The organism is Pseudomonas sp. P108 (genome assembly GCF_032613195.1).
Lineage (GTDB): Bacteria > Pseudomonadota > Gammaproteobacteria > Pseudomonadales > Pseudomonadaceae > Aquipseudomonas.
On sequence record NZ_CP126691.1, the window covers coordinates 6205687 to 6259961 of the forward strand.

Consider the following 54275-nt stretch of genomic DNA (forward strand, 5'->3'; position numbering starts at 1 on the left):
GCTGACGATGTCGCCGATTTCCTGCGACGACTCGCCCAGACGCTTGATGCGTTTGGCGGTGTCCTGGATCTGTTCGCGAATGTTGTCCATGCCGTGGATGGTGTTGTGCACCACCTCGTTGCCCTTGTTGGCGATTTCCACGGAACGCTCGGCTACCGCTGAAGACTCGGCGGCGTTGGCCGAGACCTGATCGATGGATTCGGCCATGTCGCTGATCGCCGTCGACGCTTCGGAAATCTGTTGGGCCTGATGCTCCGAGGCCTGGGCCAGATGCATGGCGGTGGCCTGGGTTTCCTGCACCGCTGCGGCGACCTGGCCGGCGGTGAGGTTGATGGTCGCAACCAGATCGCGCAATTGGTCGACGGAATAGTTGATCGAGTCGGCGATGGTGCCGGTGAAGTCTTCGGTCACCGAGGCGGTCACGGTAAGGTCACCATCGGCGAGGTCTTCGATTTCATCGAGCAGGCGCATGATCGCGTTCTGATTGCGCTCGTTCTTCTCGGCGGTTTCGCGCAGTTGCCGGTTGGTTTCACGGACCATCACCAGACCGATAAGGATGATCGAGGCCAGCGCCAGCAAACCGAGGACGTAACCGCCGATGGTGTCGGTGTTGCGCCCGCCGGCAAGGTTCTCGAAGCGAGTGGCCAGGTGCGAGGCTTCGTCGAGCAGGGTTTGCGAGAGGCTGAAGATGTTGCTCGCCGATTCACGAACCTTGAACAGCTCCGGCGAGGTTTCGAGGATTTCATCGACGGAGCCGGAGACAAACTGGAACAGCTCGGAGATTTCGCTCAAACGCGCACGAGCGTCGCGGTCTTCGACCTGGCTGATTTTCAGCGCCGGGTTACCTTGCAGCATGCCGTTGAGCACTTGGCCGAAACGGGTGGCGTCGCGGCCGAAGGCATCGGCGGCTTGCTGCGAGTTTTCGTCGCCGGCGAGCACGGTGTTGACCGCGCCGAGAATGCGTTCGGCCAGCAGCGACTGACGCTGGGCCATCGCCACCTGCGCGGCGGGGGCACCACGCTGCAGGAGGATTTCGACGACTTTTTCGTATTCGATCTGCAACTGCGGCACGGTTTCGGCCAGGGTCGCGGCGACCTGATGCAACGACAGCACGGTCTGTTCGCTGGAGAGGATGGCGTCGGTGTTTTTCAGCAGGCGCTCCCAATCCAGCTGCACGGCACGCATTTCCGGGCGCACGGTGGCGGGTGCCGGCGGCAGGCCGGTGGCCGGGTCGCCTTTTTTCAGGTAACCCCAGCGCTGGGCGAAATCGTTGCGCGCATCGCTGAGCAACTTGAACGCGGCCGCCTTGCCGGCGGCGGCTTCGGTAGCGTTTTTGGCAATGCGTTGCGAGAGCACACGCAGCTCACCGGCGTGGCCGATGTACTGTTTGTCGTAGTTCGCCTGGGTGTTGAGGTAAGCGAAGTTGGCGAACAGCAGCATGATGAACACGATCAGTGCGATGAACAGCACGATGATCTGCGAGCGACTGCGCGATCCTTCCGCTGGCTTGCCTGTTTTTGCTTTTGTCATCGGTCCTCGCCCTTAACCCACACCTTTGAGGCCTGCTGCAATCCCTGTGGGAGCGAGCCTGCTCGCGAAAGCGCTGGGTCAGCCAATATTTATCTTGCCTGACACGCCCTCTTCGCGAGCAGGCTCGCTCCCACAGGGGACGGTGTTGAATCTGTTATATCGCGACGCTCATGAACACCGGGGATTTGGCCAGGGCAAACAGGCTGAACACCCGCCAGTTCTGCTCGCGCCGAAAATAGCCTTTGACGAACTCGGCCTTGGAGCCCTGGCGCTTGCTGATCGAGATCGGTTCGAAGCTGTCCTGTTCAAAGTGCTGCAAGCCAATGACCTCATCGACCATCAACCCGGCAAACACATCGCCATGCTCGACCACCAACACCCGCCGCTGTTTACGCAACGGCGACAGCTCATGGCCGAAGAAACCGCACAGATCCATGATCGGCAACAGCCGCCCGCGCAGGTTAGCCACGCCTTTGACCCACGGCTTGACCCCGGGCAACTGGGTGAAGCGCGGTTCGTGCAGCACTTCGCTGACTTCGCCCATCGGCGCCACATACCAATGCTCGCCGAGGCGAAAGCCGATGCCGCTCCAGCGATCCTGGCGCGCCGCTTGCGACGGCAGGTCCGCCGCCAGCAAGCGGCAGCGCTGGTCGATTTGCCAGAGCAGCTCGAACGCGGTCAGCGACTCGCTCATGGTCGCGCGATCAACCGTTCAGCACGTTGTTCAGGGTCTTGATCAGGGTGTCTTCGTCGACCGGTTTGGTCAGGTAATCCTTGGCGCCCTGGCGGGTGCCCCAGACCTTGTCGGTTTCCTGATCCTTGGTGGTGATGATGATCACCGGGATGTGTCCGGTTTCCGGGTCTTTGGTCAGTTGACGAGTCGCCTGAAAACCATTGAGGCCGGGCATGACGATGTCCATCAATACCGCGTCGGGTTTTTCCTGACGGGCCAGGGCCACGCCGTCGGCGCCGTTTTCGGCCTTCAGCACTTCATGGCCGTGCTTTTCGAGCATGCCGGTGAGTTTGTACATTTCAGTCGGCGAATCATCGACGATCAGGATACGTGCCATGGTTTTCCCCATTTTTCTTGTCGACGCGCGGCCCGCTGGCCGAGCGTCACTGTACGTGTCTTACTGCGGCAAAACGGCGGCGAAGCCCGGTACGTGGGCCTGGATCGCGTTGAGCAGTTCTTCCTTGCTGAAAGGCTTGGTCAAAAATTGATCAGAACCGACAATCCGCCCCTTGGCCTTGTCGAACAGCCCGTCACGCGATGACAGCATGATCACCGGCGTGGCCTTGAACGCACTGTTGTTCTTGATTAAAGCGCAGGTCTGATAACCATCCAGACGCGGCATCATGATGTCGACAAAAATGATCCCGGGATGGTTGTCGGCGATCTTCGCCAAAGCGTCGAAACCGTCGATCGCCGTGATTACTTCGCACCCGACATTCTTCAACAAGGTTTCGGCGGTGCGACGAATCGTTTTCGAGTCGTCGATCACCATGACCTTCAAGGCGCTGGACTGCTGTTCCATAAGAGGGCTCTACCGTCGCCTTTGCGAATCAAATTGTCCGTTTTGCGATGACTGATGGCTGGAAACCCTTGATGCTCAAGGGCCAGCACGGCATGGCAGCCTTTTTAGCACAGTCTCCAGATGCAATCTATCGACGGGTTTTTCCTTGACCGAAAACCCGCCCGGCGCCACTCTGGCGGCACTTTTTCAATACCGATCCGGTAGCCAATTTTCGAGGAAAACCCAATGAGCGTTCGCGTCGGGATTGTCATGGACCCTATCGCCAGCATCTCCTATAAAAAGGATAGCTCGCTGGCCATGCTGCTGGCCGCGCAGAAGCGCGGCTGGGAACTGTTCTATATGGAACAACGCGACCTGTATCAGGGTGAAGGTCAGGCACGGGCGCGGATGAAGCCGCTGAAAGTCTTCGCCAACCCGGAAAAATGGTTCGAACTGGACGCCGAGCAGGACAACCTGCTGAGCGATCTGGACGTGATCCTGATGCGCAAGGATCCGCCGTTCGACATGGAGTTCGTCTACTCCACCTACCTGCTCGAACAGGCCGAAACCGCTGGCGTGCTGGTGGTGAACAAGCCGCAGAGCCTGCGCGACTGCAATGAAAAGCTGTTCGCCACGCTGTTCCCGCAGTGCACCCCGCCCACCATCGTCAGCCGCCGCGCCGACGTGCTGCGCGAATTCGCCGCCAAGCACGGTGACGTGATCCTCAAGCCACTGGACGGCATGGGCGGCACGTCGATCTTCCGCCACCGCGCAGGCGATCCGAACTTGTCGGTGATCCTGGAAACCCTGACCGCCCTCGGTGGCCAGCAGATCATGGGCCAGGCTTACCTGCCAGCGATCAAGGACGGCGACAAACGCATCCTGATGATCGACGGCGAGCCGGTGGATTACTGCCTGGCGCGGATTCCGGCGCAGGGCGAAACCCGTGGCAACCTCGCTGCCGGTGGACGTGGCGAAGCGCGCCCGCTGACTGACAAGGATCGCTGGATTGCTGCACAGGTCGGCCCGACCTTGCGTGAGAAAGGCCTGCTGTTCGTCGGTCTCGACGTGATCGGTGAAAGCCTCACCGAAATCAACGTCACCAGCCCGACCTGCATCCGTGAAATCGACAACGCCTTCGGCACCGACATCGGCGGCATGTTGATGGATGCAATCGCCAAGAAGCTGCAGGCCGCCGGCAAAATGCCACAAGCTTGATGCACGTCACATGCAGTCTGTCGCTTGAAGCGTGAAGCCCAAGGCGTGAAACCAACATTGCGTTATCATGCGCAGCCTCTGAAAAACGCGATGTTGGTTTTCTTGTCATGACCCTCCCGTCCGATCTGCCCGCAGAACTCGCCCACCGTGGCGTGCGCCCGGCCGATCGCCTCGGTTTTACCCTGTTTCTCGCAGCGCTGATCCACTTGGCGCTGCTGCTCGGCGTCGGCTTCACGATGGTCGAGCCCAAGCAAATCAGCAAAACCCTGGAAATCACCCTCGCCACCTTCAAAAGCGAAAAGAAGCCAGAGAAGGCTGACTTTCTCGCCCAAGAGCATCAGGAAGGCAGCGGCACGCTGGACAAGAAGGCGATCCCCAAGACCACTGAAGTGGCGCCGTTCCAGGACAATCAGGTCAAGAAAGTCACGCCGCCACCGGCCGCCAAACCGGAAGTGCAGGAAGCTGCGCCGAAGGCTGCGGTGACCACGGTTGCGCCGAAACCGAAAAAAGCGCCGACCAAGAAAGAAGAAAGCAAGACCGAGGTCAAACCGACGGTTGATGCGCCGGAATTCGACAGCTCGCAGCTGTCCAGTGACATCGCCAGCCTTGAAGCCGAACTGGCCAAGGAACAACAGCTGTACGCCAAGCGTCCGCGTATTCACCGCTTGAGCGCGGCATCGACCATGCGCGACAAGGGTGCCTGGTACAAGGACGACTGGCGCAAGAAGGTCGAGCGGATCGGCAACCTCAATTACCCCGAGGAAGCACGGCGCAAGCAGATCTACGGCAATTTGCGCCTGATGGTTTCGATCAATCGCGACGGTTCGCTGTATGAAGTGCTGGTGCTGGAATCGTCCGGGCAGCCGCTGCTGGATCAGGCGGCGCAGCGTATCGTCCGACTGGCGGCACCGTTTGCCCCGTTTACCGGGGACTTGTCGGATATCGACCGTCTGGAAATCATTCGTACCTGGAAATTCGCCCGGGGCGACAAGCTCTCGAGCAATTGAATACACCGCAAATCCCCTGTGGGAGCGAGCCTGCTCGCGAAAGCGGTGTGTCATTCAACATTGATGTGACTGATCCACCGCTTTCGCGAGCAGGCTCGCTCCCACATTGGATCGGTGTGTCACCTGCATCTCCAGCTTGTCAGTTTGCCCCCCGAACGCCACACTAGCGCACATGAAAAACGTCAGCCCCAGCTACCTCAAGCATCAATTCCTGATCGCCATGCCACACATGGCCGACCCGAACTTTGCCCACACCTTGACCTACATCGTCGAGCACACGGCCAATGGCGCTATGGGGATTGTGGTCAACAGGCCGCAAGAGCTGAATCTGGCCGACATCCTTGAGCAGCTGCGCCCGGACATCGACCCGCCAGCACTCTGCCAGCACGTACCGATTTTCATCGGCGGGCCGGTGCAGACCGATCGCGGTTTTGTCCTGCACCCGGCGGGCAAGACCTTCCAGGCCACCGCGCAACTCGACGGCGACCTGGCCCTGTCAACTTCGCAGGATGTGCTGTTCGCCATCGCGGACGGCGTCGGCCCGGCGAAAAGCCTGATTGCCCTCGGTTACGCCGGATGGGAAGCCGGGCAGCTGGAAGCGGAACTCGCCGACAACGCCTGGCTGAACTGCCCGTACGACGCCGATATCCTGTTCAACACCAGCAGCGAACTGCGCCTTGAAGCGGCGGCCAGGCATTTGGGGATCAACCTCAGCCTGCTGACCAGCCAGGCAGGTCACGCCTGATGGCCCTGCGCCTGATTCTCGGCTTCGACTACGGCACCAAACAGATCGGCGTCGCGGTCGGCCAGGTGATTACTGGCCAGGCCCGTGAGCTGTGCACCTTGAAGGCACAAAACGGTGTGCCGGACTGGAACCAGGTCGAAGCCCTTATAAAAGAATGGAAGCCCGACGCCGTGGTGGTCGGCCTGCCGCTGAACATGGACGGCACGCCGAGCGAAATGTGCCTGCGCGCGGAAAAATTCGCCCGCCGCCTCAATGGCCGCTTCAACGTGCCCTTCTATACCCACGACGAACGCCTGACCACCTTCGAGGCCAAGGGCGAGCGTCTGGTCCGTGGCGGCCAAAAGGGCAGTTACCGCGACAACCCGGTGGACGCCATCGCCGCCGCTCTGCTGTTGCAGGGCTGGCTCGATGAAAACACTGCATTGTTTGAATCCTGACAAGCGCTTCGGCGCTTTTCTTTTGAGTGAAAAACCGAGTCGTGTCCAAGGACCCGACTCGCCCCCAACAAGGAGCAACCATGAGCCTGCCAAATCCCGCCGATCTGATCAGCCAGATGGCGACCCGCCTCAAGGCGCACCTTGCCCAGCGTGACATCACTGAACCGCGTTACATCGGCATTCGCACCGGCGGCATCTGGGTCGCGCAGGCCTTGCTCAAGGAACTGGGCAGCGACGCGCCACTGGGCACGCTGGATGTTTCTTTCTACCGCGACGACTTCAGCCAGAACGGCCTGCACCCGCAAGTGCGCCCGTCCGCCCTGCCCTTCGAGATCGAAGGCCAGCATCTGGTGCTGATCGACGACGTATTGATGAGCGGCCGTACCATCCGCGCCGCCATGAACGAATTGTTCGACTACGGCCGCCCGGCCAGCGTGACCCTGGTCTGCCTGCTCGACCTCGACGCCGGCGAGCTGCCGATCCGCCCGAACGTGGTCGGCGCGACGCTGTCGCTGGCCGCACATGAACGGGTGAAGCTGTCGGGCCCCGAGCCGCTGACGCTCGAACTGCAAGACTTCAACCTTTAATCCGCCCTATTGAGAGTCCCCTTCGCGATGACGCCTCTAGATACCAAGCGCCCGCTGCAGCTCAATGATCAGGGCCAGCTGCGCCACTTCCTCTCGCTCGACGGCCTGCGCCGCGAGTTGCTGACGGAAATTCTCGACACTGCCGACTCGTTTCTAGAAGTCGGTGCCCGGGCGGTGAAGAAAGTCCCGTTGCTGCGCGGCAAGACCGTGTGCAACGTGTTCTTCGAAAACTCCACGCGCACCCGCACCACCTTCGAACTGGCGGCCCAGCGGCTGTCGGCGGACGTGATCACCCTGAACGTGTCGACCTCGTCGGCAAGCAAGGGCGAAACCCTGCTCGACACCTTGCGCAACCTTGAAGCCATGGCCGCCGACATGTTCGTCGTGCGCCACGGTGATTCCGGTGCCGCGCACTTCATCGCCGAGCATGTTTGCCCGCAAGTGGCGATCATCAACGGCGGCGACGGCCGTCACGCCCACCCGACGCAGGGCATGCTCGACATGCTCACCATCCGTCGGCACAAGGGTGGTTTCGAAAACCTCTCGGTGGCCATCGTTGGCGACATCCTGCACTCGCGGGTTGCGCGCTCGAACATGCTCGCGCTGAAGACCCTCGGTTGCCCGGACATCCGCGTAATCGCGCCGAAAACCCTGCTGCCGATCGGCATCGAGCAATACGGCGTGAAGGTCTACACCGACATGACCGAAGGCCTGAAAGATGTCGACGTGGTGATCATGCTGCGCTTGCAGCGTGAACGCATGACCGGCGGCCTGCTGCCGAGCGAGGGCGAGTTCTACCGCCTGTTCGGCCTGACCACCGCGCGCCTGGCCGGGGCCAAACCGGATTGCATCGTCATGCACCCGGGGCCGATCAACCGAGGGGTGGAGATCGAGTCCGCAGTGGCCGATGGCCCGCACTCGGTGATCCTCAATCAGGTCACCTACGGCATCGCAATTCGTATGGCCGTGCTGTCCATGGCCATGAGCGGGCAAACCGCCCAGCGCCAATTCGAGCAGGAGAACGCCCAGTGAAGCTCAGCATTCTCGGCGCACGCGTCATAGATCCAAGCAGCGGCCTGGATCAAGTTACCGACATTCACGTTGAAGCCTGCAAGATCGTCGCCCTCGGCGCGGCCCCGGCGGGTTTCACGGCAGTAGAAACCATTGATGCCCAAGGCCTTGTCGCCGCTCCGGGGCTCGTTGATCTGAACGTAGCCCTGCGCGAGCCGGGCTATAGCCGCAAAGGCTCGATCATCAGCGAAACCCGCGCCGCCGCTGCTGGCGGTGTGACCAGCCTGTGCTGCCCACCGAAGACCAAACCGGTGCTCGACACCTCCGCCGTGGCCGAACTGATCCTCGACCGCGCCCGCGAAGCCGGCAACACCAAGGTGTTCCCGATTGGCGCGCTGAGCAAAGGTCTGGACGGCGAGCAACTGGCTGAGCTGGTTGCGTTGCGCGATGCCGGTTGCGTGGCCTTCGGCAACGGTCTGGAGAGTTTCCGCAACACCCGCACCCTGTGCCGGGCGCTGGAATACGCAGCGACTTTCGACCTGACGGTAATTTTCAACTCGCAGGATCATGATCTGGCTGAAGGTGGCTTGGCCCACGAAGGCGCCGTCGCCAGTTTCCTCGGCCTGCCGGGGATCCCGGAAACCGCTGAAACCGTGGCCTTGGCCCGGGATCTGTTGCTGGTCGAGCAGACTGGCGTGAGCGCGCACTTCAGCCAGTTGACCAGCGCTCGCGGCGTGGCCCTGATCGCACAGGCTCAGGCCCGTGGCCTAAAGGTGACGGCGGACGTGGCGCTGTATCAGCTGATTCTGACCGACGAAGCGCTGATCGACTTCAGCAGCCTGTATCACGTGCAACCGCCGCTGCGCACTCGCGCGGATCGCGACGGTTTGCGTGAAGCAGTGAAGTCCGGCGTGGTTTCGGCGATTTCCAGCCATCACCAACCGCACGAACGCGATGCCAAACTGGCGCCGTTCGGCGCGACAGAGCCGGGCATCAGCAGTGTTGAACTGTTGCTGCCGCTGGCGATGACGCTGGTTGAGGATGGCTTGCTCGATCTACCGACCTTGCTGGCGCGCCTGAGCGCTGGCCCGGCTGAAGCGCTGCGTCTGCCGGCTGGCAAACTGGTGGTGGGTGGGGCGGCGGATATCGTGCTGTTCGATCCGCAGGCTTCGACGGTGGCCGGTGAAAACTGGTTGTCGAAGGGTGAGAACTGCCCGTTCATTGGGCACACTTTGCCGGGTGTGGTTCGCTACACGCTGGTGGACGGGCGGATCAGTCACCAGGCTTGATACCGCGTCGCCCCTTTCGCGAGCAGGCTCGCTCCCACACTGGATCTGTGAACGACACAAATCCCCTGTGGGAGCGAGCTTGCTCGCGAAGCTTTACTGGAAGGCGCCTCTGCCTTCGGCGTTACGCACCGAGACCTGATCATTCAGCGTCCAGAAGTCATACAGCACACCCAGAAAGAACAACCCGCCCGTCAGCAGATAGATCAGGCCACTGATCCATTTCCCCTGATACATCCGGTGCACACCCAATGCTCCGAGAAACGTCAGCAGAATCCACGCCACGTTGTACTCGATCGGCCCGGCGGTAAAACGCAGATCCGCCTCGCGATCCATTGCCGGGATCAAGAACAGGTCGATCAGCCAGCCAATGCCCAGTAAACCGAAGGTGAAGAACCAGATCGTCCCGGTCACCGGCTTGCCGTAATAGAAGCGGTGAGCGCCGGTAAAACCGAAAATCCACAGCAGATAACCGATGATTTTGCTGTGCGTATCTTGCTGCTGAACAAATTGTTGATAGGGGTTCATGAAGACCTCGATTCACACGATAGATAAATATTCTTGAATTCTTTGTGACTTTTTTACAGGTAGCCGACGTACGGCAAATGTTACCGTTGCTACCGTCAAAGCCTTATAGCACCTGACTTCTGTCCGACAATTGCGTCCATTTGCCGCTTATTTGGTTCCGTTGGCTGCCAACTGAATCGACCAACGGACTCGGAATGAAAAAAAACTCTGTTATAAAGTTGCGCGCTATCACTGAAGAGCCACGCCTAATGCGACCATTTTTCAAGACATGGCTAACCATCTGCCTATTAATGCCACTGGCCGCCCACGCCACCAATCGTGAGCAACGTCTTCCTAACGTTAACGGCTTTACCCCTAAATCCCATGCTTCGGCTCCTTCGAGCAAAAGCAGCAAAAGCAAAACCACCACGCTGAGCAGCAAGAGCCACAGCAAGCTGGTGCCACCGATGGCGAGCAAGGAAAGCAGCAATGTGCTGAGCCGTGCTGTGAACGTCCTCGGTACACCTTATCGTTGGGGCGGCAGCAGCCCAAGTAAAGGTTTCGATTGCAGCGGTCTGGTGAAATACGCGTTCAACGACGCTACGTTCGACCTGCCACGCACCTCGAATGCCATGGCCAGCGGTCACGGCGAGAAAGTCGAGCGCAAGGATCTGAAGCCGGGCGACCTGATTTTCTTCAACATCAAGAGCCGTCGGGTCAACCACGTTGCCATCTACCTGGGCAACGACCGCTTCATCCACGCGCCTCGTCGCGGCAAAGCGGTGAGCATCGATACGTTGAACAAGCCGTACTGGCAGCAGCACTACGTGGTGGCCAAGCGTGTGTTGCCGAAAGAACAAAGCCAGATGCGCGTGGTTCAGCGCTAACACCAACCGATCGTTCCCACGCTCCGCGTGGGAATGCCTCAATGGACGCTCCGCGTCCGCTTCGGCAGGGACGCAGAGCGTCCCGGGCTGCATTCCCACGCAGAGCGTGGGAACGATCACTCCCTCAAAAGTTATCCGGCGTACGCGCCTTCTCCCGCGCATGTTCGCGACTGATCAAGCCCTTGGTCAGCAGATCCTTCAGGCACATGTCCAGTGTCTGCATCCCCAACGACCCACCCGTCTGAATCGCCGAGTACATCTGCGCGACCTTGTCCTCGCGGATCAGGTTACGGATCGCCGACGTGCCCAGCATGATCTCGTGCGCCGCGACCCGCCCGCCGCCGATCTTCTTGATCAGCGTCTGCGAGACCACCGCCAGCAACGACTCCGACAGCATCGAACGCACCATCGACTTCTCGTCGCCGGGGAACACGTCAACCACGCGGTCGATGGTTTTCGCCGCTGAGGTGGTGTGCAGCGTGCCGAACACCAGATGCCCGGTTTCGGCTGCGGTCAGTGCCAGGCGAATGGTTTCCAGGTCACGCATCTCGCCGACGAGAATCACGTCCGGGTCTTCGCGCAACGCCGAGCGCAGAGCGGTGGCGAAACTGCGGGTATCACGATGGACTTCGCGCTGATTGATCAGGCATTTGCGCGATTCGTGAACAAACTCGATCGGGTCTTCAATAGTCAGGATATGGTGATGACGGTGGGTGTTGAGGTAATCGATCATCGCCGCCAGCGTGGTCGACTTGCCCGAACCGGTCGGCCCGGTGACCAGTACCAGCCCCCGCGGGGCGTCGGTGATCTTACGGAAGACGTCGCCCATGGCGAGGTCTTCCATGCTCAGCACTTTCGACGGAATGGTACGGAATACGGCGCCAGCGCCACGGTTCTGGTTGAAGGCGTTAACCCGGAACCGCGCGACACCCGGCACTTCAAAGGAAAAGTCGGTTTCCAGATGTTTCTCGAAGTCGACCCGCTGGGTGTCGTTCATGATGTCGTAGATCAGTTCATGCACTTGCTTGTGATCCAGCGCCGGCAGATTGATCCGCCGCACATCGCCATCGACGCGGATCATCGGCGGCAGACCGGCCGACAGGTGCAGGTCGGAAGCTCCCTGTTTGGCGCTGAAGGCCAGCAGTTCAGTGATATCCATAGCGCTCCTCAATTCCAGTAGAATGCCGCGAACCTTCAGACCGCCGGCGCCTCTTGATGTCCACGATAGCAGACAACATTCTTCAGGTTGGTTCGCGCATCCAGACCGCGATCCAAGCCGCACACCGTCCTGAAAACAGCGTCCAGTTGCTCGCCGTGAGCAAGACCAAGCCCGCCGCAGCCCTGCGCGAGGCGTATGCCGCCGGCCTGCGTGACTTTGGCGAGAACTACCTGCAGGAAGCCTTGGGCAAACAGCTCGAACTGGCCGACCTGCCCTTGATCTGGCACTTCATCGGCCCCATTCAATCGAACAAGACTCGTGCGATTGCCGAGCATTTCGACTGGGTGCATTCCGTGGATCGCCTGAAAATCGCTCAACGCTTGTCCGAACAGCGCCCGGGTGAACTGCCGCCGCTGAACATCTGCATTCAGGTCAATGTCAGCGGCGAAGCCAGTAAATCCGGGTGCACTCCGGCTGATCTGCCGGCGCTGGCCGAAGCCATCAGCGCCCTGCCCCGGCTGAAGCTGCGCGGGCTGATGGCGATTCCCGAGCCGACCGACGACCGCGCCGAGCAAGACGCGGCCTTCGCCGCTGTGCAGAAATTGCAGGCCAGCCTCGAACTACCGCTCGACACGCTTTCCATGGGCATGAGCCACGACCTAGAGTCGGCCATCGCCCAAGGCGCCACCTGGGTTCGTATCGGTACGGCCCTGTTTGGCGCCCGTGACTATTCCCAATCTTGAACGTTTCCAGATAAGGACCACACATGAGCAACACACGTATTGCGTTTATCGGTGCGGGCAACATGGCGGCCAGTTTGATCGGTGGCCTGCGCGCCAAGGGCTTGGAAGCCGCACAGATCCGTGCCAGCGACCCGGGTGAGGAAACCCGCGCCAAAGTCAGTGCCGAACACGGCATCGAAACCTTCGCTGACAACGCCCAGGCCATCGACGGCGTCGATGTCATCGTGCTGGCGGTCAAGCCGCAGGCCATGAAAACCGTGTGCGAGGCGATTCGCCCGAGCCTGAAACCGAATCAACTGGTGGTGTCGATTGCTGCCGGCATCACCTGCGCGAGCATGACCGCATGGCTCGGCGAGCAGCCGATCGTGCGCTGCATGCCGAATACCCCGGCGCTGCTGCGCCAGGGTGTCAGCGGTTTGTACGCAACCAGCGAAGTCACTGCTGAGCAACGTCAGCAAGCCGAAGAACTGCTGTCCGCTGTCGGCATCGCCCTGTGGCTGAAAGAAGAACAACAACTGGATGCCGTGACCGCTGTGTCCGGCTCCGGCCCGGCGTACTTCTTCCTGCTGATCGAAGCCATGACCGCAGCCGGCGTCAAACTCGGCCTGCCGAAAGACATCGCCGAACAATTGACCCTGCAGACCGCACTGGGCGCCGCACACATGGCTGTTTCCAGCGACGTTGACGCCGCCGAACTGCGTCGTCGCGTGACTTCGCCAAACGGCACAACCGAAGCCGCGATCAAATCATTCCAGGCCAATGGCTTTGAAGCCCTGGTCGAAACCGCACTCGGCGCCGCCGCGCACCGCTCGGCCGAAATGGCCGAACAACTGGGCAAATAAGGAGCCTTACATGATTGGATTGAACACTGCAGCGGTTTACGTGCTGCAAACCCTCGGCAGCCTGTACCTGCTGATCGTGCTGCTGCGCTTCGTGCTGCAACTGGTACGGGCGAACTTCTACAACCCGCTGTGCCAGTTCATCGTCAAAGCGACCCAGCCACTGCTCAAACCACTGCGGCGGATCATTCCGAGCATGTTCGGTCTGGACATGTCGTCACTGGTGCTGGCGATTCTGGTGCAACTGGCGCTGATGGCGCTGACCCTGCTGCTGACTTACGGCACCACCGGCAATCCGCTGCAACTGTTTATCTGGTCGCTGATCGGCGTGACCGCGCTGTTCCTGAAGATCTTCTTCTTCGCCCTGATCATCAGCGTGATTCTGTCGTGGGTCGCGCCGGGCAGCCACAATCCGGGGGCTGAACTGGTCAACCAGATCTGCGAGCCGGCGCTGGCGCCGTTCCGCCGCTTTCTGCCGAATCTCGGTGGTCTGGACCTGTCGCCGATCTTCGCCTTCCTCGCGTTGAAGCTGATCGACATGCTGGTGATCAACAATCTGGCGGCGATGACGATGATGCCGGAAATCCTCCGTCTGCTGATGTGAGCTGGTTTCGATGGGACGGTGACGACTTGATCCTCGAGTGTCACCTGCAACCGGCAGCCCGCAGCGATGACTTCGCCGGGCTGCACGGTGATCGTTTGAAGATCCGCCTGACCGCGCCGCCGGTCGAGGGCAAGGCCAATGCTTATCTGATGGGCTTTCTGGCCAAGGCGTTTGGGGTTTCCAAGAGCCAGGTCAGTTTGCTCAGTGGTGAGTTGAATCGGCAGAAGCGAGTGAAGATTTGTTCGCCGAAGAAGTTGCCGGACTTGCCCGGACTAGTGCGCTGATCGTTCCCACGCTCCGCGTGGGAATGCATCCCGGGACGCTCCGCGTCCCCCGCCGAAGCGGACGCGGAGCGTCCAATGAGGCGTTCCCACGCAGAGCGTGGGAACGAGCGCAGGTAGTTGCTTGCCGCTAACCCCCCCGGTCTTTAGACTTACGCCTCATTTCAACGAGAGCAGGGTCGATGCCAACTGCCTTTCCCCCCGATTCTGTTGGTCTGGTGACGCCGCAAACCGCGCACTTCAGCGAACCGCTGGCGCTGGCCTGTGGCCGTTCGCTGACCGCCTATGACCTGATCTACGAAACCTACGGCACGCTGAACGCGCAGGCGAGCAACGCCGTGCTGATTTGCCACGCCTTGTCCGGCCACCATCATGCTGCTGGCTATCACAGCGTCGACGACCGCAAACCCGGTTGGTGGGACAGCTGCATCGGCCCCGGCAAACCGATCGACACCCATAAATTCTTCGTGGTCAGCCTGAACAACCTCGGCGGATGCAACGGTTCCACCGGCCCGAGCAGCGTCAACCCGGAGACCGGCAAACCGTTCGGCGCCGACTTCCCGGTGCTCACCGTGGAAGACTGGGTGCACAGCCAGGCGCGTCTCGCTGACCTGCTCGGCATCGGCCAGTGGGCGGCGGTGATCGGCGGCAGCCTCGGCGGCATGCAAGCGCTGCAATGGACCATCACCTATCCGGATCGCGTGCGTCACTGCCTGGCTATCGCCTCGGCACCGAAGCTGTCGGCGCAGAACATCGCCTTCAACGAAGTCGCGCGCCAGGCGATCCTCACGGACCCGGAATTCCACGGTGGTTCGTTCCAGGAAGCGGGCGTGATCCCCAAGCGCGGGCTGATGCTGGCGCGGATGGTCGGGCACATCACCTACCTGTCCGACGATTCCATGGGCGAGAAATTCGGCCGTGGGTTGAAGAGCGAGAAGCTCAACTACGACTTCCACAGTGTCGAGTTCCAGGTCGAAAGCTACCTGCGTTATCAGGGCGAAGAGTTCTCCGGGCGCTTCGACGCCAACACCTATCTGTTGATGACCAAGGCGCTGGACTACTTCGATCCGGCGGCGAACTTCGACGATAACCTGGCGAAAACCTTCGAGAACGCCACGGCCAGGTTCTGCGTGATGTCGTTCACCACTGACTGGCGCTTCTCCCCGGCCCGTTCGCGCGAACTGGTGGATGCGTTGATGGCGGCGCGCAAAGACGTCAGCTATCTGGAAATCGACGCACCGCAGGGCCACGACGCCTTCCTGATTCCGATCCCTCGCTACCTGCAGGCGTTCGGCAATTACATGAACCGCATCACGCTGTGAGAAAGCCATGAGAGCTGATCTGGAAATCATCCAGGAATGGATCCCCGCCGGCAGCCGCGTCCTCGACCTTGGTTGCGGTGACGGCGAACTGCTGACCTGGCTGCGCGACAACAAGAATGTCACCGGTTATGGCCTGGAAAACGACGCCGACAACATCGCCGAATGCGTAGCCAAGGGCATCAACGTCATCGAGCAGGATCTGGACAAGGGGCTGGGCAACTTCGCCAGCAACAGTTTCGACGTCGTCGTCATGACCCAGGCCCTGCAAGCCGTGCACTACCCGGACAAGATCCTCGACGAAATGCTCCGGGTCGGCCGTCAGTGCATCATCACCTTCCCGAACTTCGGTCACTGGCGCTGCCGCTGGTATCTGGCGAGCAAGGGCCGCATGCCGGTGTCCGAGTTTCTGCCGTACACCTGGTACAACACGCCGAACATCCACTTCTGCACCTTCGAAGATTTTGAAGAACTCTGCCGCGAACGTGATGCGAAGGTCATTGATCGGCTTGCCGTGGATCAACAGCACCGTCACGGGTGGGCCAGTAAGCTATGGCCTAATCTGTTAGGTGAGATCGGTATCTACCGCGTCAGCAGCCCGCAGCTTGCAGACCACAAAGTCGCGGTCTGAATCCCGTCATTTCGAGGAGCACGATCATGGGTCGTTTAGCGTTGTTGTTATTGACTGCCTGCCTGAGCGCCAGCGCTCTGGCGGCCGACGTCATCAAGGGTGAGCGCAAGGAAACCTTTGGCGACGTCACGGTGCACTACAACACCTTCAACTCGACGTTCCTGCAACCGGACATCGCCAAGGCCGCGGAGCTGATCCGCAGCAAGAATCAGGGCGTGATCAATGTCTCGGTGATCAAGGACGGCAAACCGCTGGTCGCCAATGTCACCGGCACGGTCAAAGACCTGACCAGCCAGAGCGTGCCGCTGAATTTCAAGCAAGTCACCGAGCAGGGTGCGATCTACTACATCGCCCAATACCCGGTGCCTCAGCAGGAAACCCGCACCTTTGAAATCAAGGTGCAGAACGGCGACAAGATCAACACCATCAATTTCAACCAAGAACTCTTTCCCGGCGAATGATGAACATCAAGCAGCTCGTACTGGCCAGCCATAACGCCGGCAAACTCAAAGAACTCCAGGCCATGCTCGGCGAATCGGTACAACTGCGCTCGATTGGCGAGTGGAGCAAGGTCGAGCCGGAAGAAACCGGTCTGTCGTTCGTCGAGAACGCCATTCTCAAGGCGCGCAACGCCGCACGGATTTCCGGGTTGCCGGCGCTGGCCGACGACTCCGGTCTGGCAGTGGATTTCCTCGGCGGCGCGCCAGGCATCTATTCGGCGCGCTATGCCGACGGCAAGGGCGATGCAGCGAACAACGCCAAACTGCTCGACGCGCTGAAAGATGTGCCGCAAGCCGAGCGCGGTGCGCAGTTCGTTTGCGTATTGGCGCTGGTGCGTCATGCCGATGATCCATTGCCGATCCTCTGTGAAGGCTTGTGGCACGGGCGCATTCTGACCGCTGCCAGTGGCGAACACGGTTTCGGTTATGACCCGCTGTTCTGGGTGCCGGAGCGTGATGTGTCCAGCGCCGAACTGAGCCCGGCCGACAAGAACCAGATCAGCCACCGCGCCCGTGCAATGGATCTGCTGCGCCAGCGTCTGGGCGTGAAATGACCGTTGATTCTTCTGCGTCGTCGCTGATCGTCGGCGGCTCCGCCTCTTCGCCTCGGGCGCCGCTGCCAACGCTGCCGCCCTTGGCGCTGTACATCCACATCCCGTGGTGTGTGCGCAAATGCCCGTATTGCGATTTCAACTCGCACACCGCCAGCCCGGTGTTGCCGGAGCAGGAATACGTCGACGCGCTGCTGGCCGATCTCGATCAGGACCTGCACGCAGTTTACGGCCGCGAAATCAGCTCGATCTTTTTTGGTGGCGGCACACCGAGCCTGTTCAGTGCCGAAGCGCTTGGGCGTTTGCTGGAAGGCGTCGAACAACGCATTCCGTTTGCTGAAGACATTGAAATCACTCTGGAAGCCAACCCCGGTACGTTCGAACAAGAGAAGTTCGTCGCCTACCGCAAGCTGGGGATCAATCGCCTGTCGATCGGGATCCAGAGCTTTCAGCAGGAAAAACTCAAGGCGCTGGGGCGGATTCACAATGGCGACGAAGCGGTGCGTGCGGCCGGGATGGCGCGTCAGGCCGGGTTCGATAACTTCAACCTCGACTTGATGCACGGCTTGCCCGATCAGTCGCTGGACGATGCCTTGAGCGATCTGCGCCAGGCCATCGAATTGAATCCGACGCACATTTCCTGGTATCAGCTGACACTGGAACCGAACACGGTGTTCTGGAACCAGCCGCCGGTGCTGCCGGAAGACGACACGCTGTGGGACATTCAAGAGGCCGGGCAGGCACTGCTGGCCGAGCACGGTTACGCGCAATATGAAGTGTCGGCCTATGCCCAGGCTGGACGCCCGGCGCGGCATAACCTCAATTACTGGAGTTTCGGCGACTTCATCGGCATCGGCGCGGGCGCGCACGGCAAGCTCAGCCATCCGGACGGGCGTATTGTGCGTACGTGGAAGACGCGGCTGCCGAAGGACTATCTCAACCCGGCAAAAAGCTTTCAGGCCGGTGAAAAAGCCCTGACAAATGACGAGATGCCGTTCGAGTTTCTGATGAACGCTTTGCGCCTGACTGCCGGCGTCGAATCGCGCCTGTATCCGGAGCGCACTGGCCTGTCGCTGGAAAGCCTCGCCGAAGGCCGGGCCGCGGCAGAACAAAGCGGTCTGTTGCAGGTCGAACCGTCACGTCTGGCGGCCACCGAGCGCGGACAGTTGTTCCTCAACGACTTGCTGCAACAATTTCTGAACTGAGCCCAACCCTCAACTTCAGCCCCAAGGAAAAACGCATGGATTTGATACTCGACCTGCTCGCCACCGTCTCCCGCTGGAGCCGCAGCAACCTCTCGGAAATCGCTCTGGCCTTGGTCGGCTGCCTGCTGGTGCTGTTCGGCGCCGACTTCAAAGGCTGGGTCGAGCAACGCCTGGGCAGCATCGCCGGCGCCCTGCGCGTGCCGCTGATGTCGCTGCTGTGCGTGATCGGCAGTGGCGCCGCACTGATCTACGCCACGCCATGGGTGATCAAGGGTTTGAGCCAGTTCAACAACTACAGCCTGGCGCCGGTGTTGTTGGTGGTTCTGGTGCTGATCGGCGTCGTCGCCGACCGTCGCTGACTCCGCAAACGCCCCAAAGCAACTGTGGGAGCCAGCCTGCTCGCGAAGGCGTCATGTCAGCCGACATCACTGCTGAATGACCGATCGCTTTCGCGAGCAGGCTCGCTCCCACAGTTGATCGCAATGACAGGGAAGCTCATGAGTAAAAAACTGCTGGATGAGACGAGCAAATTTCTTAGCTACGTACTGCGCCACGAGCCTCAGGCGATTGGGCTGACGCTGGATTCGGAGGGTTGGGCAGATATCGAAGCACTGATCAGCGGCGCTGCGCGTGATGGTCGAAGCCTGGATCGCTCACTGATTGAAAACGTCGTAGCGAGCAGCGACAAAAAACGCTTTTCGATCTCGGAAGACGGCCAGTCCATTCGCGCCGTTCAGGGCCATTCGACGAAAAGCGTAGCGCTTCAACTGGAGGAAAAGCAGCCACCGCAAACGCTGTATCACGGTACGGCGACGCGCTTCATGGACTCTATCAGCCAGCAAGGCTTGATCCCGGGATCGCGTCACCACGTGCATCTATCGGAAGAATCCGCCACCGCCTCAGCCGTCGGGCAACGCTACGGAACCGTGGCAATCCTGAAAGTCGCCGCACAGCAAATGCAGGAGCAAGGCTTCAAGTTTTATCAGGCTGAAAATGGCGTCTGGCTGACAGAACAAGTGCCAGTGCGCTTCATTTCCACCCTGTAGCTTCTGACGAAACCGAAAACAACTGTAGGAGTGAGCCTGCTCGCGATGGCGGCCTGACATTCAACCTCTTCGGTGACTGTCAGTCCGCCATCGCGAGCAGGCTCACTCCTACATTGGGTATTGCGTGATGCTTAAGCGAGTTTTTCGAACTTCAGGTCCCACACGCCATGGCCAAGACGTTCGCCGCGGCGTTCGAACTTGGTGATCGGGCGTTCGGTGGGGCGTGGCACGCACTTGCCGTCTTCGGCGAGGTTGCGGTAGCCCGGGGCGACGTTCATCACTTCCAGCATGTATTCGGCGTACGGTTCCCAGTCGGTGGCCATGTGCAGAATCCCGCCAACCTTCAACTTGCTGCGCACCAGTTCAGCGAACGACGCCTGAACGATGCGACGCTTGTGGTGACGACTCTTGTGCCACGGATCCGGGAAAAACAGCATCAGGCGATCAAGGCTGTTGTCGGCGATGCAGCGGTTGAGCACTTCGATCGCGTCGCAATCGTAGACCCGCAGGTTGGTCAGGCCCTGAGTCAGCACGCCATTGAGCAGCGCGCCAACCCCCGGACGGTGAACCTCAACGCCGATGAAGTCCTGATCCGGTGCCGCCGCGGCCATTTCCAGCAGCGAGTGGCCCATGCCGAAACCGATCTCCAGCGAGCGCGGTGCCGAACGGCCGAACACTTGATCGTAATCCACCGGCGCATCGGCCAGCGGCAGCACGTACAGCGGCGCGCCCTGATCCAGACCGCGTTGCTGGCCTTCGGTCATGCGCCCGGCGCGCATCACGAAACTCTTGATGCGGCGGTGTTGGCGCTCGTCGCCTTCTTCCGTCTGGATAGGCGTGTCGTTCGATTCAGTCATCAATGGCTCTTACTTGATCAGACCATCCAGCGGCGAAGAGGCGCTGGCATAGAGTTTTTTCGGCATACGGCCAGCGAGGTAGGCCAGACGGCCTGCAACGATGGCGTGTTTCATGGCTTCAGCCATCATCACCGGTTGCTGGGCGTGGGCGATGGCCGAGTTCATCAGCACCGCATCGCAACCCAGTTCCATGGCGATGGTCGCGTCGGAGGCAGTACCGACACCGGCATCGACCAACACCGGAATTTTCGCTTCTTCGAGGATGATCTGCAGGTTGTACGGGTTGCAGATCCCCAGACCGGAGCCGATCAGACCGGCCAGCGGCATCACTGCGATGCAGCCGATTTCTGCCAGTTGACGGGCGATGATCGGGTCATCGCTGGTGTAGACCATCACGTCGAAACCTTCCTTGACCAGCGTTTCTGCGGCCTTGAGGGTTTCGATGACGTTAGGGAACAGGGTTTTCTGGTCGGCCAGTACTTCCAGTTTCACCAGGTTGTGGCCATCGAGCAGCTCACGGGCCAGGCGGCAGGTGCGCACAGCTTCGATAGCGTCGTAGCAACCGGCGGTGTTCGGCAGAAAGGTGTAGCGCTCCGGCGACAGCACGTCGAGCAGGTTCGGCTCGCCTTCGATCTGGCCCAGGTTGGTGCGGCGCACGGCGAAGGTGACGATCTCGGCACCCGAGGCTTCGATGGCCTGACGGGTTTCTTCCATGTCACGGTACTTGCCGGTACCAACCAGCAAACGCGACTGGTAAGTACGACCGGCCAGAACAAAAGGCTTGTCGCTACGAACGATGCTCATGGGGAATCCTCTTTAAGGGTGAGGGTCTTGCAGAATTCTGTGCCCTCGCGGGGCGGGCGATCAGCCGCCGCCGATGGCGTGCACCACTTCGACGCTGTCACCGTCATTGAGCGTGGTGTCGGCATGCTGGCTGCGCGGGACGATATCCAGATTGAGTTCGACTGCCACCCGGCGTCCGGTCAGTTCCAGACGGGTGATCAGGGCCGCAACGGTCTCGCCGTCGGGCAGTTCAAGGGATTCGCCGTTCAACTGAATGCGCATGCGCAACGCCGCCATCATTTTTAGGGGCTGGCATTCTAGCCCGATCATGACCTAAAGGTCAGCACCAAGCGTCAAGCGGTTGGTTGCAAGCGCCAGGCGGCGAGCCCAAGGCAAACCCAACCGACCAGAAATGCCAGGCCACCGAACGGGGTGATGATGCCGAGCTTGCTGATGCCGGTGGTGGTCAACACATACAGGCTGCCGGAGAACAACAGAATGCCCGCTGCGAAGGAAAAGCCGGCCCAGGCAACCAGTCGACCCTGAATCTGCGTGGCCAACAGCGCCACACCGAACAGCGCCAAGGTGTGCACCAGTTGATAGGTCACGCCGGTGTGGAAAATCGCCAGATACTCGGGCGTCAGGCGGTTTTTCAGGCCATGGGCGGCGAAGGCACCCAAGGCGACCCCGGTGAAACCGAAAAAAGCAGCCAGCATCAAAAAGCCACGCAGCATTGGGAACTCCAGTCAGACGCGATCGGCAGGGTCTGTATAATGGCCCGCTCCACCGGTTCGGCCAAGCCATCTCTATGCTGCGTACTATTTTCCGTCGTCTCACGAAGGCCCTGCTCTGGTTCGCCGGTGGCAGCGTCTTGCTGGTGCTGGTGTTTCGCGTCGTGCCGCCGCCGGGCACGGCGCTGATGGTCGAGCGCAAGGTCGAATCCTGGGTCGACGGTGAGCCGATTGACCTGCAACGTACCTGGAAGCCGTGGGACGAAATCTCGGACGATCTCAAAGTCGCGGTCATGGCCGGCGAGGATCAGAAATTCCCGGAGCACTGGGGTTTTGATTTCAGCGCGATCCAGGCCGCACTGGCGCACAACGAGCTCGGCGGCTCGATTCGCGGGGCCAGTACCTTGAGCCAGCAAGTGTCGAAAAACCTGTTTCTGTGGGCGGGTCGCAGCTATCTGCGTAAAGGCCTGGAGGCGTGGTTTACCGCGCTGATCGAAGTGTTCTGGCCCAAGCAGCGGATTCTTGAGGTGTACCTGAACAGCGTCGAGTGGGATGACGGCGTGTTTGGCGCGGAAGCTGCGGCCCGCCATCACTTTGGCGTGAGCGCGAAGTCGTTGTCACGTCAGCAGGCGAGTTATCTGGCGGCTGTGTTGCCCAATCCGCGGGTATGGAGTGCGAGCCATCCGACCGCTTATGTGTCGCGCCGGGCCGGGTGGATTCGGCAGCAGATGAGTCAGTTGGGTGGGGATAGTTATCTGTTGGGGCTGAATGATTCGCGTCGGGCACCGTGGTCTCGATAACCAGTCACGAATCTTCCAAACCCTGAAGACCCCCTGTGGGAGCGAGCCTGCTCGCGAAAGCGGTGTACCAGAAACATCAATGCAAACTGACACACCGCTTTCGCGAGCAGGCTCGCTCCCACAGGGGCCAGTATGTCCGCACAAATGAAAACGCCCCGATCATCGCTGATCGGGGCGTTTTTTTATTGCCTGCTCGCCGGTTATGCGGCAATCGACAACTTGAGCTTGTTCATCGCGCTCTTCTCGAGCTGACGGATCCGCTCGGCCGACACGTTGTACTTCTGCGCCAGGTCGTGCAGCGTGGCTTTCTCTTCTGCCAGCCAGCGCTGGTAGAGGATGTCACGGCTGCGCTCGTCCAGCACTTCCAGGGCTTCGTGCAGGTTGCTGTTGGAGTTGTCGCTCCAGTCGGCATCTTCCAGTTGACGCGCCGGGTCGTACCGGTGGTCTTCCAGATAGTTGGCCGGCGACTGGAAAGCGCTGTCGTCGTCGGCTTCAGCAGCCGGGTCGAAGGCCATGTCATGGCCGGTCAGGCGACTTTCCATCTCGCGCACTTCCCGCGGTTCAACGCCGAGGCTTTCCGCCACACGGTGGACTTCCTCGTTGTTCAGCCACGCCAGACGTTTCTTCTGGCTGCGCAGGTTGAAGAACAGCTTGCGCTGGGCCTTGGTGGTCGCGACTTTCACAATGCGCCAGTTGCGCAGAATGAACTCGTGAATTTCCGCCTTGATCCAGTGCACGGCGAACGACACCAGACGCACACCCATTTCCGGGTTGAAGCGCTTTACGGCCTTCATCAGGCCGACGTTACCTTCCTGGATCAGGTCAGCCTGAGCCAGACCGTAGCCGGAATAGCTACGGGCGATATGTACGACAAAACGCAGGTGGGCGAGCACCATCTGCCGAGCCGCCCCCAAATCCTGCTCATAGTAGAGACTCTCGGCCAGTTCACGCTCCTGCTCCGGCGTCAGCAATGGAATGCTGTTGACGGTGTGCACGTAAGCTTCCAGGTTCGCACCCGGAACCAACGCATACGCAGGCTGCAAAGAATTGGTCATACGAAAAAACCTCCCACTTACATACTCGTGCCTCTCGGCACTGCGAAAAATTGACCGGGAATTCAAGTGCAAGTTCCCAAAAAAACCGCGAGGTCAATCACGCGCAAAAAAGATTCTACTTCGGCGCCAGCTCCCTGAGATGGCGTGCGACTGCAATCCATGCACCGATATAACCCAACAGCACCGCGCCAAGCAAGAGCGACAGACCGTCGGCAACTGGCACTCCGGCCAGCGCGAAATCACTGCCGTACAAGCCGGCCAGTCCAACCACCGCATCGTTCAGCCAGTTCAAGCCGAACGCCAATACACCCCAGGACAACAGTCCCGCACCGAAGCCATACAACGCGCCCATATAAAGGAAGGGACGACGCACATAGCTGTCAGTGCCGCCGACGAGTTTAATCACTTCTATCTCGGTGCGGCGGTTTTCAATATGAAGACGAATGGTATTGCCTATCACCAAAAGTAATGCAGAAACCAAAAGCACCGTCAGACCGAAGACAAAACGATCGCCAAGCTTGAGGATGGCGGCCAGACGCTCGACCCAGACTAGATCAAGTTGCGCCTGTTGTACCTTGGGCAGCTCGGAAAGTTTTTGTCTTAATGCTTCCAGCGTCGGCTTGTCGACTTCGTTTGGCGTCACCAGCACGACGCCCGGCAACGGGTTCTCCGGCAGCTCGCGCAGGGCTTCGCCCAGTCCGGACTGTTGCTGGAACTCTTCCAGCGCCTGATCGCGGCCGACATATTCAGCATCAGCTACGCCGGGCATGCCTTTGATCTGTTCGCGCAGCGACTCGCCCTGTTCCGGGCTGGCGTCGAGTTGCAGATACAGCGAAATCTGCGCCGCTCGCTGCCACGAACCGCCAAGACGCTCGACGTTGTTAAGCAACAGCGAAAGCCCCATCGGCAAACTCAGCGCCACCGCCATCACCATGCAGGTGAAGAAGCTGCCGATCGGCTGTTTGCCGAGGCGACGCAGGCTGTCGAGCAGGCTGGCGCGATGGCTTTCGGTCCACGCACGGAACAGCGTGGCGAAGTCCGGACCATCGTCTTCGTCGTGTTTTTTCTTCTTCGGCGGCTGCGGATCGGCGGCTTTCGGGGCCACGCGTTCGGAAACCTTCGGACTGCGTGTCGCACTCATTCTCCGGCCTCCCCGTCGCCAATCAATCGGCCGCGTTGCAGGGTCAGCATGCGGTGACGCATACGCGCGATCAGTGCCAGGTCGTGACTGGCAATCAGCACGCTGGTGCCCAGACGGTTGATGTCTTCGAAGACGCCCATGATCTCGGCCGCCAGACGCGGGTCGAGGTTACCGGTCGGTTCGTCCGCCAGCAGCAGGGCCGGGCGGTGAACGATGGCGCGAGCAATGCCGACGCGCTGTTGCTGACCGGTGGACAGGTCGCCCGGGTACAGATCGGTTTTATCCGACAGCGCCACGCGCTCCAGTGCCGAATCGACACGCTTGGCGATTTCGGCCTTGGACAGCCCGAGAATCTGCAGCGGCAAGGCGACGTTGTTGAACACCGTACGATCGAACAGCAACTGGTGGTTCTGGAACACCACGCCGATCTGCCGGCGCAGGAACGGAATCTGCGCGTTGCTGATGGTGCTCAGGTCTTGCCCGGCCAGCAGCAGTTTGCCGCTGGTTGGACGTTCCATCGCCAGCAACAGGCGCAACAACGTGGATTTACCGGCACCGGAGTGGCCGGTGACAAACAAGAACTCGCCACGACGGACTCGAAAGCTCAGCTCATGCAAGCCGACGTGACCGTTCGGGTAGCGTTTACCGACCTGTTCGAAACGAATCATGAACGCTCCCGCTCGGCAAACAGTGCCTGGACAAAGGGTTCGGCTTCAAAGGTACGCAAATCGTCGATGCCTTCACCGACGCCGATGTAGCGAATCGGCAGGCCGAACTGCTTGGCCAGGGCGAAAATCACCCCGCCCTTGGCGGTACCGTCAAGCTTGGTCAGCGCCAGACCGGTCAGTTCGACGGTCTGGTTGAATTGCTTGGCCTGGTTGATGGCGTTCTGGCCAGTACCGGCGTCGAGCACCAGCAACACTTCGTGCGGCGCGTCGGCGTCGAGCTTGCCGATTACGCGGCGAACCTTTTTCAGTTCTTCCATCAGGTTGTCTTTGGTGTGCAGACGACCGGCGGTGTCGGCGATCAGCACGTCGATGCCACGCGCCTTGGCGGCCTGCACGGCGTCGAAGATCACCGAAGCCGAGTCGGCGCCGGTGTGCTGGGCGATGACCGGAATCTTGTTGCGCTCGCCCCAGACTTGAAGTTGCTCCACGGCAGCGGCGCGGAAGGTGTCACCAGCGGCAAGCATGACTTTCTTGCCTTCCAGCTGCAGCTTCTTCGCCAGTTTGCCGATGGTGGTGGTCTTGCCGGCGCCGTTGACGCCAACCACCAGAATCACGAACGGCTTGTTCTGCGAGACGATCTTCAGCGGTTGTTCGACCGGTTTGAGCATCGCGGCCAGTTCGGCCTGCAGGGATTTGTACAGCGCGTCGGCGTCGGCCAGCTCTTTGCGGGCGACCTTCTGGGTCAGGCGCTGGATAATCTGCGTGGTGGCTTCGACGCCGACGTCGGCGGTCAGCAGACGGGTTTCGAGGTCATCGAGCAGGTCGTCATCGATGGTTTTGCGGCCGAGGAACAGACTGGCCATGCCCTCGCCGATGCTGGCGCTGGTTTTCGACAGGCCTTGCTTGAGGCGGGCGAAGAAGCCGGCCTTGGTTTCTTCGGTGCGCGGGGCTTCGACCGGGACCTCGGCAATCACTTCAACTGGAGTAACAGGAGCAGCGACAACCGGTGCAGGTGCAGGTGCAGGTGCAGGTGCAGGCTCGGGCTGTTGAACAACTGGCGCAACAAACACGGGCGCAACAGGCTCAACAACAACCGGCGCAGGCTCGACAACCGGCTCAACCACCGGTGCCGGAGCAACCTCTGGAACGAATGCAGCAGGCGCAGGAATCTCTGGGGTGACGTGCGGCGCAGCCTCTTCAACCAATGCCACTGGCTCTTCCGCCACAGGCAAAGTCAGCCATGGCTCAGCCGCCGGGGTCAGCGGCAATTCCGCCGCCACAGGCGCTTCTGGCTCAGACTCTGGCTCAACCGGTTGCAACACCGGTTCGGCAATCGGCAGAACGATCGGTGCCGGCTCTTCTTCTATTACCGGTGCAGGCGCCGGTGCAGGCTCAGGAATCGCGGGCGGCTGTTCGACGACGGGTTCCTGCGGTTTCTTACGCAGCCATCCGAACAGGCTTTTCTTCTCGCCAGCCGCAGCTGGGGTCTTCTTGTCGTCGTTGGAACCAAACATGGAGGACGGCTATCTCACGGTAGCGACGCGCCATAAGGGCGCCCCGGCAAATAAATATTCGATGCAGAACAGACTGTGTTTCATCCAGCTTGTTCACGCGCAACATTTTGTCGAGGCGCCACAGGCACCTCAAAGGTCGATTAATACGAAGGACTGGAACGGCATCTTCGGCGAAAACGCAGAGTTTAGCTGACAAACTCAAAGCTTCTGCCGGGAACCCATACAACCTATCGACCGATCAGTGGCTTGATAGGCGTGGCCGCCAGTAAAACGGATCAGTATCCTAGCACCCTCTCGCCCGCCGACGCTAAGACCAAGCGGGCAGCCCAACAGGTTAAAAAACGAATGAATGCTCTAGCCCGCCGCGCTGCAGGCCTGCTGCTCAGCACAGTCTGCCTGCCCCTTTCGGCCCTGGCGGCCGACCCGCAACCGACCCACGAATTCACCCTCGACAACGGCCTCAAGGTCGTGGTGCGCGAAGACCATCGCGCGCCCGTGGTGGTCTCGCAGGTCTGGTACAAGGTCGGCTCCAGCTACGAAACCCCGGGCCAGACCGGTCTGTCCCACGCGCTTGAGCACATGATGTTCAAGGGCAGCGAGAAAGTCGGTCCCGGCGAAGCCTCTTTAATCCTGCGCGACCTGGGCGCCGAAGAGAACGCATTCACCAGCGACGACTTCACCGCTTATTACCAGGTGCTGGCTCGCGACCGTCTGGGCGTAGCCTTCGAACTGGAAGCCGACCGCATGGCCAATCTGCGCCTGCCGGCCGACGAGTTCGCCAAGGAAATCGAAGTCATCAAGGAAGAGCGCCGCTTGCGCACCGATGACAAGCCGATGTCCAAGGCTTACGAGCGTTACAAAGCCATGGCCTACCCGGCCAGCGGTTACCACACGCCCACCATTGGCTGGATGGCTGACCTCGACCGCATGACGGTCGAAGAGCTGCGCCACTGGTACCAATCCTGGTACGTGCCGAACAACGCCACGCTGGTGGTGGTCGGCGACGTGACCCCGGACGAGGTAAAAACCCTCGCCCAACGCTATTTCGGCCCGATCGCCAAGCGCGAGGTACCACCGGCGAAAAAACCGCTGGAACTGGCCGAACCCGGCGAACGCCAGATCACCCTGCACGTGCAGACGCAATTGCCGAGCTTGATGCTTGGTTTCAACGTGCCGAGCATCGCCACGGCTGAAGACAAGCGCTCGGTCAACGCTCTGCGTCTGATCTCGGCGCTGCTCGACGGCGGCTACAGCGGTCGCATCCCGACGCAACTGGAGCGCGGTGAAGAGCTGGTTTCCGGCGGTTCGTCGAGCTACGACGCCTACACCCGTGGCGACAGCCTGTTCACCCTGTCGGCAACCCCGAACACGCAGAAGAAAAAGACCATGGCGCAAGCCGAAGCCGGCCTGTGGAAACTGCTGGAGCAGTTGAAAACCACCGCGCCATCTGCCGAAGAACTGGAACGCGTGCGTGCACAAGTGATCGCCGGTCTGGTCTTCGAGCGTGATTCGATCACCAGCCAGGCCACGGCCATCGGGCAGCTGGAAACCGTCGGCCTGTCGTGGAAACTGATGGACACCGAACTCGCCGATCTGGAAAGCGTCACCCCGCAAGACATCCAGAACGCCGCCAAGCTGTATTTCACCCGCGAACGTCTCAGCGTCGCCCACGTCCTGCCACTGGAGACGACTCATGAGTGAGCGCAAAACCCCACGCCTGCTGCTCGGCCTGATCGCCGTTGCAGTGATCGGCTCTGCCGCGTTGTACCTGTCGCCAGGCGCTGACAGCAATGCCAGCGAAGCCTTGGACAACGCCAAGACCAGCCAAAAGCTGCAATCACTGGCCGAGCTCGACGGCAAGGCCCCGGCCAGCCGCAAGCTCGACGTGCAAACCTGGAACACCGCCGAAGGCGCCAAAGTGCTGTTCGTCGAAGCCCATGAGCTGCCAATGTTCGACATGCGCCTGATCTTCGCCGCCGGCAGCAGCCAGGACGGCAGCGCATCGGGTCTGGCGGTGCTGACCAACGCCATGCTCAACGAAGGTGTCGCTGGCAAAGACGTCGGCGCCATCGCTCAGGGCTTTGAAGGTCTGGGTGCGGATTTCGGCAACGGTGCTTTCAAGGACATGGCGCTGGCTTCGCTGCGCAGCCTGAGTGCTGCCGACAAGCGTGAGCCTGCTTTGAAGCTGTTCTCGGAAGTCATCGGCAAACCGACCTTCCCGGCCGACTCGTTCGCGCGCATCAAGAACCAGATGCTCGCCGGATTCGAATATCAGAAACAGAACCCCGGCAAACTCGCCAGCCTTGAGCTGATGAAGCGTCTGTATGGCGATCACCCGTACGCGCATTCGAGCGACGGCAATCCACAGAGCGTGCCGAAGATCACTCTCGCGCAATTGCGTGAGTTCCACGCCAAGGCTTACGCCGCTGGCAATGTGGTGATTGCGCTGGTCGGTGACTTGTCTCGCACGGAAGCCGAGACGATTGCCAATCAGGTCTCCTCGGCCCTGCCGAAAGGCCCGGCGCTGGCGAAGATCGCTCAGCCGCAGGAACCGAAAGCCAGCACTGGCCATATCGAATTCCCGTCGAAGCAGACCAACCTGATGCTCGCGCAACTGGGCATCGACCGTGATGACCCGGATTACGCGGCGCTGTCGATGGGCAACCAGATCCTCGGTGGCGGCGGTTTCGGCACACGCCTGATGAGCGAAGTGCGTGAAAAACGTGGCCTGACTTACGGCGTATATTCGGGTTTCAGCCCGATGCAGGCTCGTGGCCCGTTCATGATCAATCTGCAGACTCGTGCGGAAATGAGCGAAGGCACCCTGAAACTGGTGCAAGACGTGCTCGCCGACTACCTGAAAACCGGGCCGACGCAGAAAGAACTCGATGACGCCAAACGCGAGCTGGCTGGCAGCTTCCCGCTATCGACCGCGAGCAATGCCGATATCGTTGGCCAACTCGGCGCCATGGGCTTCTATAATCTGCCGTTGAGCTATCTGGACGACTTCATGCGTCAGTCGCAGAGCCTGACCGTGGAACAAGTCCGCGACGCCCTGAACAAACACCTGAGCACGGACAAAATGGTCATCGTCACCGCTGGCCCGACCGTGCCGCAAAAGCCGTTACCGGCCCCATCTGATAAACCTGCCGAGCAACCGCTCGGGGTTCCGGAGCACTAATGGCTACCCGATCGCCTAAAAAACCTGCGCAAAACGTCCACAACGGTGTGAACCAGTTGCGCATCATTGGCGGCCAATGGCGCAGCCGCAAGCTGAGCTTCCCTGACGCGCCGGGCCTGCGCCCGACGCCGGATCGCGTGCGTGAAACCCTGTTCAACTGGCTCGCGCCGTACGTTGAAGGGGCCAAGGTACTCGACCCGTTCGCCGGCAGCGGCGCGCTGTTTCTCGAAGCACTGTCCCGCGGCGCCGCCATGGGCCAGGCGCTGGATGCCAGCAACATTGCCGTCTCCAGCCTGAAGGAACACCTCGGCACCCTGCGCTGCACCAACGGCCAGGTGCAGACCGCCGACGCCCTGCGTTATCTGGAAACCCAGACCGCCAGTGCGTTCGACCTGGTGTTCCTCGACCCGCCGTTCAATCAGAACCTGCTGCCGACCGTTTGCGCCTTGCTCGAAGAACGTCAGTGGCTGGCGCCCGACTCGTGGATCTACACTGAAAGCGAAACAGCGCCATCGACGCTGGGTCTGCCGGGCAACTGGCGCCTGCACCGCGAGCAGAAATCCGGCCGGGTTTACTACGCGCTGTGGCAACGTACGGCAGAGATCGCCGGTTAACCGACCGGCCTGAACAAGCGGCGCGCCTCGAACAAGGCCGCCGCGCTGCATCGAGAACCATCGTGCCCCCTTCGTCAGAACGCTTCACCCCCGCCTTCGGCCTCGGCAATCCGCACCTGCAAACCTTGTGGGGACCGCTGTGGCGCAAAACCGTACATATCGAGCGTGAACGCGAACGCCTGTGGCTTGAGGACGGCGACTTCCTCGATCTCGACTGGCACGGTCCGCACACCGCCGATGCGCCCCTGGTGTTGGTACTGCACGGCCTGACCGGTTCCTCCAATTCGCCTTACGTCGCCGGCATCCAGAAGGCGCTGGCCGATCAAGGCTGGGCCAGTGTTGCGCTGAACTGGCGCGGTTGTTCGGGCGAGCCGAATCTGCTGCCGCGCAGTTATCATTCCGGCGCCAGCGAAGACCTCGCCGAAACCATCAGACACCTGCGCGCCAAGCGACCGTTGGCACCGCTGTATGCCGTTGGCTATTCGTTGGGCGGCAATGTGTTGCTCAAACATCTTGGGGAAACCGGCAGCGCCAGCGGTGTGCTAGGTGCCGTGGCGGTGTCAGTGCCGTTTCGCCTCGATCAATGCGCCGACCGCATCGGCCAGGGATTTTCCAAGGTCTATCAAGCGCACTTCATGCGCGAGATGGTCGCCTACATCAAGAACAAGCAGCGACAGTTTCAGCATGACGGCCGCGAAGACGGACTCGCCGCACTGGCGGCTCTCGGTTCGCTGGAGAACATGCGCACCTTCTGGGATTTCGATGGCCGGGTGACCGCGCCGTTGCACGGTTTCAATGATGCCGAGGATTACTATCGTCGCGCCTCAAGCCGCTATTTCCTCGGTGAGATCCGCACGCCGACGCTGATCATTCAGGCGGCGGACGATCCGTTCGTGTTCCCGCACAGCTTGCCGCAGGCCAGTGAGCTGTCGCCGTCGACCGCCTTCGAATTGCAGGCACGCGGCGGGCACGTCGGCTTCGTCGATGGCTCGCTGCGCCAGCCCGGTTATTACCTGGAACGACGTATACCGCAGTGGCTGGCTCGCGTGCCCGCATGAGCGATCAGGGCGAGTCGATCCATTTCTGGCAAACCGCGCCACTGGCCGGGGTCGAGTTGTTGTCGGCGCGCTACATCGAGCATCGTTTCGCCCCGCATGTGCACGACGGATTCGTGATCGGCATGATCATGGCCGGCGCCCAGCGTTATCGCTATCGCGGCGCCGAACATTTGGCCGGCAGCGGCACGCTGGTGTTGATCAATCCGGACGAATTGCACACCGGGCACAAAGGCACCGAGGACGGCTGGCTGTATCGGGCGTTTTATCCCGATACGGCGCAAATCGTTTCGCTGCTGGATGAGCTGGAACTGTCCACCACGAGTCTGCCGGCGTTTGGCGCCACGCTGTATCGCGATGCGGATCTGGTCAACGGCTTTGCGCAATTGCATCGTTTGCTCGAAAGCCCGGCCACCGCGCTGCAACAGCAGACGGTGTGGCGCGAGATGATGTTGCTGCTGTTGCAGCGCCATGCGGCAGTGCCGGTGCCGGGTCGAGCCGGCAAGGAACACCGCGCGGTGCTGCTGGGCAAGGAATTGTTGCACGCGCAATTGGCGGCGCCACCGTCACTGGAAGAGCTGGCGGCGGCGGTCAATCTGTCGCCCTTCCATTTCGCCCGGGTGTTCCGCCGCGCCACCGGCATGCCGCCGCACACCTGGCTGATGCAGCAACGCATCGCCCAGGCTCGCGCACTTCTGCAACACGGCTGCCTGCCGGTGGAGGTTGCCACGCAATTGGGGTTTGCCGACCAGAGCCATTTGAGCCGGCAGTTCAAGCAGGCTTATGGCGTCGGCCCCGCCGCGTACCGCAGCGCCCGACAATTTCCTTCAGAAAACGAATAACCAATGTGGGAGCGAGCCTGCTCGCGAAAGCGGTTGTTCATTCAACATTAATGTCGACTGATCCGACGCCTTCGCGAGCAGGCTCGCTCCCACGGGTATTGATTATTCGCCGGTGGCGATACCGCGCGAAGGCTCGTTGATCCACTCGCTCCACGATCCGGCATACAACGACGCCAACGGATAACCCGCCAGGCACAACGCAAACAGGTTGTGACACGCCGTCACGCCGGAACCGCAATAGGCAACCAGATCCGCTGGCGAACGCTCACCGATCTTGGCGGCAAAACGCTGTTTGAGCTGATCCGCCGGCAGGAATCGCCCATCGCTGCCGAGGTTGTCGGTGAACGCCGCGCATTGCGCGCCGGGAATGTGCCCGGCAATCGGATCAATCGGCTCAACTTCACCCTTGAACCGCGGCAAAGCCCGAGCATCAATCAAGGTCAACGCAGGTTGGCCAAGACGCTTTTGCAATTTTTCGGCGCTTAGCAGCAGGCTCATATCCGGCTGACCACTGAAAGTGCCGCGACTGACCGTCGGCGCATCCAGGCTCAGCGGCAACCCCGCCGCATGCCACGCCTTGAGCCCGCCATCGAGAATGAACACGCCATCGCGCTTGCCCAGCCACGCCAGCAACCACCACGCCCGCGCCGCGTAGGCACCGGGACCGTCGTCGTACAAAACCACGTCGCTGTCATTGTTGATGCCCCACGCCTGTAGCCGCTCGATCAGCTCTGCCGGCTCGGGCAACGGATGACGGCCAGTCACGCCTTTGACCACTGTGCCGCTGAGGTCACGCTCAAGATCGGCGAAGCTCGCCCCGGCTATGTGCCCTTCGGCATAGCTGCGTTGCCCGTAGTCCGGGTCTTCGAGAGCAAAACGACAATCGAGAATCACCAGCCCCGGCTGCGCCTTGCGGGCATCCAGTGCTTCGGGGCTGATCAGTTGCGCAATCGGCATAACGGGCTCCTGGGGGATTTCAACAGAACGGTTTATTTCACGTCTTCGAGGGCCTGGGCCAGCGGCACGTAGAACTCCTCGAACAACGCATTGACCTCGTCACGCGCCTGCTCGGTGACAAACCCGGCCTCCAGCACCAGCACCTGATACACGCCACGTTTAATGGCCTGCTCACTGAGGTGGTTGGAGTTTTCGCGGGTGGTGCACAGGAAGCGCACCCAGGACGTCAGGATGATCCAGGCATTGAGGGTCAGGGATTCGATCTGCACGCGATCCATGTCGAGAATCCCGGCGGCGACAAAACCTTCGTAGATCGCCGCGCCCTGGATCACGCAGCGCTGGGAAAAGCGCCGATAGCGCGCGGCCAGTTCCGGATCGCTGTCGAGCAGATGCTCCAGATCGCGGTGCAGAAAACGGTAGCGCCACATCGCCGAAAGCAATTCCTTGAGATAGAAACGCTTGTCCTCGACGGTCGCCGCACGCCCCTGCGGCGGGCGCAGAAAACTGTCGACGAGGCTTTCGTACTCACTGAACAACACGGCGATGATCGCCTGCTTGTTGGGGAAGTGGTAGTACAGGTTGCCCGGAGAAATCTCCATGTGGGCAGCGATGTGATTGGTGCTGATGCTGCGCTCGCCCTGCTGATTGAACAGCTCAAGGCTGTTCAGCACGATACGCTCGCTGGTTTTTATTCGTGGGGCCATGGCTTGAGCTTTAATTCAGAGTGCGTTGGGGGGCATCTTACGACCTAACCGGAAATGGATAAAACACTGCTGTGCAAGGAAGTCATTTGACTTTCTAGAGCATAGACTCTAAAAAGTTCATCACTACAATAAATCCGGAGCAGGCCATGACTGCCGACATTGCCTACCTGCAAACGCTGCAACAACCTCTGGCCGAGCTGGAGCGGTTGTTCAAGGCGCAGCGGGCTGCGTATGCCGCCAATCCGATGCCGCCCGCCGCCCAGCGCCAGCAATGGCTCAAGGCACTGAGTGATTTGCTCAGCAACGAGCGTCAGGCATTGATCAAGGCGATCAGCTCCGATTTCAGCCATCGCAGCGCCGATGAAACCCTGCTCGCCGAGCTGATGCCAAGCCTGCACGGCATTCATTACGCCAGCCGGCATCTCAAAGGCTGGATGAAAGCCTCGCGACGCAAGGTTGGCATGGCGTTCCAGCCGGCCTCGGCGAAAGTGGTGTATCAGCCATTGGGCGTGGTTGGCGTCATCGTGCCGTGGAATTACCCGTTGTATCTGGCGGTTGGCCCGCTGGTCGGCGCCTTGGCGGCGGGCAACCGGGTGATGCTCAAACTCAGCGAATCGACCCCGGCCACCGGCTTGTTGCTCAAAGAATTGCTGGCGCGAATCTTCCCCGAAGACCTGGTCTGCGTGGTGCTCGGTGAGGCCGACATCGGCGTGGCGTTCTCCCGTTTGCGCTTCGATCACTTGCTGTTCACCGGCGCCACCAGCATCGGCAAACACGTGATGCGCGCCGCCGCCGAAAACCTCACCCCGGTGACGCTGGAGCTGGGCGGCAAGTCGCCGGCCATCGTCTCCCGCGATGTGCCGCTCAAGGATGCTGCCGAGCGCATCGCCTTCGGTAAAACCCTCAACGCCGGCCAGACCTGCGTTGCCCCGGATTACGTGCTGGTGCCGGAAGATCGGGTCGGCGCTTTCGTCGAAGCCTATCGCCAGGCTGTGCAGGGTTTTTATCCGACACTCATCGACAATCCGGACTACACGGCGATCATCAACGAACGCCAATTGGCGCGACTCAACGGCTACGTCAGCGACGCGACCAGCAAGGGTGCGCTGTTGATTCCGTTGTTCGAACAGGCTCAGGGCCGGCGCATGCCGCACAGCGTGCTGCTGAATGTCAGCGACGAGATGACCGTGATGCAGGACGAAATCTTCGGCCCGTTGCTGCCGATCGTGCCGTATCAGGATCTGGAGCAGGCATTTGCTTACATCAATCAGCGGCCACGTCCTCTGGCTCTTTACTACTTTGGCTACGACAAACGCGAACAGAACCGGGTGCTACACGAAACTCATTCCGGCGGTGTGTGCCTGAACGACACCTTGCTGCATGTGGCTCAGGACGATATGCCGTTCGGTGGCATCGGCGCTTCGGGCATGGGCCACTACCACGGTCAAGAAGGCTTTCTGACCTTCAGCAAAGCCAAGGGCGTGTTGATCAAACAACGCTTCAACGCGGCCAGACTGATTTACCCGCCCTACGGCACATCGATTCAGAAACTGATCCAGAAGCTGTTCATTCGCTAAACCTTTGTCATCGCCGGGTAATAAAAACAATGCACCCAAGCCTGACCGAAACACCTGCACTGTCGCGCCGTAGCCTGCTGAAATTCAGCCTCGGCGCCACGGCGTTTCTCGCCACCGCCGGACTCGGCGCCAGCCTCAGCGGCTGTTCGTCGAGCGTCGCGGCCAACGGTTTTGTCTCGTTGCGCGACGCCGATCTGCTGTTTCTGCGCGCACTGATTCCGGTGATGCTCCATGGCGCTGTGGCGGCCGAGAAGATGCCAGGCGCTGTGGAAGGCACGCTCAAGTCGCTGGACGACAGCCTCGATCACCTGTCGCCGGAAATGCTCAAACTCACCCGGCAACTGTTCGACGTCCTCGGCATGGCGGTGACACGCGGGCCACTCACGGGAATCTGGGGCAGTTGGGAAAATGCCAGCCCCGAGGCGATGCGGCATTTTCTTGATCGCTGGGAGAACAGCTCGTTGAGCCTGCTGCGCATGGGGCATAGCTCGTTGCAGCAGATGGTGATGATGGCCTGGTATACCCGCGCAGAATCGTGGGCGCATTGCGGTTATCCCGGCCCGCCTACTGTTTGAGATTAGCGGCGCGGCCTTCGCGAGCAGGCTCGCTCCCACAGGGGAATGCATTTCAAATGTGGGAGCGAGCCTGCTCGCGAAGAGGTCGGCCGCCACACCGCCGCATCCAAAAATAATAAAGAGAACCTGATCGATGCCCGTACCCGACCCGTTCCGCGAAGGCCTCGCCCGAGGCTGGAAAACCTACAACGGCGCACAGCTGAGCGACGACCTGACCCTGGAGGCCGACGTGGCCATCATTGGCAGCGGCGCCGGTGGCGGCACCACCGCGGAAATCCTCAGCGCCGCCGGCTACAAAGTCCTGCTGATCGAAGAAGGCCCACTGAAAACCAGCTCCGATTTCAAAATGCTTGAAGACCAGGCCTACAGCAGCCTCTATCAGGAAGGCATCGGCCGCATGAGCAAGGACGGCGCAATCACCATCCTGCAAGGACGCGCGGTCGGCGGCACCACGCTGATCAACTGGACATCGAGCTTTCGCACCCCGGAGCCGACACTCGAACACTGGGCCAAGGAACACAACGTCAAAGGTCACAGCCCCGCCGAGATGGCGCCGTGGTTCGAGAAAATGGAACAACGCCTCGGCGTCGCCCCGTGGATGGTCCCGCCCAACGCCAACAACGATGTGATCCGCAAAGGCTGCGAGCACCTCGGTTACAGCTGGCACGTGATCCCGCGCAATGTGCGCGGCTGCTGGAATCTCGGTTACTGCGGCATGGGCTGCCCGACCAACGCCAAGCAATCGATGATGGTCACCACCATACCGGCGACGCTGGAAAAGGGCGGCGAACTGCTTTATCTGGCCCGCGCGGAGAAACTGCTGATCAGCGGCGACAAGGTCACCGGCCTGCAATGCGTGGCGATGGATGAGCGCTGTGTTGAACCGACAGGGCGCAAGATCAGTGTCAAGGCGCGGCATTACGTATTGGCCGGCGGTGGTATCAACAGCCCGGCGCTGTTGCTGCGCTCGGACGCGCCGGATCCGCACGAAAACCTGGGAAAACGCACCTTCCTGCACCCGGTGAACATGTCCGCCGCGCGCTTCGATGAAGTCATCAACCCTTTCTACGGGGCGCCGCAGTCGATCTATTCCGACCATTTCCAATGGAAGGACGGCACCACCGGGCCGATGGCCTTCAAACTTGAAGTACCGCCGCTGCACCCGGCACTGGCGGCCACCCTGCTCGGCGGCTTTGGCGAGGAAAGCGCGCAACACATGGCGGACCTGCCGCACACCCACGCCATGTTGGCCCTGCTGCGTGATGGCTTTCACCCGGACAGCACCGGTGGCGCAGTCGAATTACGTGGCGATGGTTCGCCGGTGCTCGACTATCAGGTTTCGCCCTACGCCTGGGAAGGCCTGCGCCGGGCCTTTCAAATCATGGCCGAAATCCAGTTCGCCGGCGGCGCAAAATCGGTGATGCCGATGCACGCCGACGCCCGTTACGTGAAAACCCTGGCCGAGGCACGCACGCTTATCGATGGTTTGAGCCTGGAGTTGTATCGCACACGACTTGGCAGCGCTCACGTCATGGGCGGTTGCGCGATGGGCGAAGACCCGAAAAGCGCGGTCACCGACAGTCTCGGCCGGCATCATCAACTGACTAATCTGTCGATTCACGACGGCTCACTGTTCCCCACCAGCATCGGCGCCAACCCGCAGCTGTCGGTGTATGGCCTGACCGCACAACTGGCGACGTCCCTCGCCGATCGGCTGAGAAACCCGTGAAAAAACCGATTATTCGCATCGTCTATAGTGCTTTCTTACCCAACAGGCGACTTGGCCGACCGGGACGGCTGCGATACCATCCGACTCCCCAACGGACTCCCGCCAGGACGACGCGATGAACCGAGTGTTGTACCCAGGTACCTTCGACCCTATTACCAAGGGCCATGGCGATCTGGTCGAACGCGCCTCGCGCCTGTTCGATCACGTGATTATCGCGGTCGCTGCCAGCCCGAAGAAAAACCCGCTGTTCCCGCTGGAACAACGGGTCGAACTGGCTCGCGAGGTCACCAAACACCTGCCTAACGTGGAAGTGGTCGGTTTCTCGACGCTGCTCGCGCATTTCGCCAAAGAGCAGAACGCCAATGTGTTCCTGCGTGGTCTGCGCGCGGTGTCGGACTTCGAATACGAATTCCAGCTGGCCAACATGAACCGCCAGTTGGCCCCGGATGTGGAGAGCCTGTTTCTCACACCGTCCGAGCGTTATTCGTTCATTTCCTCGACGCTGGTGCGGGAAATTGCCGCGCTGGGCGGCGATATCAGCAAGTTCGTCCACCCGGCCGTGGCTGACGCGCTGACCCTGCGCTTTAAAAAGTAGGAGCTGCCGCAGGCTCGGGCTGCGATCAGACGATCTTTGTTTTTTGATCGCAGCTATCAGTGCCCTTGATCGCAGCCGCGTGCACTGCGCTCGCCAATGCGGCACAATTGCGCGCATTGGTTTATAGCGCCCGGGCCTGCCGCCCCGGCTGGAGTTAGCATGTCCCTGATCATCACCGACGATTGCATCAACTGCGACGTCTGCGAACCCGAGTGCCCGAACGCCGCCATTTCCCAAGGCGAAGAGATCTATGTGATCGACCCGAACCTGTGCACCCAGTGCGTCGGCCACTACGACGAACCGCAATGCCAGCAGGTTTGCCCGGTGGATTGCATTCCGCTGGACGAGGCGCATCCGGAGACTGAAGAACAGTTGATGGACAAGTACCGCCTGATCACTGGCAAGGCCTGATTTTTCAGCGCCTGTACCGACGCCATCGCGAGCAGGCTCACTCCTACATTGGAACGCATTTCAATTGTAGGAGTGAGCCTGCTCGCGATGAGGCCGCCAGCCTCACAGTTAAACCCTGATCAGCTTACTCACGCTGCTCAAACCCCTCCCCGATACACCCCAGACACCGCACAAACGCCGCTTTCGCCGGATCCACCACCAACGCCTGCCCCGCATCGCCAATCCCGCCGCCCAGCGCGGTAAACGGCAACGACACGACAAACGCCCCCGCACCGATCACCGTCGCCACCACCAATAAAGGTCGGGCAATCAGCAAATCGCCAAGCATGGCGTAGGCCGGGGGATTCTGGATGGTGTAACGCGGGTCACCGCTGCCATTTTCCGCGGCCTGAACAGCCAGACTGGAACACAGCAGCAGCGCAACAAAGAGGACTTGCAAGGACTTCATGGCACGATCCTTCGGGCTTAACAGTGAGACAACTCACTATAGACCGTAGGACCTTTTCAGCTTTTTGCCTCAGCTCTGGCAGCGCGGGCAGAACACACTGGCACGCTGGCCCAGCTTCACTTCACGCAGCCCGGTGCCACAGACCTTGCAGTGTTCTCCACCGCGGCCATAGACAAACAGCTCCTGCTGGAAATACCCCGGCTGCCCGTCACCACCAATAAAATCACGCAACGTTGTACCGCCACGCTCGATGGCGGCGGCAAGAATGCGTTTGATCTCGATCGCCAGCTTCAGGTATCGCCCCCGGGAAATCCCCCCCGCCTCGCGGCGCGGATCAATCCCGGCAGCAAACAGCGCTTCGGTCGCATAGATATTGCCGACCCCGACCACCACCGCGTTGTCCATGATGAACGGTTTGACCGCCATGGATCGCCCGCGCGACAGCTGAAACAAGCGCTCGCCATCGAACAGATCAGTCAGCGGCTCCGGGCCGAGGCGAATCAGCAGCTCATGATTGAGTGGATCATTGCTCCACAACATCGCGCCGAAACGCCGCGGGTCGGTGTAGCGCAGCGCCAGTCCCGACTCCAGCTCGATATCGACGTGTTCGTGTTTGAGCGCCGGCAACCCGACCTCGACCAGACGCAAATTGCCCGACATGCCCAAATGGCTGATCAGCGTGCCAACCTCGGCGTTGATCAACAGATACTTGGCACGACGTTCGACCAGCACAATGCGCTGCCCCGAGAGGCGCACATCGAGATCCTCGGGAATCGGCCAGCGCAACCGCCGGTCACGCACGATCACCCGACTGACACGCTGGCCTTCCAGATGCGGAGCGATGCCGCGGCGGGTGGTTTCGACTTCTGGCAGTTCAGGCATGGCGTCCTCGAATCAATGCGCGCCGAGGTCGCGGATCGTTTGTTTGAGGGTTTCGAAGTCGTAATCCGACAGTCCTACATAGTCGAGTACCAGCGGGCCGACGGCGCTCCATTCGAAATCTTCGGTCTGGTTGCCCAGTACCCGATACGAAGCGCAAATGTGTTCGGCCATTTTCAGGATCGCCAGCAGGTTTTTCAGCTGACTGTTGCGCGACGATTCATCGCTGAAGATCGCCAGGGCGTTGTGGTGATTGGCGATGGCCGCACTGACGTGTTCCGGCAGGCGCCACGACTTGGCGGTGTAGTAACCGACCACCGCGTGGTTGGTGTTGAACTCGCTGTTCTCGGTGTCGACCACCCGACATTCGGCGCTGGCATTGGCGTAGGCGGTTTCCAGCACCGACATGTAGTTAGGGAAGCGCTGCAGCATCAACGGCACGCCGCAATCGTGGAACAGGCCCAAGGCATACGCCTCGTCGCCGGCCTGAGTGCCGACGCGTTTGGCCAGCGTCAGGCACGTCATCGCCACATCCTGGGCGGTATCCCAGAAGCGGTTGAGCGTGACGATGGTGTCATCGTTCATCTCGCCCTTGATCGACTGCGCGTTGATCAGGTTGATGATCGAACGACTGCCCAGCAGGTTCACCGCGCGTTGAATCGAGGTGATCTTGTTGCTCAGGCCGTAATACGGCGAATTGACGATTTTCAGCAGCGAGCCGGACAGGCCGGGATCCTGGGCGATCAGCTTGGCGATCACCTCCAGGTCCGGGTCGGGCATGTACTGCTCCATTTGCAGATCCACCATGATCTGCGGTTGCGCCGGCACACTGATGCCTTGCAGCGATTGTTGAATCTGTTCGGTGGTCAGCTCTTGGGACATAAGTACACACTCTGGGACAGGCGGCGATTCTAACCTCTAAAAACCGCGAGACGACACACCAGTGGGCAATTGTCAGGAACTTTCATTCAGGCCACGGCTTCGGAATCTGTAATGCCCAACGGATCACTCCGATCCTTTGCGGCGGCAAACTCCCACAGACTCAGGAGCTTATCGATGGCCACTTCCCTCAACGGCAAGCGCGTCGCTTTTTTGGTAACCGATGGTTTCGAACAGGTTGAATTGACAGGTCCCAAGCAAGCGTTGGAGCAAGCTGGCGCGCAGGTCGACATCCTTTCGGCAGAGGCCGGCAAGGTCAAAGGCTGGAATCACGACAAGCCGGCGGATGATTTCAAGGTCGATCAGACCTTCCAGAGCGCCAGCAGCGAACAGTACGACGCGATCGTCCTGCCGGGCGGCGTGCAGAACTCCGACACCATTCGCATCGACCAGGACGCCCAGCATCTGGTCAAGACTGGCGCGTCTGCCGGAAAACCGATTGCAGTGATCTGCCATGGCGGCTGGTTGTTGATCTCGGCGGGGCTGGTCAACGGCAAAACCATGACCAGTTACAAGACGCTCAAGGATGACCTGGTAAATGCCGGGGCCAATTGGGTCGACAAGGAAGTGGTCAAGGACGGTCACCTGATCAGCAGCCGTCAGCCGGATGATATTCCGGCGTTCAACAAAGAGCTGATCGACGCACTGTTGACGTAGCATTGGGGACCGCATTCGCGAGCAGGCTCGCTCCCACATTGGTCTTGTGTCGGTCACAAGCCCTTTGTGGGAGCGAGCCTGCTCGCGAAGGGGCCATCAGCGTTTCATCGCTCATCAAACCCGACACAAGTCGCAACACGCTATACTCCCGCTCTTTTTTCCGGAGCGACGTCATGTCCCTGCCTAGCTTGCGCCTCAAAGCCAACGCCGACCGTCGCCTGCGCGCCGGTCACCTGTGGGTCTACAGCAACGAAATCGATGTAGCCGCCACCCCTTTGCACGGCTTCCAGGCCGGCGATCAAGCCATCCTCGAAGCTGCCGGCGGCAAACCGCTGGGCATCGTGGCGATGAGCCCGAACAACCTGATCTGCGCTCGCCTGCTGTCGCGCGACATCAAGGTGCAACTGGACAAATCGCTGCTGGTGCACCGCCTGAACGTGGCCCTGTCGCTGCGCGAGCGCCTGTTCGACAAGCCTTTCTATCGTCTGGTCTACGGCGATTCCGACCTGCTGCCAGGCTTGGTCGTCGACCGTTTCGGCGACATCCTCGTCGTCCAGATCGCTTCGGCCACCATGGAAGCGCATAAAGATGACGTGATCGCCGCGCTGACCCAAGTGCTCAAGCCAAGCGGCATCCTGTTCAAGAACGACTCCGCCGCGCGCGACGCCGAAGGCCTCAACCGCTACGTCGAAACCGTGTTCGGCCTGGTGCCGGAGTGGGTCGCGCTGGAAGAGAACGGCGTAAAATTCGAAGCCCCGGTCATTCAGGGCCAGAAAACCGGCTGGTTCTACGACCACCGCATGAACCGCGCCCGCCTGGCCCCTTACGCCAAAGGCAAACGCGTCCTTGACCTCTATAGCTACATTGGTGGTTGGGGCGTACAGGCTGCCGCATTCGGCGCCAGCGAAGTGTTCTGCGTCGATGCCTCGGCTTTCGCCCTCGATGGCGTTGAGCGCAACGCTGCACTGAACGGCTTCGCCGACAAGATGACCTGCATCGAAGGCGACGTTTTCGAAGCGCTGAAAGAATTGAAAGCCAGCGAAGAACGCTTCGACGTGATCGTTGCCGATCCGCCGGCGTTCATCAAACGCAAGAAAGACATGAAAAACGGCGAAGGCGCCTACCGCCGCCTGAACGAGCAAGCCATGCGCCTGCTCAACAAGGACGGCATCCTGGTTAGCGCATCATGCTCGATGCACCTGCCGGAAGATGACCTGCAGAACATCCTGCTGACCAGCGCCCGTCACCTGGATCGCAACATCCAGTTGCTCGAGCGTGGCGGTCAGGGCCCGGATCACCCCGTGCACCCGGCCATCGCCGAAACGCGCTACATCAAGAGCATCACCTGCCGCCTGCTGCCCAACAGCTGATACACGCGGATAAGAGGGGAGCCAGCAGGCTCCCTTTTTTTTGCACGCGGCCCTGCCTCTTCGTTATTCCCCAACACTTCCTACAATTATTTTCGCGTTAACGTGCAGGATATTTCCTTACGTCTTTTAATTGCTGAAACTTTCCCTACAAGTTTATTTCCGACTAAAGACTGCTCCGACAAAATTACTGGAAATTTCCTACCTAATATCCTCTTGCCAATAATCCATTACAAACTATTATGAAGTTGTCGCCACGAGGTGACTTCAACTATCAACGAACAAGGAGTTCACATCATGAAAAGTATTTCTCTGGAAAGTAAAAAAATCGCAAACCTGGCTTTTCTGGTTGCGTCCAAAGCCCGTTAAGTGAGTCAGGACGCCGGGGAGTGCCGGCAACCCGGCGTCCTTTTGACTTTATCCAGAGTGAATCGACCCACATGCACATCAATCCTTATCTATTTATATTGCCGCGTTCGCCCGGACAAATTGTATGGAACTATAAAAACCATACTCAACACGAGCTCGACCTGAACTACGCCTCTCGCCTCGCCCAACTAATAAACAAGCCAGACCTCTTCGACACCGACAACATAATAGACATACAACTATTAAACGCGGACATACTAACCGTTTCAAAAATAGACACTCCAGAATGGGGCTGGGACGAACTGTCAAAGATTTATCATATCGGCACGCAAAATATTCCCTGTGAACATATTCCCCAGAACATCCATGAGTGGGCCAGACAATATCTGGCGCACTGCAACGAGGTATTGGCCACTCCACCTCCCGCAAACGACTGCCCGCCGCTTGAACCTGAGCAACGCATTGCCCTGCCTGCTCCGTGCGCGTTGGGTAATGACAGCCTGAAAAGTGCACTGCTAAAGCGAAAAACCTGTCGCAGCTACACCGGTGCAGCGATGACGCTCAATGACGTCGGCACTCTGCTCTATCTTTCTCTCGGCTATCTGCACGAACGCGAACAGGATTGCGACGACAGCATCGCCACAGGCCTTGGTGCTCGTCGAAGCAGCCCTTCCGGTGGAGGCCTGAACGCCTGCGAAGGCTTCTTGCTGGCCCGGAATGTTGTTGACCTGGAGCCCGGCATTTATGCCTACCATCCGGTCGATCATTCCCTGAGCCGGGTCAATTCGTTGCCTGAACCCGCCCTGGGCCAATTGCTCGGCGGCCAACACTTCATCAACAACCTGCCACTGGGGTTGTTCATCACCGCCCGTTTTGACCGGCTCTGGTGGAAATATGAACACTCGCGGGCCTATCGCATGGCCTTCGTTGAAGCCGGCCACCTGTCGCAAACCTTTCAACTGGTCGCCACGGCACTGGGCCTCAACACCTGGCTGACCGGGGCATTTGCCGACCGTCAGGTCGAAGCACTCCTCAATCTCGAGGGTAGCGCTGAACAACCACTGTTTTTTGTTGGCTGCGGAGAAAGCGATGGACAGGTGATGTGCAGTGAGATGCGCGAACTGTTGCGCGAGGGGCAGGCATGAGCCAGTCAATTGCGGACCCGGATGAAGCGCCAGTGTCATGGGCACTCAAATTCACCTTGGGCGATTGGGCGAGCCGTGCTTCCGTGCGCAGCAGTACCCATGATTATCAATTGCCCGACGATGTGCCGCAGCAGCTGCAAACCCGCCACTGGTTTCCACCTGCGTTTCTGCCCTACCTGGCACATCCGGTCATTCAAGCCGCCGGGCGTGATGTGCTGCACCGGCTGTCAGCCAACCATCTGGTGCACTTTCTCGATTACACCACGCTGCTGGAACACCGCATCGTCAATCGTGCCGTGGAAGTCATCGTGCACCGTGAACTGCCCATCTACGTGCCTCTGGCAATGAAACACGCGGCGCTGCAGCTCTACACCGACGAGGGTTACCACGCACTGTTCTCCAATCGACTCGCTGAGCAGATCGCCAGCTTTTACGGGATCACCGGACGTCCGGCGATTCCAAAGCGCATCACCCGCCTTAACGCATTGATCGCTCGCACACCGGAGAAGAATCGACCACTGGCATGGTTTCTGCTCGGTTTCGTCTCGGAGACCATCATCGCCCGGGAGCTGCTGGACGTCTGTCGCGACAGCCTGGTGTCCAGCGTAAGCGACATGCTGCGCGACCACCTGACTGATGAAGCCCGCCACAGTCGTTACTTCGCCGAGGCGTTCCATTACTTCTGGCTGTCCATGAACAGCCGCCAGCGCCTGTTTGTCAGCAAAACACTGCTGGAGATCATCGGGATTTTTTTCGAGGTCGACGAACACTGGCTGCAACAGAGTTTGCGAGGAGCAGGCATTGTCGACAGCGATGTGAGGGACATTATCGGCGGCATGGCAACGGCGCACGCCAATCGTGCACGCGCACGATCAGGCTCCATTGCAACGCTGGACGCACTGCGCAAGGCCGGTTTTTTCGCACTTCCTCATAACCAGAAACTTTTTGCCAAGGCAGGACTGATCGATGGATAAAGGAAAATCCGTGGTAACCACAACGCAGCGCCGCGCTGCTGTCAGCCTGTTGCTGGCCATGGTGCTGCTGGGCGTGTTTCCACTGGATGTCCTGCTGCCTTCATTTCCAGCATTGGCGGCACACTTTCGCAGCTCACCGGCGGATATCGCACTGTCCATCAGCCTGTTCGCCGTGGGGATCGCATTTGCCCAGCTCCTGATCGGCCCGCTCTCGGACGTGATCGGGCGCAAAGGCTTGTTACTCGCCGGCATGAGCGTGTCGATGCTGGGAGCGCTCGGTTGCGTCATGACCTCCGATTACACGCTATTCCTTGTATTCCGGGTGATGCAGGCCTTGGGCTGTGGCTGCTTCGTGCTGTCCCAGGCGCTGGTACAGGATCTGTTCGAAGGCGAGGAGCGCGACCGTTTGCGTATCCTGATGGTCACGGCTACCGGGATTTTCATCTCGGTGTCGCCGCTGGCCGGGACCTTTCTGCAAGCCACACTCGGCTGGCGCGGCAGCTTCTGGGTGTTTACTGCGTTGTCCGCCATGGTGCTGATCAAGGCCTGGCTGTTTTTGCACAACAGCCGTCCAACCTACAATGCTGCGCGACTCGGTTTCATCCAGTCGTACCGACGGGTACTGGGGGATTTCGAATTTGTCGGCTACTGGCTGATCTCGGCGTTTGCATTTGCCTGCCACTTCTCGTTCATCGTTATTTCGCCGCTGATCTTCATGGATCAACTGCAACTCGCGCCTTATGACTTTTCATTGATTCTGCTGGTTTACGGTGCTGCCTATGTTGTCGGCGGCATCCTCGCGGCCGTATTGAATCGACGCATTACACCGGTTCAGCAAATCTTCGCCGGACTGAGCCTGATACTGCTGTCGGGAATGGCGATGCTATACCTGTCGGCCAACCATGCATTGGCCCCGGCCACCGTGCTGATCCCGATGCTGATCTGCACCGCGGGCACCACCATTGCACGACCCGCCGCCACCTCGCGGGCCATGGGCCTGTTTCCTGAAAACGCCGGGACTTCGGCCTCGGCGGGCAGCACGATCATCTTTATTTGTGGCGGACTTATCAGCGCGTTGATCAGCCTCAGCCCGGTCAATCTGCAATCAACGCTGGGCTACAGTTTTGTGCTGCTGAGCACGATAGCGCTGGTACTCAACAACAAGCTCAGCCGTCGCGCCAGAGAGCATGAAGCCAATGCCGCAGTGCAGTCCGGTGGTGATTAAACCTGCCGGCCGTCATTCCATATACACCGTCTGCGCTGGAACAACGCTTTGCGCCATTCCCTCCAGACGCCAGCGGTGTAGAATCGGCTGATTCATCGCCATTCATCCCCCGGCGGGTTTATGAGCTCAGGCTGAGACCAGCGGCGATCCCGCAACGTCATCGGCAACATCACGGACACACGGCCATTTCTGAGTGTTCCAGACGTCAATAGAAGCTCACTCCCCTTTTGCACCTGATTAGTAAGTGATTAGCCGCCCGGAGTGCTCCATGCCAGATTACCGCTCGAAAACATCCACCCACGGCCGCAACATGGCCGGTGCCCGCGCACTGTGGCGCGCCACGGGGATGAAAGATGACGACTTCAAAAAGCCGATCATCGCCATTGCCAACTCGTTCACCCAGTTCGTACCGGGCCACGTGCACCTGAAGGATCTGGGCCAACTGGTCGCCCGCGAAATCGAACGCGCCGGCGGTGTAGCGAAAGAATTCAACACCATCGCCGTGGATGACGGCATTGCCATGGGCCACGACGGCATGCTCTATTCGCTGCCGAGCCGCGAAATCATCGCCGACTCCGTCGAGTACATGGTCAACGCCCACTGTGCTGACGCCATTGTCTGCATCTCCAACTGCGACAAGATCACCCCGGGCATGTTGATGGCTGCCTTGCGCCTGAACATTCCGGTGATCTTCGTTTCCGGCGGCCCGATGGAAGCCGGCAAGACCAAACTCGCGTCCCACGGCCTCGACCTTGTCGACGCCATGGTGATCGCCGCCGACGAAAGCGCTTCTGACGAGAAAGTCGCTGAGTACGAGCGCAGCGCCTGCCCGACCTGCGGTTCGTGCTCCGGCATGTTCACCGCCAACTCGATGAACTGCCTGACCGAAGCACTGGGTCTGGCACTGCCGGGCAACGGTTCGACCCTCGCCACCCACAGCGATCGCGAACAACTGTTCCTGCAGGCCGGCCGTACCATCGTCGAACTGTGCAAACGCTACTACGGCGAGAACGACGAATCGGTGCTGCCGCGCAACATCGCCAACTTCAAAGCGTTCGAGAACGCGATGATGCTCGACATCGCCATGGGCGGTTCGACCAACACCATCCTGCACTTGCTCGCTGCTGCCCAAGAGGCGGAAATCGATTTCGACCTGCGCGACATCGATCGTCTTTCGCGCACTGTTCCGCAACTGTGCAAAGTTGCGCCGAACATCCAGAAGTACCACATGGAAGACGTACACCGCGCCGGCGGCATCTTCAGCATCCTCGGTTCGCTGGCCCGTGGCGGCTTGCTGCACACCGACCTGCCGACCGTGCACAGCCGCAGCATGGAAGAAGCCATCGCCAAGTGGGACATCACCCAGACCACCGATGAAGCGGTGCATCACTTCTTCAAGGCCGGCCCTGCCGGTATCCCGACGCAGACGGCGTTCAGCCAGTCGACCCGTTGGGAAACCCTCGATGACGACCGTGAAAACGGCTGTATCCGCAGTTTCGAACACGCCTATTCGCAAGAAGGTGGCCTGGCCGTGCTGTACGGCAACATCGCGCTCGATGGCTGCGTGGTGAAAACCGCCGGTGTCGACGAATCGATCCACGTCTTCGAAGGCAACGCGAAGATCTTTGAAAGCCAGGACAGCGCCGTACGCGGCATCCTCGCTGACGAAGTGAAGGCTGGCGACATCGTCATCATTCGCTACGAAGGCCCGAAAGGCGGCCCGGGCATGCAGGAAATGCTCTACCCGACTTCGTACCTGAAATCCAAAGGCCTGGGCAAAGCCTGTGCGCTGCTCACCGACGGTCGTTTCTCCGGCGGTACTTCGGGTCTGTCCATCGGCCACGCTTCGCCAGAAGCCGCCGCCGGGGGCGCGATCGGTCTGGTGCAGGACGGCGACAAAGTGCTGATCGACATTCCGAACCGCTCGATCAACCTGTTGGTCAGCGACGAAGAACTGGCCGCACGCCGTGCTGAGCAGGACAAGAAGGGCTGGAAACCTGTAGAAGTGCGTCCACGTAAAGTGACCACCGCCCTCAAGGCCTACGCCCTGCTGGCGACCAGTGCCGACAAAGGTGCTGTGCGTAACAAAGCGATGCTCGACGGGCTGTAAGCCTTAAGCGTCGAATAAAAGAATGCCCCGCCTGAGTGCGGGGCATTTTTGTGTCTGAGCGAAATCCCAAAGTCACAGCAGATCAAACTGTGGGAGCGAGCCTGCTCGCGAATACGGTATATCAGAAACAGAGATGGTGACTGACACTACGCTTTCGCGAGCAGGCTCGCTCCCACATTGGATCGGTGTGGCTTACTGAATTTCCTCAGGTTTGACGATCACCCAGTTCTTGTCCGCCGTCACCGGCAACCCTTCTTTCGCCTGCGCCGCTGCATGCTTGGCCATCATGCCGTTGATCTGCGTCATGTACTTGTCCTTGCGGTTAACCCACAAGTGAATCCCGCCCTTGGCCACGTCGACATCGTGGAACAGCATGTAACCATCGCTGGTCGGGGTATCGCCGCCAACCAGTACCGGTTTTTTCCATTCATCGATGTAGGTGAGAATCGCCGCGTGCTTGCCGGCCATCCACGTCGCCGGCGTCCACAGGTACGGCGTCAGCTCAAGGCCGAGGTTGGCCTTCTCGTCATATTTGCCGGCGGTGATCTGTTTGCGTGCGGTGGTCAGTTCGTTGGTTTCGCGGTTCTTCAGCAGCGTGGTTACGCCGATGACGTTCTGCGGTTTGACGTTGTAGCCGTACTTCGGATCCGCCGCGACCATGCGCACCAGCTCTTCAGAGGCGGCGGTCATCACGTAGACCTCGATGCCGTTCTCCATCAGCTTGTTGTACAGCTCCTGCTGGCCGGTGAAGATCTTCGGCGGATTGACGTCGAGTTTCTTCACCACATCGCCTTCGTAATAAGTCGCCGGCACCGGTTTGCCTGAAGCCATCAGCTCATCGACGTAGCCTTTGAGTTCCTTGAGGGTGAAACCGGAGAACACCTGCGCCACCCACGGGTAGCAGACCATGTCGTCGACTTCGCAGAGGCGATAGTAGTAACTGAACAGGCTTTCCTTGTGCTCGGCAGTGTCCTTGAACGGCATCAGTTTCAGGGAAGGATCGAGTTTGTCGCGGGTGATCAGGCCCTTGTTTTCCATGAACGGCAACAACGACTCTTCGAGGTCGTAGCGGTAACTGGTGTTGTCCATGTCGAACACCGCGTAGTTACCCTTGTTGGCGTTGGCCGCGATCATCGCGTCCAGCGCCTTGGCCTGATCGGCCGGCCAGTGTTTCAGGTCAGTAGCGAACGCCTGAGTAGCCAGGCCCATGCCCACCGTCAGTGCGACAGCCAGAAATTTCGGTGCGAACTTCATAAGCCTCTTCTCCCTGATTCAAAGAGATCGACGCTAACAAATATGTGTGACAGTCCTCGTCTGTCAGCGACCGCCCGCGTCCCTATTGCGCCAGATGCATTGCCGAGAGCGACACGGGCTTATTCCAAAAACGACGGACGCCCTAAGATTTCGGTATTAAATCATTGCAAATCAAGCTGTTAGGCTTGCCGGTTCGCAGCAGCCCCGGAAGGCTGTTGGCAAAGTCTTTCTGGAGTTCTCATGAATCTACCGTTGATTCTCAACCTGCTGGTGTTCCTCGCCCTGCTCTTCGGTCTGGCGCAAACCCGCCACACCACGTGGAGTCTGGCGAAAAAAGTCCTGCTCGCGCTGGCGATGGGCGTCGCGTTCGGCGTGGCCCTGCACACCCTTTACGGTGCCGGCAACCCGGTGCTGAAAGCCTCGATCGGCTGGTTCGATCTGGTCGGCAACGGCTACGTACAGTTGCTGCAAATGATCGTTATCCCGCTGGTGTTCGCCTCGATCCTCAGCGCCGTAGCACGCCTGCACAACGCCTCGTCGCTGGGCAAGATCAGCTTCCTGACCATCGGCACCCTGCTGTTCACCACCGCGATTGCCGCGCTGATAGGCATCGGCCTGACCAACCTGTTCGGCCTCACTGCCGAAGGTCTGGTCGCTGGCACTCAGGAAATGGCTCGTCTGCAAACCATTCAGACTGACTACGCCGGCAAAGTTGCCGACCTGAATGTGCCGCAACTGCTGCTGTCGTTCATCCCGCAAAACCCGTTTGCCGATCTGGCGCGGGCCAAGCCGACCTCGATCATCAGCGTGGTGATTTTCGCTGCGTTCCTGGGAGTCGCCGCACTGCAACTGCTCAAGGATGACGTCGAGAAAGGTCAGAAAGTGATCAACGCCATCGACACCCTGCAAGCCTGGGTGATGCGTCTGGTGCGGCTGGTGATGAAGCTGACCCCGTACGGCGTGCTGGCGCTGATGACCAAAGTGGTCGCCGGTTCCAACCTGCAGGACATCATCAAGCTCGGCAGTTTTGTCGTGGTGTCGTACCTCGGCCTGGGCCTGATGTTCGTCGTGCACGGCGTACTGGTGTCGGCCGCCGGGATCAACCCGCTGCGTTTCTTCCGCAAGATCTGGCCGGTGCTGACGTTCGCGTTCACCAGCCGCTCTAGCGCGGCGAGCATTCCGCTGAGCATTGAAGCGCAAACCCGTCGTCTGGGGATTCCGCAGTCGGTGGCGAGTTTTGCGGCATCGTTCGGTGCGACCATCGGCCAGAACGGTTGTGCCGGTCTGTACCCGGCGATGTTGGCAGTGATGGTTGCGCCGACCGTGGGCATCAACCCGCTGGATCCGCTGTGGATCGCGACGCTGGTGGCGATTGTGACCTTGAGTTCGGCGGGTGTGGCCGGTGTGGGTGGCGGCGCGACGTTCGCGGCGCTGATCGTGCTGCCGGCGATGGGTTTGCCGGTGTCACTGGTGGCGTTGCTGATTTCGGTTGAGCCGCTGATTGATATGGGCCGCACGGCGTTGAACGTGAGTGGTTCGATTACGGCCGGTGCGATTACCAGTCAGGTGATGCAGCAGACGGATAAAGAGCTGCTGGATGCCGATGAGCATGCGGAGTTGGCTCAGGCTTAAGTAGCGCCTGACAGACCGCTATCGCGAGCAGGCTCACTCCTACAATTGGAATGCGTTCCCCCCTGTAAGAGTGAGCCTGCTCGCGATGCTTTTAGGCTTTTTCCCAAACCTCAAAGCTGTACGCGGGTTTGTCGCCCTCAGCCGGATTCGGCACATTCGACACCAGCTTCCACTGGTGCAAATCAAACTCAGGAAACCACGCATCCCCCTCCGGGCTCAACGCCACGCGAGTCAGATACAGACGATCCGCCTGCTCCAGCCCTTGCGCATACAGCTGCGCGCCGCCAATCAGCATCAGCTCATCGACGCCCTGGGCTTTCGCCCACTCTTCGGCGCGAACCACGGCAGCTTCCAGCGACGGATAAACCTCGGCACCTTCGAGCACCAGATCGGCCTGACGGCTGACCACGATGTTCAAGCGCCCCGGCAACGGTCGACCGAGCGAATCCCAGGTCTTGCGACCCATGATGATCGGCTTGCCCAAGGTGGTGGCCTTGAAGTATTTGAAGTCCCCCGGCAGGTGCCAGGGCATGCTGTTGTCGACGCCGATCACGCGGTTTTCACCGAGGGCTGCGATCAGGCTGAGGGGGAGTGATTTAGTCATGCCGGCGAGGATACCAGAGCCGCGCTTACCCCGATAAGCGCCACAGCGGTTATGCTCAGCGCTCAATTAAGCGACGGGACGCTGCGTGACTGAACTGACTCCACTGCAAAACCTCTGGCTCACCGAAACCGTGCGCCTGCGCGAAGAACACGCAGGCCCATTGGATGATCTGGAAGCCAATCGTCTGGCCCGCACCGCCGGCGGTGATCTGCCGAGCCGCATTCAGCGCCGGGCGCTCTGGCTGGCCGAGCGCGACGGGCTGACCAATGCTCTGAAACACTGGCTGCAAGGCGCGCGTCTGGCGTTGCTGCTGATGGCGCTGCTGGCCTGCGTCACCGGGGCGGGCATGGCATTTTCTGCGCTCGGCGACGGTACGCGAGCGGTAAACATTTTCTGGGCGCTGGGCACGTTGCTCGGGGTCAATCTGATCCTGCTGCTGAGCTGGGCATTCGGCCTGCTATTCGCTGGCGAACACGCGGCAGCGCTTGGCAGATTGTGGCTGTGGCTCAGCGAGAAATTTGCCCGGGACGCCAAAGCCGCGCAATTACCCCCCGCATTACTGGTCCTGCTGCAACGCCACAAACTCAATCGCTGGGCGATTGGCTCGCTGGTCAATGGCCTGTGGTTGCTGATCATGTTCAGCGCGCTGAGCATGCTGATATTGATGATGGCCACCCGGCAATATGACTTCATCTGGGAAAGCACGCTGCTTGGCGCTGACTTCTTCGCGGCACTGACTGATGCGTTGACGGTTATTCCCCATGCGCTGGGCTGGAGTGCGCCGAGCGTGGACATGATTCGCGTAACGCTGGACACCGATTACAACCGCGTCCTGGTTCGCCAGATGTGGGCGATATGGCTGGTCGGCGCGGTGCTGATCTATGGCGTGCTCCCCCGCCTGCTGCTGATGCTGTTCTGCCGTTGGCGCTGGAAACGTGGGCGTGATCGCTTGCGTCTGGAGCTGAACCTGCCCGGCTACGCGCATCTGCGCGAACGTCTGATGCCGACCAGCGAACGCCTTGGCGTCAACGACCCGGAGCCTGCGCAGTTGCATCGCGTCGAAAGCAGCGTCGGCGAACTCGCCAGCGAAGGCGCGTTGCTGGTCGCCATCGAACTCGACGAACAACGTCCATGGCCACCCGCGCTGCCGAAAAACGTCAGTAACGCCGGCATCCTCGACAGCCGCGAATCGCGGCACAAACTCCTCGAACAACTCAGCCGTTTTCCACCGGCACGTCTGGCGATTGCCTGCGACCCACGGCGCTCGCCGGATCGC

General features: G+C 60.2%; 60 protein-coding genes (2 of these 60 only partly in view). 39 read left to right on the forward strand and 21 right to left on the reverse strand.

Annotation, left to right across the window (positions count from 1 at the left end; all coding sequences use genetic code 11):
* The 4 genes from QOM10_RS27480 to pilG form a co-directional block, all read right to left on the reverse strand.
* A protein-coding gene (locus QOM10_RS27480) for a methyl-accepting chemotaxis protein (RefSeq protein WP_016985966.1) crosses the window boundary here: on the reverse strand, window positions 1-1530 show its 5' portion. Its footprint begins 516 nt before the window's first position; only the first 1530 of its 2046 coding nucleotides appear in the window; it begins with the start codon at window positions 1528-1530; the stop codon falls past the left edge of the window.
* Window positions 1531-1684: 154 nt separating this feature from the next.
* A complete protein-coding gene (locus tag QOM10_RS27485; protein ID WP_122604417.1) occupies window positions 1685-2224 on the reverse strand; it encodes a chemotaxis protein CheW in 540 nt (179 codons plus the stop codon).
* A gap of 10 nt (window positions 2225-2234) precedes the next feature.
* Entirely contained in the window at window positions 2235-2600 is a 366-nt protein-coding gene (gene pilH / locus QOM10_RS27490; RefSeq protein ID WP_127930104.1) for a twitching motility response regulator PilH, read from the reverse strand.
* Between the two features lie 60 nt (window positions 2601-2660).
* Entirely contained in the window at window positions 2661-3065 is a 405-nt protein-coding gene (gene pilG, locus QOM10_RS27495; RefSeq protein ID WP_007913673.1) for a twitching motility response regulator PilG, read from the reverse strand.
* A 225-nt stretch (window positions 3066-3290) separates the two neighbouring features.
* On the opposite strand from pilG, the gene gshB reads away from it, so the two are divergent.
* The 7 genes from gshB (at window position 3291) to QOM10_RS27530 (ending at window position 9338) form a co-directional block, all read left to right on the forward strand.
* Window positions 3291-4262, forward strand: coding sequence for a glutathione synthase (gshB, locus tag QOM10_RS27500; protein ID WP_038358804.1), 972 nt, complete (start codon window positions 3291-3293; stop codon window positions 4260-4262).
* A 107-nt stretch (window positions 4263-4369) separates the two neighbouring features.
* Window positions 4370-5269, forward strand: a complete 900-nt coding sequence (locus tag QOM10_RS27505; RefSeq protein ID WP_038358807.1) for an energy transducer TonB — start codon at window positions 4370-4372, stop codon at window positions 5267-5269.
* A 172-nt stretch (window positions 5270-5441) separates the two neighbouring features.
* Window positions 5442-6014, forward strand: coding sequence for a YqgE/AlgH family protein (locus QOM10_RS27510; protein WP_016985971.1), 573 nt, complete (start codon window positions 5442-5444; stop codon window positions 6012-6014).
* Window positions 6014-6451, forward strand: a complete 438-nt coding sequence (ruvX, locus tag QOM10_RS27515) for a Holliday junction resolvase RuvX (protein ID WP_008077844.1) — start codon at window positions 6014-6016, stop codon at window positions 6449-6451. Before QOM10_RS27510 ends, ruvX begins: the two co-directional genes overlap by 1 nt.
* 80 nt (window positions 6452-6531) lie before the next feature.
* On the forward strand, window positions 6532-7038 hold the full coding sequence (gene pyrR / locus QOM10_RS27520; protein WP_064116261.1) for a bifunctional pyr operon transcriptional regulator/uracil phosphoribosyltransferase PyrR: 507 nt from the start codon (window positions 6532-6534) through the stop codon (window positions 7036-7038).
* A 27-nt stretch (window positions 7039-7065) separates the two neighbouring features.
* Window positions 7066-8070: an aspartate carbamoyltransferase catalytic subunit gene (locus QOM10_RS27525; RefSeq protein ID WP_007913665.1), complete on the forward strand. Its 1005-nt coding sequence runs from the start codon at window positions 7066-7068 to the stop codon at window positions 8068-8070.
* Complete coding sequence (locus QOM10_RS27530) at window positions 8067-9338, forward strand: dihydroorotase (protein ID WP_316917258.1); 1272 nt, start codon at window positions 8067-8069, stop codon at window positions 9336-9338. The genes QOM10_RS27525 and QOM10_RS27530 overlap by 4 nt, the downstream gene beginning before the upstream one ends.
* A 93-nt stretch (window positions 9339-9431) precedes the next feature.
* Here the strand turns inward: QOM10_RS27530 and QOM10_RS27535 are convergent, their stop codons facing one another.
* Window positions 9432-9863 (reverse strand): NINE protein, encoded by a 432-nt coding sequence (locus QOM10_RS27535; RefSeq protein ID WP_007913651.1) that lies wholly within the window; start codon window positions 9861-9863, stop codon window positions 9432-9434.
* Between the two features lie 248 nt (window positions 9864-10111).
* On the opposite strand from QOM10_RS27535, the gene QOM10_RS27540 reads away from it, so the two are divergent.
* The gene (locus QOM10_RS27540; RefSeq protein ID WP_016985978.1) at window positions 10112-10729 is read left to right on the forward strand and encodes a C40 family peptidase; all 618 of its coding nucleotides are present in this window, start codon (window positions 10112-10114) and stop codon (window positions 10727-10729) included.
* A 124-nt stretch (window positions 10730-10853) separates the two neighbouring features.
* Here the strand turns inward: QOM10_RS27540 and QOM10_RS27545 are convergent, their stop codons facing one another.
* Window positions 10854-11888 (reverse strand): type IV pilus twitching motility protein PilT, encoded by a 1035-nt coding sequence (locus tag QOM10_RS27545; protein ID WP_095049465.1) that lies wholly within the window; start codon window positions 11886-11888, stop codon window positions 10854-10856.
* 56 nt (window positions 11889-11944) lie between these two features.
* Between QOM10_RS27545 and QOM10_RS27550 the strand changes: the two genes are divergently transcribed.
* From QOM10_RS27550 to QOM10_RS27600, 11 genes are all read left to right on the forward strand, one after another.
* Window positions 11945-12631 carry a YggS family pyridoxal phosphate-dependent enzyme gene (locus QOM10_RS27550; RefSeq protein WP_316917259.1) on the forward strand — a complete coding sequence of 229 codons (687 nt, stop codon included), beginning with the start codon at window positions 11945-11947 and terminating at the stop codon, window positions 12629-12631.
* 23 nt (window positions 12632-12654) lie between these two features.
* Window positions 12655-13473: a pyrroline-5-carboxylate reductase gene (proC, locus tag QOM10_RS27555; RefSeq protein WP_150693739.1), complete on the forward strand. Its 819-nt coding sequence runs from the start codon at window positions 12655-12657 to the stop codon at window positions 13471-13473.
* A gap of 10 nt (window positions 13474-13483) precedes the next feature.
* Entirely contained in the window at window positions 13484-14074 is a 591-nt protein-coding gene (locus QOM10_RS27560; protein ID WP_150776071.1) for a YggT family protein, read from the forward strand.
* Entirely contained in the window at window positions 14071-14358 is a 288-nt protein-coding gene (locus QOM10_RS27565; protein WP_122594679.1) for a DUF167 domain-containing protein, read from the forward strand. Before QOM10_RS27560 ends, QOM10_RS27565 begins: the two co-directional genes overlap by 4 nt.
* Before the next feature lie 179 nt (window positions 14359-14537).
* Window positions 14538-15677, forward strand: coding sequence for a homoserine O-succinyltransferase MetX (locus tag QOM10_RS27570; protein WP_316917260.1), 1140 nt, complete (start codon window positions 14538-14540; stop codon window positions 15675-15677).
* A gap of 7 nt (window positions 15678-15684) precedes the next feature.
* Window positions 15685-16305, forward strand: coding sequence for a methionine biosynthesis protein MetW (gene metW, locus QOM10_RS27575; protein WP_127930113.1), 621 nt, complete (start codon window positions 15685-15687; stop codon window positions 16303-16305).
* A 26-nt stretch (window positions 16306-16331) separates the two neighbouring features.
* Entirely contained in the window at window positions 16332-16766 is a 435-nt protein-coding gene (locus QOM10_RS27580; protein WP_102901333.1) for a DUF4426 domain-containing protein, read from the forward strand.
* On the forward strand, window positions 16763-17359 hold the full coding sequence (rdgB, locus tag QOM10_RS27585; RefSeq protein WP_316917261.1) for an RdgB/HAM1 family non-canonical purine NTP pyrophosphatase: 597 nt from the start codon (window positions 16763-16765) through the stop codon (window positions 17357-17359). The genes QOM10_RS27580 and rdgB overlap by 4 nt, the downstream gene beginning before the upstream one ends.
* Window positions 17356-18561: a radical SAM family heme chaperone HemW gene (hemW, locus tag QOM10_RS27590; RefSeq protein ID WP_316917262.1), complete on the forward strand. Its 1206-nt coding sequence runs from the start codon at window positions 17356-17358 to the stop codon at window positions 18559-18561. Before rdgB ends, hemW begins: the two co-directional genes overlap by 4 nt.
* A 35-nt stretch (window positions 18562-18596) precedes the next feature.
* Window positions 18597-18920 carry a DUF3392 domain-containing protein gene (locus QOM10_RS27595; RefSeq protein WP_127930116.1) on the forward strand — a complete coding sequence of 108 codons (324 nt, stop codon included), beginning with the start codon at window positions 18597-18599 and terminating at the stop codon, window positions 18918-18920.
* Window positions 18921-19058: 138 nt separating this feature from the next.
* A complete protein-coding gene (locus tag QOM10_RS27600; RefSeq protein ID WP_316917263.1) occupies window positions 19059-19607 on the forward strand; it encodes an RNA 2'-phosphotransferase in 549 nt (182 codons plus the stop codon).
* 131 nt (window positions 19608-19738) lie between these two features.
* Here QOM10_RS27600 and trmB read toward each other — a convergent pair whose 3' ends face one another.
* The 4 genes from trmB to QOM10_RS27620 all read right to left on the reverse strand — a co-directional run bounded on the left by trmB (window position 19739) and on the right by QOM10_RS27620 (window position 21981).
* Window positions 19739-20464, reverse strand: a complete 726-nt coding sequence (trmB, locus tag QOM10_RS27605; RefSeq protein WP_122604431.1) for a tRNA (guanosine(46)-N7)-methyltransferase TrmB — start codon at window positions 20462-20464, stop codon at window positions 19739-19741.
* A 9-nt stretch (window positions 20465-20473) separates the two neighbouring features.
* Window positions 20474-21268 carry a thiazole synthase gene (locus tag QOM10_RS27610; protein WP_007913621.1) on the reverse strand — a complete coding sequence of 265 codons (795 nt, stop codon included), beginning with the start codon at window positions 21266-21268 and terminating at the stop codon, window positions 20474-20476.
* Between the two features lie 60 nt (window positions 21269-21328).
* Window positions 21329-21529 carry a sulfur carrier protein ThiS gene (thiS, locus tag QOM10_RS27615; protein WP_161986536.1) on the reverse strand — a complete coding sequence of 67 codons (201 nt, stop codon included), beginning with the start codon at window positions 21527-21529 and terminating at the stop codon, window positions 21329-21331.
* Between the two features lie 71 nt (window positions 21530-21600).
* Window positions 21601-21981, reverse strand: coding sequence for a DUF423 domain-containing protein (locus QOM10_RS27620; protein ID WP_127930119.1), 381 nt, complete (start codon window positions 21979-21981; stop codon window positions 21601-21603).
* A gap of 74 nt (window positions 21982-22055) precedes the next feature.
* On the opposite strand from QOM10_RS27620, the gene mtgA reads away from it, so the two are divergent.
* Entirely contained in the window at window positions 22056-22778 is a 723-nt protein-coding gene (mtgA, locus tag QOM10_RS27625; RefSeq protein WP_127930120.1) for a monofunctional biosynthetic peptidoglycan transglycosylase, read from the forward strand.
* A gap of 200 nt (window positions 22779-22978) precedes the next feature.
* Here the strand turns inward: mtgA and rpoH are convergent, their stop codons facing one another.
* From rpoH to ftsY, 4 genes are all read right to left on the reverse strand, one after another.
* Entirely contained in the window at window positions 22979-23833 is an 855-nt protein-coding gene (gene rpoH / locus QOM10_RS27630) for an RNA polymerase sigma factor RpoH (protein WP_007913617.1), read from the reverse strand.
* A 115-nt stretch (window positions 23834-23948) separates the two neighbouring features.
* Window positions 23949-24974 carry a permease-like cell division protein FtsX gene (ftsX, locus tag QOM10_RS27635; protein ID WP_316917264.1) on the reverse strand — a complete coding sequence of 342 codons (1026 nt, stop codon included), beginning with the start codon at window positions 24972-24974 and terminating at the stop codon, window positions 23949-23951.
* A complete protein-coding gene (ftsE, locus tag QOM10_RS27640; RefSeq protein WP_008065082.1) occupies window positions 24971-25642 on the reverse strand; it encodes a cell division ATP-binding protein FtsE in 672 nt (223 codons plus the stop codon). The genes ftsX and ftsE overlap by 4 nt, the downstream gene beginning before the upstream one ends.
* Entirely contained in the window at window positions 25639-27156 is a 1518-nt protein-coding gene (gene ftsY / locus QOM10_RS27645) for a signal recognition particle-docking protein FtsY (RefSeq protein ID WP_316917265.1), read from the reverse strand. The genes ftsE and ftsY overlap by 4 nt, the downstream gene beginning before the upstream one ends.
* Between ftsY and QOM10_RS27650 the strand changes: the two genes are divergently transcribed.
* The 6 genes from QOM10_RS27650 (at window position 27155) to QOM10_RS27675 (ending at window position 32848) form a co-directional block, all read left to right on the forward strand.
* The gene (locus tag QOM10_RS27650; RefSeq protein WP_095121529.1) at window positions 27155-27349 is read left to right on the forward strand and encodes a hypothetical protein; all 195 of its coding nucleotides are present in this window, start codon (window positions 27155-27157) and stop codon (window positions 27347-27349) included. The genes ftsY and QOM10_RS27650 overlap by 2 nt on opposite strands.
* A gap of 152 nt (window positions 27350-27501) precedes the next feature.
* Window positions 27502-28857, forward strand: coding sequence for a M16 family metallopeptidase (locus QOM10_RS27655; protein WP_127930122.1), 1356 nt, complete (start codon window positions 27502-27504; stop codon window positions 28855-28857).
* The gene (locus QOM10_RS27660) at window positions 28850-30337 is read left to right on the forward strand and encodes a M16 family metallopeptidase (RefSeq protein WP_160042213.1); all 1488 of its coding nucleotides are present in this window, start codon (window positions 28850-28852) and stop codon (window positions 30335-30337) included. The genes QOM10_RS27655 and QOM10_RS27660 overlap by 8 nt, the downstream gene beginning before the upstream one ends.
* Window positions 30337-30951: a 16S rRNA (guanine(966)-N(2))-methyltransferase RsmD gene (gene rsmD / locus QOM10_RS27665; protein ID WP_127930124.1), complete on the forward strand. Its 615-nt coding sequence runs from the start codon at window positions 30337-30339 to the stop codon at window positions 30949-30951. Before QOM10_RS27660 ends, rsmD begins: the two co-directional genes overlap by 1 nt.
* 62 nt (window positions 30952-31013) lie before the next feature.
* Complete coding sequence (locus QOM10_RS27670; protein WP_316917266.1) at window positions 31014-32009, forward strand: hydrolase; 996 nt, start codon at window positions 31014-31016, stop codon at window positions 32007-32009.
* Complete coding sequence (locus tag QOM10_RS27675) at window positions 32006-32848, forward strand: AraC family transcriptional regulator (protein ID WP_150749760.1); 843 nt, start codon at window positions 32006-32008, stop codon at window positions 32846-32848. Before QOM10_RS27670 ends, QOM10_RS27675 begins: the two co-directional genes overlap by 4 nt.
* Window positions 32849-32950: 102 nt before the next feature.
* On the opposite strand, the gene QOM10_RS27680 is transcribed toward QOM10_RS27675, so the two are convergent.
* Both QOM10_RS27680 and QOM10_RS27685 read right to left on the reverse strand, forming a co-directional pair.
* Window positions 32951-33805, reverse strand: coding sequence for a sulfurtransferase (locus tag QOM10_RS27680; protein ID WP_316917267.1), 855 nt, complete (start codon window positions 33803-33805; stop codon window positions 32951-32953).
* Window positions 33806-33837: 32 nt separating this feature from the next.
* Window positions 33838-34509 carry a TetR/AcrR family transcriptional regulator gene (locus tag QOM10_RS27685; RefSeq protein WP_007913599.1) on the reverse strand — a complete coding sequence of 224 codons (672 nt, stop codon included), beginning with the start codon at window positions 34507-34509 and terminating at the stop codon, window positions 33838-33840.
* A 146-nt stretch (window positions 34510-34655) separates the two neighbouring features.
* Here QOM10_RS27685 and QOM10_RS27690 point away from each other — a divergent pair, with 146 nt between their 5' ends.
* From QOM10_RS27690 to QOM10_RS27710, 5 genes are all read left to right on the forward strand, one after another.
* Complete coding sequence (locus QOM10_RS27690; protein ID WP_127930128.1) at window positions 34656-36086, forward strand: coniferyl aldehyde dehydrogenase; 1431 nt, start codon at window positions 34656-34658, stop codon at window positions 36084-36086.
* A gap of 29 nt (window positions 36087-36115) precedes the next feature.
* Window positions 36116-36661 carry a twin-arginine translocation pathway signal protein gene (locus QOM10_RS27695; protein ID WP_150775321.1) on the forward strand — a complete coding sequence of 182 codons (546 nt, stop codon included), beginning with the start codon at window positions 36116-36118 and terminating at the stop codon, window positions 36659-36661.
* Between the two features lie 133 nt (window positions 36662-36794).
* Entirely contained in the window at window positions 36795-38390 is a 1596-nt protein-coding gene (locus QOM10_RS27700) for a GMC family oxidoreductase (RefSeq protein WP_316917268.1), read from the forward strand.
* A gap of 115 nt (window positions 38391-38505) precedes the next feature.
* Window positions 38506-38985 carry a pantetheine-phosphate adenylyltransferase gene (gene coaD / locus QOM10_RS27705; protein ID WP_003229157.1) on the forward strand — a complete coding sequence of 160 codons (480 nt, stop codon included), beginning with the start codon at window positions 38506-38508 and terminating at the stop codon, window positions 38983-38985.
* 159 nt (window positions 38986-39144) lie between these two features.
* Window positions 39145-39396 (forward strand): YfhL family 4Fe-4S dicluster ferredoxin, encoded by a 252-nt coding sequence (locus tag QOM10_RS27710; RefSeq protein ID WP_003234652.1) that lies wholly within the window; start codon window positions 39145-39147, stop codon window positions 39394-39396.
* A 124-nt stretch (window positions 39397-39520) separates the two neighbouring features.
* Here the strand turns inward: QOM10_RS27710 and QOM10_RS27715 are convergent, their stop codons facing one another.
* From QOM10_RS27715 to QOM10_RS27725, 3 genes are all read right to left on the reverse strand, one after another.
* A complete protein-coding gene (locus QOM10_RS27715) occupies window positions 39521-39844 on the reverse strand; it encodes a multidrug transporter (protein ID WP_110718043.1) in 324 nt (107 codons plus the stop codon).
* Window positions 39845-39913: 69 nt separating this feature from the next.
* Window positions 39914-40726 carry a bifunctional DNA-formamidopyrimidine glycosylase/DNA-(apurinic or apyrimidinic site) lyase gene (gene mutM / locus QOM10_RS27720; protein ID WP_007913582.1) on the reverse strand — a complete coding sequence of 271 codons (813 nt, stop codon included), beginning with the start codon at window positions 40724-40726 and terminating at the stop codon, window positions 39914-39916.
* Window positions 40727-40738: 12 nt separating this feature from the next.
* A complete protein-coding gene (locus tag QOM10_RS27725; RefSeq protein ID WP_174245144.1) occupies window positions 40739-41551 on the reverse strand; it encodes an HDOD domain-containing protein in 813 nt (270 codons plus the stop codon).
* 228 nt (window positions 41552-41779) lie between these two features.
* Between QOM10_RS27725 and QOM10_RS27730 the strand changes: the two genes are divergently transcribed.
* The 6 genes from QOM10_RS27730 to ilvD all read left to right on the forward strand — a co-directional run bounded on the left by QOM10_RS27730 (window position 41780) and on the right by ilvD (window position 49509).
* Window positions 41780-42319 (forward strand): type 1 glutamine amidotransferase domain-containing protein, encoded by a 540-nt coding sequence (locus tag QOM10_RS27730; RefSeq protein WP_150775324.1) that lies wholly within the window; start codon window positions 41780-41782, stop codon window positions 42317-42319.
* A gap of 173 nt (window positions 42320-42492) precedes the next feature.
* Window positions 42493-43689 (forward strand): class I SAM-dependent rRNA methyltransferase, encoded by a 1197-nt coding sequence (locus QOM10_RS27735; protein WP_016983220.1) that lies wholly within the window; start codon window positions 42493-42495, stop codon window positions 43687-43689.
* A 437-nt stretch (window positions 43690-44126) separates the two neighbouring features.
* Window positions 44127-45200, forward strand: a complete 1074-nt coding sequence (locus QOM10_RS27740; RefSeq protein WP_316917269.1) for a SagB family peptide dehydrogenase — start codon at window positions 44127-44129, stop codon at window positions 45198-45200.
* Window positions 45197-46174 carry a diiron oxygenase gene (locus QOM10_RS27745; protein WP_316917270.1) on the forward strand — a complete coding sequence of 326 codons (978 nt, stop codon included), beginning with the start codon at window positions 45197-45199 and terminating at the stop codon, window positions 46172-46174. The genes QOM10_RS27740 and QOM10_RS27745 overlap by 4 nt, the downstream gene beginning before the upstream one ends.
* Window positions 46167-47399 (forward strand): multidrug effflux MFS transporter, encoded by a 1233-nt coding sequence (locus QOM10_RS27750; protein WP_316917271.1) that lies wholly within the window; start codon window positions 46167-46169, stop codon window positions 47397-47399. Before QOM10_RS27745 ends, QOM10_RS27750 begins: the two co-directional genes overlap by 8 nt.
* Before the next feature lie 268 nt (window positions 47400-47667).
* Window positions 47668-49509: a dihydroxy-acid dehydratase gene (ilvD, locus tag QOM10_RS27755; protein ID WP_077574927.1), complete on the forward strand. Its 1842-nt coding sequence runs from the start codon at window positions 47668-47670 to the stop codon at window positions 49507-49509.
* Between the two features lie 192 nt (window positions 49510-49701).
* On the opposite strand, the gene QOM10_RS27760 is transcribed toward ilvD, so the two are convergent.
* Window positions 49702-50763: a haloacid dehalogenase-like hydrolase gene (locus QOM10_RS27760; protein ID WP_316917272.1), complete on the reverse strand. Its 1062-nt coding sequence runs from the start codon at window positions 50761-50763 to the stop codon at window positions 49702-49704.
* Window positions 50764-51003: 240 nt separating this feature from the next.
* Between QOM10_RS27760 and QOM10_RS27765 the strand changes: the two genes are divergently transcribed.
* Window positions 51004-52395, forward strand: coding sequence for an L-cystine transporter (locus QOM10_RS27765; RefSeq protein WP_150749771.1), 1392 nt, complete (start codon window positions 51004-51006; stop codon window positions 52393-52395).
* A gap of 91 nt (window positions 52396-52486) precedes the next feature.
* Here QOM10_RS27765 and QOM10_RS27770 read toward each other — a convergent pair whose 3' ends face one another.
* Window positions 52487-52999, reverse strand: coding sequence for a dihydrofolate reductase (locus QOM10_RS27770; protein WP_150749772.1), 513 nt, complete (start codon window positions 52997-52999; stop codon window positions 52487-52489).
* A gap of 85 nt (window positions 53000-53084) precedes the next feature.
* Between QOM10_RS27770 and QOM10_RS27775 the strand changes: the two genes are divergently transcribed.
* A protein-coding gene (locus QOM10_RS27775; protein ID WP_316917273.1) for a DUF2868 domain-containing protein crosses the window boundary here: on the forward strand, window positions 53085-54275 show its 5' portion. 189 nt of this gene lie beyond the right edge of the window; 1191 of the gene's 1380 nt are visible here — the first part of the coding sequence; its start codon is at window positions 53085-53087; the stop codon falls past the right edge of the window.

What these genes read in the sequence shown, in the direction of transcription:
- thiS (WP_161986536.1), bottom strand. Translation starts at nt 21,529, where the DNA reads ATGCGCATTCAGTTGAACGGCGAATCCCTTGAACTGCCCGACGGCGAG.
- ftsX (WP_316917264.1), bottom strand. Translation starts at nt 24,974, where the DNA reads ATGAGTGCGACACGCAGTCCGAAGGTTTCCGAACGCGTGGCCCCGAAA.
- QOM10_RS27685 (WP_007913599.1), bottom strand. Translation starts at nt 34,509, where the DNA reads ATGGCCCCACGAATAAAAACCAGCGAGCGTATCGTGCTGAACAGCCTT.
- QOM10_RS27655 (WP_127930122.1), top strand. Translation starts at nt 27,502, where the DNA reads ATGAATGCTCTAGCCCGCCGCGCTGCAGGCCTGCTGCTCAGCACAGTC.
- pilH (WP_127930104.1), bottom strand. Translation starts at nt 2,600, where the DNA reads ATGGCACGTATCCTGATCGTCGATGATTCGCCGACTGAAATGTACAAA.
- metW (WP_127930113.1), top strand. Translation starts at nt 15,685, where the DNA reads ATGAGAGCTGATCTGGAAATCATCCAGGAATGGATCCCCGCCGGCAGC.
- hemW (WP_316917262.1), top strand. Translation starts at nt 17,356, where the DNA reads ATGACCGTTGATTCTTCTGCGTCGTCGCTGATCGTCGGCGGCTCCGCC.
- ftsE (WP_008065082.1), bottom strand. Translation starts at nt 25,642, where the DNA reads ATGATTCGTTTCGAACAGGTCGGTAAACGCTACCCGAACGGTCACGTC.
- ruvX (WP_008077844.1), top strand. Translation starts at nt 6,014, where the DNA reads ATGGCCCTGCGCCTGATTCTCGGCTTCGACTACGGCACCAAACAGATC.
- QOM10_RS27690 (WP_127930128.1), top strand. Translation starts at nt 34,656, where the DNA reads ATGACTGCCGACATTGCCTACCTGCAAACGCTGCAACAACCTCTGGCC.
- QOM10_RS27540 (WP_016985978.1), top strand. Translation starts at nt 10,112, where the DNA reads ATGCGACCATTTTTCAAGACATGGCTAACCATCTGCCTATTAATGCCA.
- QOM10_RS27760 (WP_316917272.1), bottom strand. Translation starts at nt 50,763, where the DNA reads ATGAAGTTCGCACCGAAATTTCTGGCTGTCGCACTGACGGTGGGCATG.
- QOM10_RS27735 (WP_016983220.1), top strand. Translation starts at nt 42,493, where the DNA reads ATGTCCCTGCCTAGCTTGCGCCTCAAAGCCAACGCCGACCGTCGCCTG.
- QOM10_RS27485 (WP_122604417.1), bottom strand. Translation starts at nt 2,224, where the DNA reads ATGAGCGAGTCGCTGACCGCGTTCGAGCTGCTCTGGCAAATCGACCAG.
- QOM10_RS27700 (WP_316917268.1), top strand. Translation starts at nt 36,795, where the DNA reads ATGCCCGTACCCGACCCGTTCCGCGAAGGCCTCGCCCGAGGCTGGAAA.
- trmB (WP_122604431.1), bottom strand. Translation starts at nt 20,464, where the DNA reads ATGACTGAATCGAACGACACGCCTATCCAGACGGAAGAAGGCGACGAG.
- rsmD (WP_127930124.1), top strand. Translation starts at nt 30,337, where the DNA reads ATGGCTACCCGATCGCCTAAAAAACCTGCGCAAAACGTCCACAACGGT.
- QOM10_RS27600 (WP_316917263.1), top strand. Translation starts at nt 19,059, where the DNA reads ATGAGTAAAAAACTGCTGGATGAGACGAGCAAATTTCTTAGCTACGTA.
- rpoH (WP_007913617.1), bottom strand. Translation starts at nt 23,833, where the DNA reads ATGACCAATTCTTTGCAGCCTGCGTATGCGTTGGTTCCGGGTGCGAAC.
- QOM10_RS27545 (WP_095049465.1), bottom strand. Translation starts at nt 11,888, where the DNA reads ATGGATATCACTGAACTGCTGGCCTTCAGCGCCAAACAGGGAGCTTCC.
- proC (WP_150693739.1), top strand. Translation starts at nt 12,655, where the DNA reads ATGAGCAACACACGTATTGCGTTTATCGGTGCGGGCAACATGGCGGCC.
- QOM10_RS27505 (WP_038358807.1), top strand. Translation starts at nt 4,370, where the DNA reads ATGACCCTCCCGTCCGATCTGCCCGCAGAACTCGCCCACCGTGGCGTG.
- QOM10_RS27750 (WP_316917271.1), top strand. Translation starts at nt 46,167, where the DNA reads ATGGATAAAGGAAAATCCGTGGTAACCACAACGCAGCGCCGCGCTGCT.
- QOM10_RS27510 (WP_016985971.1), top strand. Translation starts at nt 5,442, where the DNA reads ATGAAAAACGTCAGCCCCAGCTACCTCAAGCATCAATTCCTGATCGCC.
- QOM10_RS27695 (WP_150775321.1), top strand. Translation starts at nt 36,116, where the DNA reads ATGCACCCAAGCCTGACCGAAACACCTGCACTGTCGCGCCGTAGCCTG.
- QOM10_RS27610 (WP_007913621.1), bottom strand. Translation starts at nt 21,268, where the DNA reads ATGAGCATCGTTCGTAGCGACAAGCCTTTTGTTCTGGCCGGTCGTACT.
- mtgA (WP_127930120.1), top strand. Translation starts at nt 22,056, where the DNA reads ATGCTGCGTACTATTTTCCGTCGTCTCACGAAGGCCCTGCTCTGGTTC.
- QOM10_RS27550 (WP_316917259.1), top strand. Translation starts at nt 11,945, where the DNA reads ATGTCCACGATAGCAGACAACATTCTTCAGGTTGGTTCGCGCATCCAG.
- QOM10_RS27680 (WP_316917267.1), bottom strand. Translation starts at nt 33,805, where the DNA reads ATGCCGATTGCGCAACTGATCAGCCCCGAAGCACTGGATGCCCGCAAG.
- coaD (WP_003229157.1), top strand. Translation starts at nt 38,506, where the DNA reads ATGAACCGAGTGTTGTACCCAGGTACCTTCGACCCTATTACCAAGGGC.
- QOM10_RS27560 (WP_150776071.1), top strand. Translation starts at nt 13,484, where the DNA reads ATGATTGGATTGAACACTGCAGCGGTTTACGTGCTGCAAACCCTCGGC.
- QOM10_RS27740 (WP_316917269.1), top strand. Translation starts at nt 44,127, where the DNA reads ATGCACATCAATCCTTATCTATTTATATTGCCGCGTTCGCCCGGACAA.
- QOM10_RS27595 (WP_127930116.1), top strand. Translation starts at nt 18,597, where the DNA reads ATGGATTTGATACTCGACCTGCTCGCCACCGTCTCCCGCTGGAGCCGC.
- QOM10_RS27770 (WP_150749772.1), bottom strand. Translation starts at nt 52,999, where the DNA reads ATGACTAAATCACTCCCCCTCAGCCTGATCGCAGCCCTCGGTGAAAAC.
- QOM10_RS27710 (WP_003234652.1), top strand. Translation starts at nt 39,145, where the DNA reads ATGTCCCTGATCATCACCGACGATTGCATCAACTGCGACGTCTGCGAA.
- QOM10_RS27660 (WP_160042213.1), top strand. Translation starts at nt 28,850, where the DNA reads ATGAGTGAGCGCAAAACCCCACGCCTGCTGCTCGGCCTGATCGCCGTT.
- QOM10_RS27730 (WP_150775324.1), top strand. Translation starts at nt 41,780, where the DNA reads ATGGCCACTTCCCTCAACGGCAAGCGCGTCGCTTTTTTGGTAACCGAT.
- gshB (WP_038358804.1), top strand. Translation starts at nt 3,291, where the DNA reads ATGAGCGTTCGCGTCGGGATTGTCATGGACCCTATCGCCAGCATCTCC.
- QOM10_RS27620 (WP_127930119.1), bottom strand. Translation starts at nt 21,981, where the DNA reads ATGCTGCGTGGCTTTTTGATGCTGGCTGCTTTTTTCGGTTTCACCGGG.
- QOM10_RS27765 (WP_150749771.1), top strand. Translation starts at nt 51,004, where the DNA reads ATGAATCTACCGTTGATTCTCAACCTGCTGGTGTTCCTCGCCCTGCTC.
- QOM10_RS27675 (WP_150749760.1), top strand. Translation starts at nt 32,006, where the DNA reads ATGAGCGATCAGGGCGAGTCGATCCATTTCTGGCAAACCGCGCCACTG.
- QOM10_RS27715 (WP_110718043.1), bottom strand. Translation starts at nt 39,844, where the DNA reads ATGAAGTCCTTGCAAGTCCTCTTTGTTGCGCTGCTGCTGTGTTCCAGT.
- QOM10_RS27650 (WP_095121529.1), top strand. Translation starts at nt 27,155, where the DNA reads ATGGAGGACGGCTATCTCACGGTAGCGACGCGCCATAAGGGCGCCCCG.
- QOM10_RS27580 (WP_102901333.1), top strand. Translation starts at nt 16,332, where the DNA reads ATGGGTCGTTTAGCGTTGTTGTTATTGACTGCCTGCCTGAGCGCCAGC.
- rdgB (WP_316917261.1), top strand. Translation starts at nt 16,763, where the DNA reads ATGATGAACATCAAGCAGCTCGTACTGGCCAGCCATAACGCCGGCAAA.
- ilvD (WP_077574927.1), top strand. Translation starts at nt 47,668, where the DNA reads ATGCCAGATTACCGCTCGAAAACATCCACCCACGGCCGCAACATGGCC.
- mutM (WP_007913582.1), bottom strand. Translation starts at nt 40,726, where the DNA reads ATGCCTGAACTGCCAGAAGTCGAAACCACCCGCCGCGGCATCGCTCCG.
- QOM10_RS27745 (WP_316917270.1), top strand. Translation starts at nt 45,197, where the DNA reads ATGAGCCAGTCAATTGCGGACCCGGATGAAGCGCCAGTGTCATGGGCA.
- QOM10_RS27570 (WP_316917260.1), top strand. Translation starts at nt 14,538, where the DNA reads ATGCCAACTGCCTTTCCCCCCGATTCTGTTGGTCTGGTGACGCCGCAA.
- QOM10_RS27525 (WP_007913665.1), top strand. Translation starts at nt 7,066, where the DNA reads ATGACGCCTCTAGATACCAAGCGCCCGCTGCAGCTCAATGATCAGGGC.
- pilG (WP_007913673.1), bottom strand. Translation starts at nt 3,065, where the DNA reads ATGGAACAGCAGTCCAGCGCCTTGAAGGTCATGGTGATCGACGACTCG.
- QOM10_RS27535 (WP_007913651.1), bottom strand. Translation starts at nt 9,863, where the DNA reads ATGAACCCCTATCAACAATTTGTTCAGCAGCAAGATACGCACAGCAAA.
- pyrR (WP_064116261.1), top strand. Translation starts at nt 6,532, where the DNA reads ATGAGCCTGCCAAATCCCGCCGATCTGATCAGCCAGATGGCGACCCGC.
- ftsY (WP_316917265.1), bottom strand. Translation starts at nt 27,156, where the DNA reads ATGTTTGGTTCCAACGACGACAAGAAGACCCCAGCTGCGGCTGGCGAG.